This is a genomic window from Variovorax sp. VRV01 (assembly GCF_014852545.1).
GTDB classification, from domain to species: domain Bacteria; phylum Pseudomonadota; class Gammaproteobacteria; order Burkholderiales; family Burkholderiaceae_C; genus Variovorax; species Variovorax beijingensis_A.
Window position 1 is genome coordinate 1 of sequence record NZ_JACVBS010000023.1, and the last position, 53,020, is coordinate 53,020.

Annotated in this window: 61 protein-coding genes and 1 pseudogene (1 of these 62 cut by a window edge); 17 read left to right on the top strand and 45 right to left on the bottom strand. The window is 65.7% G+C overall.

All coding sequences use genetic code 11. The features are described from left to right. Window positions 1–170: 170 nt before the first annotated feature. From IB278_RS28955 to IB278_RS29030, 16 genes are all read right to left on the bottom strand, one after another. On the bottom strand, window positions 171–380 hold the full coding sequence (locus IB278_RS28955) for a DUF4287 domain-containing protein (protein ID WP_192327261.1): 210 nt from the start codon (window positions 378–380) through the stop codon (window positions 171–173). Window positions 381–610: 230 nt separating this feature from the next. Beyond that, a complete protein-coding gene (locus IB278_RS28960) occupies window positions 611–1,789 on the bottom strand; it encodes a hypothetical protein (RefSeq protein ID WP_192327264.1) in 1,179 nt (392 codons plus the stop codon). Between the two features lie 532 nt (window positions 1,790–2,321). Continuing rightward, window positions 2,322–2,759, bottom strand: coding sequence for an Imm45 family immunity protein (gene imm45 / locus IB278_RS28965; protein ID WP_225613241.1), 438 nt, complete (start codon window positions 2,757–2,759; stop codon window positions 2,322–2,324). Between the two features lie 44 nt (window positions 2,760–2,803). Then, the gene (locus IB278_RS28970) at window positions 2,804–3,046 is read right to left on the bottom strand and encodes a hypothetical protein (protein ID WP_192327267.1); all 243 of its coding nucleotides are present in this window, start codon (window positions 3,044–3,046) and stop codon (window positions 2,804–2,806) included. A gap of 884 nt (window positions 3,047–3,930) precedes the next feature. Then, window positions 3,931–4,359 carry a GNAT family N-acetyltransferase gene (locus IB278_RS28975; protein ID WP_192327270.1) on the bottom strand — a complete coding sequence of 143 codons (429 nt, stop codon included), beginning with the start codon at window positions 4,357–4,359 and terminating at the stop codon, window positions 3,931–3,933. A 49-nt stretch (window positions 4,360–4,408) separates the two neighbouring features. Further along, window positions 4,409–4,705: a hypothetical protein gene (locus IB278_RS28980; RefSeq protein WP_192327273.1), complete on the bottom strand. Its 297-nt coding sequence runs from the start codon at window positions 4,703–4,705 to the stop codon at window positions 4,409–4,411. A gap of 110 nt (window positions 4,706–4,815) precedes the next feature. Beyond that, on the bottom strand, window positions 4,816–5,349 hold the full coding sequence (locus IB278_RS28985) for an SMI1/KNR4 family protein (protein ID WP_192327276.1): 534 nt from the start codon (window positions 5,347–5,349) through the stop codon (window positions 4,816–4,818). Window positions 5,350–5,431: 82 nt separating this feature from the next. Next, window positions 5,432–5,620 (bottom strand): hypothetical protein, encoded by a 189-nt coding sequence (locus IB278_RS28990; RefSeq protein WP_145747695.1) that lies wholly within the window; start codon window positions 5,618–5,620, stop codon window positions 5,432–5,434. Between the two features lie 46 nt (window positions 5,621–5,666). Next, window positions 5,667–6,116, bottom strand: coding sequence for a hypothetical protein (locus tag IB278_RS28995; RefSeq protein WP_192327279.1), 450 nt, complete (start codon window positions 6,114–6,116; stop codon window positions 5,667–5,669). 484 nt (window positions 6,117–6,600) lie between these two features. Continuing rightward, window positions 6,601–6,942, bottom strand: a complete 342-nt coding sequence (locus IB278_RS29000) for an SMI1/KNR4 family protein (RefSeq protein ID WP_192327282.1) — start codon at window positions 6,940–6,942, stop codon at window positions 6,601–6,603. A gap of 60 nt (window positions 6,943–7,002) precedes the next feature. Next, complete coding sequence (locus tag IB278_RS29005; RefSeq protein ID WP_192327285.1) at window positions 7,003–7,638, bottom strand: DUF1444 family protein; 636 nt, start codon at window positions 7,636–7,638, stop codon at window positions 7,003–7,005. A gap of 246 nt (window positions 7,639–7,884) precedes the next feature. Further along, window positions 7,885–8,256: a hypothetical protein gene (locus IB278_RS29010; RefSeq protein WP_192327288.1), complete on the bottom strand. Its 372-nt coding sequence runs from the start codon at window positions 8,254–8,256 to the stop codon at window positions 7,885–7,887. Between the two features lie 109 nt (window positions 8,257–8,365). Continuing rightward, a complete protein-coding gene (locus IB278_RS29015) occupies window positions 8,366–8,698 on the bottom strand; it encodes an SMI1/KNR4 family protein (protein ID WP_192327291.1) in 333 nt (110 codons plus the stop codon). Between the two features lie 61 nt (window positions 8,699–8,759). Beyond that, window positions 8,760–9,017, bottom strand: coding sequence for an IS66 family insertion sequence element accessory protein TnpB (gene tnpB, locus IB278_RS29020; RefSeq protein ID WP_192327294.1), 258 nt, complete (start codon window positions 9,015–9,017; stop codon window positions 8,760–8,762). Beyond that, on the bottom strand, window positions 8,993–9,511 hold the full coding sequence (locus tag IB278_RS29025; protein WP_093308105.1) for a transposase: 519 nt from the start codon (window positions 9,509–9,511) through the stop codon (window positions 8,993–8,995). The genes tnpB and IB278_RS29025 overlap by 25 nt, the downstream gene beginning before the upstream one ends. Before the next feature lie 185 nt (window positions 9,512–9,696). Then, entirely contained in the window at window positions 9,697–10,707 is a 1,011-nt protein-coding gene (locus IB278_RS29030) for a hypothetical protein (protein WP_225613242.1), read from the bottom strand. Window positions 10,708–10,940: 233 nt separating this feature from the next. On the opposite strand from IB278_RS29030, the pseudogene IB278_RS29035 reads away from it, so the two are divergent. The 3 genes and pseudogenes from IB278_RS29035 to IB278_RS29045 form a co-directional block, all read left to right on the top strand. Continuing rightward, window positions 10,941–11,222 (top strand): annotated as a pseudogene (locus IB278_RS29035) (transposase); the annotation flags it as partial. Between the two features lie 577 nt (window positions 11,223–11,799). After that, entirely contained in the window at window positions 11,800–12,003 is a 204-nt protein-coding gene (locus IB278_RS29040; RefSeq protein WP_145743522.1) for a hypothetical protein, read from the top strand. Between the two features lie 169 nt (window positions 12,004–12,172). Beyond that, window positions 12,173–12,451, top strand: a complete 279-nt coding sequence (locus IB278_RS29045; RefSeq protein WP_145743520.1) for a hypothetical protein — start codon at window positions 12,173–12,175, stop codon at window positions 12,449–12,451. Between the two features lie 29 nt (window positions 12,452–12,480). Here IB278_RS29045 and IB278_RS29050 read toward each other — a convergent pair whose 3' ends face one another. The 12 genes from IB278_RS29050 to IB278_RS29105 are packed head-to-tail and all read right to left on the bottom strand — an operon-like array spanning window position 12,481 to window position 23,463. After that, a complete protein-coding gene (locus IB278_RS29050; protein WP_145743519.1) occupies window positions 12,481–13,419 on the bottom strand; it encodes a cupin domain-containing protein in 939 nt (312 codons plus the stop codon). After that, window positions 13,416–14,690, bottom strand: a complete 1,275-nt coding sequence (locus tag IB278_RS29055; protein ID WP_145743517.1) for a hydantoinase/carbamoylase family amidase — start codon at window positions 14,688–14,690, stop codon at window positions 13,416–13,418. Before IB278_RS29055 ends, IB278_RS29050 begins: the two co-directional genes overlap by 4 nt. Beyond that, window positions 14,690–15,571, bottom strand: coding sequence for an alpha/beta fold hydrolase (locus IB278_RS29060; protein ID WP_145743515.1), 882 nt, complete (start codon window positions 15,569–15,571; stop codon window positions 14,690–14,692). Before IB278_RS29060 ends, IB278_RS29055 begins: the two co-directional genes overlap by 1 nt. Window positions 15,572–15,580: 9 nt before the next feature. Continuing rightward, entirely contained in the window at window positions 15,581–16,756 is a 1,176-nt protein-coding gene (locus IB278_RS29065; RefSeq protein ID WP_192327300.1) for a pyridoxal phosphate-dependent aminotransferase, read from the bottom strand. Then, window positions 16,753–17,586 carry an SDR family oxidoreductase gene (locus IB278_RS29070; RefSeq protein WP_192327305.1) on the bottom strand — a complete coding sequence of 278 codons (834 nt, stop codon included), beginning with the start codon at window positions 17,584–17,586 and terminating at the stop codon, window positions 16,753–16,755. The genes IB278_RS29065 and IB278_RS29070 overlap by 4 nt, the downstream gene beginning before the upstream one ends. Window positions 17,587–17,634: 48 nt before the next feature. Continuing rightward, entirely contained in the window at window positions 17,635–18,378 is a 744-nt protein-coding gene (locus tag IB278_RS29075; RefSeq protein WP_225613243.1) for a GntR family transcriptional regulator, read from the bottom strand. Between the two features lie 58 nt (window positions 18,379–18,436). After that, window positions 18,437–19,276: a TauD/TfdA dioxygenase family protein gene (locus IB278_RS29080; protein WP_145743509.1), complete on the bottom strand. Its 840-nt coding sequence runs from the start codon at window positions 19,274–19,276 to the stop codon at window positions 18,437–18,439. 45 nt (window positions 19,277–19,321) lie between these two features. Continuing rightward, window positions 19,322–20,092: a class II aldolase/adducin family protein gene (locus tag IB278_RS29085; RefSeq protein ID WP_145743507.1), complete on the bottom strand. Its 771-nt coding sequence runs from the start codon at window positions 20,090–20,092 to the stop codon at window positions 19,322–19,324. Between the two features lie 2 nt (window positions 20,093–20,094). Beyond that, window positions 20,095–20,853 (bottom strand): ABC transporter permease, encoded by a 759-nt coding sequence (locus tag IB278_RS29090; RefSeq protein WP_192327308.1) that lies wholly within the window; start codon window positions 20,851–20,853, stop codon window positions 20,095–20,097. After that, window positions 20,832–21,590: an ABC transporter permease gene (locus IB278_RS29095; protein WP_145743503.1), complete on the bottom strand. Its 759-nt coding sequence runs from the start codon at window positions 21,588–21,590 to the stop codon at window positions 20,832–20,834. The genes IB278_RS29090 and IB278_RS29095 overlap by 22 nt, the downstream gene beginning before the upstream one ends. Further along, on the bottom strand, window positions 21,587–22,441 hold the full coding sequence (locus IB278_RS29100; RefSeq protein ID WP_192327311.1) for an ABC transporter ATP-binding protein: 855 nt from the start codon (window positions 22,439–22,441) through the stop codon (window positions 21,587–21,589). The genes IB278_RS29095 and IB278_RS29100 overlap by 4 nt, the downstream gene beginning before the upstream one ends. A 14-nt stretch (window positions 22,442–22,455) precedes the next feature. Then, on the bottom strand, window positions 22,456–23,463 hold the full coding sequence (locus IB278_RS29105) for an ABC transporter substrate-binding protein (protein ID WP_145743500.1): 1,008 nt from the start codon (window positions 23,461–23,463) through the stop codon (window positions 22,456–22,458). A 140-nt stretch (window positions 23,464–23,603) separates the two neighbouring features. Between IB278_RS29105 and IB278_RS29110 the strand changes: the two genes are divergently transcribed. From IB278_RS29110 to IB278_RS29120, 3 genes are all read left to right on the top strand, one after another. Beyond that, window positions 23,604–25,031 (top strand): amidase family protein, encoded by a 1,428-nt coding sequence (locus tag IB278_RS29110; protein ID WP_192327331.1) that lies wholly within the window; start codon window positions 23,604–23,606, stop codon window positions 25,029–25,031. Window positions 25,032–25,105: 74 nt separating this feature from the next. After that, on the top strand, window positions 25,106–25,402 hold the full coding sequence (locus IB278_RS29115) for a hypothetical protein (RefSeq protein ID WP_225613244.1): 297 nt from the start codon (window positions 25,106–25,108) through the stop codon (window positions 25,400–25,402). 81 nt (window positions 25,403–25,483) lie between these two features. Further along, complete coding sequence (locus IB278_RS29120) at window positions 25,484–26,629, top strand: DSD1 family PLP-dependent enzyme (RefSeq protein ID WP_192327334.1); 1,146 nt, start codon at window positions 25,484–25,486, stop codon at window positions 26,627–26,629. A gap of 50 nt (window positions 26,630–26,679) precedes the next feature. Here the strand turns inward: IB278_RS29120 and IB278_RS29125 are convergent, their stop codons facing one another. Both IB278_RS29125 and IB278_RS29130 read right to left on the bottom strand, forming a co-directional pair. Next, a complete protein-coding gene (locus tag IB278_RS29125) occupies window positions 26,680–26,991 on the bottom strand; it encodes a hypothetical protein (RefSeq protein ID WP_145743494.1) in 312 nt (103 codons plus the stop codon). A 257-nt stretch (window positions 26,992–27,248) separates the two neighbouring features. Next, window positions 27,249–28,076 (bottom strand): crotonase/enoyl-CoA hydratase family protein, encoded by an 828-nt coding sequence (locus IB278_RS29130; protein ID WP_145743491.1) that lies wholly within the window; start codon window positions 28,074–28,076, stop codon window positions 27,249–27,251. Between the two features lie 93 nt (window positions 28,077–28,169). On the opposite strand from IB278_RS29130, the gene IB278_RS29135 reads away from it, so the two are divergent. Together IB278_RS29135 and IB278_RS29140 are read left to right on the top strand one after the other, a co-directional pair. Continuing rightward, window positions 28,170–30,029, top strand: a complete 1,860-nt coding sequence (locus tag IB278_RS29135; RefSeq protein WP_192327337.1) for a PhoX family protein — start codon at window positions 28,170–28,172, stop codon at window positions 30,027–30,029. A 29-nt stretch (window positions 30,030–30,058) separates the two neighbouring features. After that, window positions 30,059–30,448: a DUF488 domain-containing protein gene (locus IB278_RS29140; RefSeq protein WP_192327340.1), complete on the top strand. Its 390-nt coding sequence runs from the start codon at window positions 30,059–30,061 to the stop codon at window positions 30,446–30,448. A 5-nt stretch (window positions 30,449–30,453) separates the two neighbouring features. Here IB278_RS29140 and IB278_RS29145 read toward each other — a convergent pair whose 3' ends face one another. Together IB278_RS29145 and IB278_RS29150 are read right to left on the bottom strand one after the other, a co-directional pair. Next, entirely contained in the window at window positions 30,454–31,062 is a 609-nt protein-coding gene (locus IB278_RS29145; protein WP_145743487.1) for a glutathione S-transferase, read from the bottom strand. Window positions 31,063–31,103: 41 nt separating this feature from the next. Continuing rightward, window positions 31,104–32,006: an SDR family oxidoreductase gene (locus IB278_RS29150; protein WP_145743485.1), complete on the bottom strand. Its 903-nt coding sequence runs from the start codon at window positions 32,004–32,006 to the stop codon at window positions 31,104–31,106. Between the two features lie 148 nt (window positions 32,007–32,154). On the opposite strand from IB278_RS29150, the gene IB278_RS29155 reads away from it, so the two are divergent. After that, complete coding sequence (locus IB278_RS29155) at window positions 32,155–33,033, top strand: CoA transferase (RefSeq protein ID WP_145743483.1); 879 nt, start codon at window positions 32,155–32,157, stop codon at window positions 33,031–33,033. A 30-nt stretch (window positions 33,034–33,063) separates the two neighbouring features. Here the strand turns inward: IB278_RS29155 and IB278_RS29160 are convergent, their stop codons facing one another. Continuing rightward, a complete protein-coding gene (locus IB278_RS29160; RefSeq protein ID WP_225613245.1) occupies window positions 33,064–35,169 on the bottom strand; it encodes an esterase-like activity of phytase family protein in 2,106 nt (701 codons plus the stop codon). Between the two features lie 103 nt (window positions 35,170–35,272). Next, window positions 35,273–36,193 (bottom strand): hypothetical protein, encoded by a 921-nt coding sequence (locus IB278_RS29165; RefSeq protein ID WP_225613246.1) that lies wholly within the window; start codon window positions 36,191–36,193, stop codon window positions 35,273–35,275. A gap of 86 nt (window positions 36,194–36,279) precedes the next feature. Between IB278_RS29165 and IB278_RS29170 the strand changes: the two genes are divergently transcribed. Next, window positions 36,280–36,933, top strand: coding sequence for a DUF1294 domain-containing protein (locus IB278_RS29170; protein WP_192327346.1), 654 nt, complete (start codon window positions 36,280–36,282; stop codon window positions 36,931–36,933). A 2-nt stretch (window positions 36,934–36,935) separates the two neighbouring features. On the opposite strand, the gene IB278_RS29175 is transcribed toward IB278_RS29170, so the two are convergent. Continuing rightward, the gene (locus IB278_RS29175; protein ID WP_192327349.1) at window positions 36,936–39,341 is read right to left on the bottom strand and encodes a YgiQ family radical SAM protein; all 2,406 of its coding nucleotides are present in this window, start codon (window positions 39,339–39,341) and stop codon (window positions 36,936–36,938) included. Between the two features lie 151 nt (window positions 39,342–39,492). Between IB278_RS29175 and IB278_RS29180 the strand changes: the two genes are divergently transcribed. Then, a complete protein-coding gene (locus IB278_RS29180; RefSeq protein ID WP_145743478.1) occupies window positions 39,493–40,455 on the top strand; it encodes a bifunctional helix-turn-helix transcriptional regulator/GNAT family N-acetyltransferase in 963 nt (320 codons plus the stop codon). On the opposite strand, the gene IB278_RS29185 is transcribed toward IB278_RS29180, so the two are convergent. The 6 genes from IB278_RS29185 to IB278_RS29210 form a co-directional block, all read right to left on the bottom strand. After that, a complete protein-coding gene (locus IB278_RS29185) occupies window positions 40,442–41,947 on the bottom strand; it encodes a tripartite tricarboxylate transporter permease (protein ID WP_145743476.1) in 1,506 nt (501 codons plus the stop codon). The genes IB278_RS29180 and IB278_RS29185 overlap by 14 nt on opposite strands. A gap of 16 nt (window positions 41,948–41,963) precedes the next feature. Further along, window positions 41,964–42,437 (bottom strand): tripartite tricarboxylate transporter TctB family protein, encoded by a 474-nt coding sequence (locus tag IB278_RS29190; RefSeq protein WP_145743474.1) that lies wholly within the window; start codon window positions 42,435–42,437, stop codon window positions 41,964–41,966. 43 nt (window positions 42,438–42,480) lie between these two features. After that, the gene (locus IB278_RS29195; protein WP_145743473.1) at window positions 42,481–43,488 is read right to left on the bottom strand and encodes a tripartite tricarboxylate transporter substrate binding protein; all 1,008 of its coding nucleotides are present in this window, start codon (window positions 43,486–43,488) and stop codon (window positions 42,481–42,483) included. 126 nt (window positions 43,489–43,614) lie between these two features. Continuing rightward, window positions 43,615–44,397: a 3-hydroxybutyrate dehydrogenase gene (locus IB278_RS29200; RefSeq protein ID WP_145743471.1), complete on the bottom strand. Its 783-nt coding sequence runs from the start codon at window positions 44,395–44,397 to the stop codon at window positions 43,615–43,617. Window positions 44,398–44,463: 66 nt separating this feature from the next. Beyond that, complete coding sequence (locus IB278_RS29205) at window positions 44,464–45,675, bottom strand: patatin-like phospholipase family protein (RefSeq protein WP_192327352.1); 1,212 nt, start codon at window positions 45,673–45,675, stop codon at window positions 44,464–44,466. 49 nt (window positions 45,676–45,724) lie between these two features. Next, window positions 45,725–46,174, bottom strand: a complete 450-nt coding sequence (locus IB278_RS29210; RefSeq protein WP_145743469.1) for a CHRD domain-containing protein — start codon at window positions 46,172–46,174, stop codon at window positions 45,725–45,727. A 115-nt stretch (window positions 46,175–46,289) separates the two neighbouring features. On the opposite strand from IB278_RS29210, the gene IB278_RS29215 reads away from it, so the two are divergent. Next, window positions 46,290–46,841 (top strand): DUF924 family protein, encoded by a 552-nt coding sequence (locus IB278_RS29215; protein WP_145743467.1) that lies wholly within the window; start codon window positions 46,290–46,292, stop codon window positions 46,839–46,841. A gap of 6 nt (window positions 46,842–46,847) precedes the next feature. Here IB278_RS29215 and IB278_RS29220 read toward each other — a convergent pair whose 3' ends face one another. Beyond that, window positions 46,848–47,753, bottom strand: coding sequence for a YihY/virulence factor BrkB family protein (locus IB278_RS29220; RefSeq protein ID WP_145743465.1), 906 nt, complete (start codon window positions 47,751–47,753; stop codon window positions 46,848–46,850). 88 nt (window positions 47,754–47,841) lie between these two features. Between IB278_RS29220 and IB278_RS29225 the strand changes: the two genes are divergently transcribed. Genes IB278_RS29225 through IB278_RS29235 form a run of 3 tightly spaced genes read left to right on the top strand, consistent with a single transcriptional unit; the run spans window position 47,842 to window position 50,033 of the window. Then, a complete protein-coding gene (locus tag IB278_RS29225; RefSeq protein ID WP_018902772.1) occupies window positions 47,842–48,432 on the top strand; it encodes a chromate transporter in 591 nt (196 codons plus the stop codon). Beyond that, window positions 48,429–49,037 carry a chromate transporter gene (locus IB278_RS29230; RefSeq protein ID WP_145743463.1) on the top strand — a complete coding sequence of 203 codons (609 nt, stop codon included), beginning with the start codon at window positions 48,429–48,431 and terminating at the stop codon, window positions 49,035–49,037. The genes IB278_RS29225 and IB278_RS29230 overlap by 4 nt, the downstream gene beginning before the upstream one ends. A 30-nt stretch (window positions 49,038–49,067) precedes the next feature. Further along, window positions 49,068–50,033 (top strand): aldo/keto reductase, encoded by a 966-nt coding sequence (locus IB278_RS29235; protein ID WP_145743461.1) that lies wholly within the window; start codon window positions 49,068–49,070, stop codon window positions 50,031–50,033. A 33-nt stretch (window positions 50,034–50,066) separates the two neighbouring features. Here IB278_RS29235 and IB278_RS29240 read toward each other — a convergent pair whose 3' ends face one another. Next, window positions 50,067–50,588: a GNAT family N-acetyltransferase gene (locus IB278_RS29240; RefSeq protein ID WP_192327355.1), complete on the bottom strand. Its 522-nt coding sequence runs from the start codon at window positions 50,586–50,588 to the stop codon at window positions 50,067–50,069. A 46-nt stretch (window positions 50,589–50,634) separates the two neighbouring features. Between IB278_RS29240 and IB278_RS29245 the strand changes: the two genes are divergently transcribed. Beyond that, on the top strand, window positions 50,635–51,222 hold the full coding sequence (locus IB278_RS29245; RefSeq protein WP_145743458.1) for a helix-turn-helix domain-containing protein: 588 nt from the start codon (window positions 50,635–50,637) through the stop codon (window positions 51,220–51,222). A 111-nt stretch (window positions 51,223–51,333) separates the two neighbouring features. After that, window positions 51,334–51,504 carry a hypothetical protein gene (locus IB278_RS29250; RefSeq protein WP_021006995.1) on the top strand — a complete coding sequence of 57 codons (171 nt, stop codon included), beginning with the start codon at window positions 51,334–51,336 and terminating at the stop codon, window positions 51,502–51,504. A 30-nt stretch (window positions 51,505–51,534) separates the two neighbouring features. On the opposite strand, the gene rlmB is transcribed toward IB278_RS29250, so the two are convergent. Continuing rightward, window positions 51,535–52,281 carry a 23S rRNA (guanosine(2251)-2'-O)-methyltransferase RlmB gene (gene rlmB / locus IB278_RS29255; RefSeq protein WP_012747327.1) on the bottom strand — a complete coding sequence of 249 codons (747 nt, stop codon included), beginning with the start codon at window positions 52,279–52,281 and terminating at the stop codon, window positions 51,535–51,537. A gap of 121 nt (window positions 52,282–52,402) precedes the next feature. After that, window positions 52,403–53,020, bottom strand: partial view of a hypothetical protein gene (locus IB278_RS29260; protein ID WP_192327358.1) — the 3' portion only. Its footprint extends 363 nt past the window's final position; only the last 618 of its 981 coding nucleotides appear in the window; its start codon lies beyond the right edge, outside the window — the gene reads right to left on this strand; it ends in the stop codon at window positions 52,403–52,405.

Here is a 53,020-nt window from a genome sequence, read left to right on the forward strand (position 1 = left end):
GGAGCTCAGTACGGAGCAACTAGGACCTGCCATGTAGTTTTAGATGGGAATTTGAAGGAAAGATGACCGGTGGCGTGCATGGCATGCCGAGTTGGGCGACAAGGTCGAAGGTCTGGTTCTGGCCGAACTCTGACCTGGCCGCACGTGAACGCTTGAGAGGCTGACCTTCTTTATTTCTTCGCCAAGAATGCCGCCACCAGCGCGTTAGCGTGTCCGTGACCGATCTGATGCTCCGTCTTGAGCCGGTTCACGAGTTCCATGTGTTTGAGAGGGCCTGCATCCTGAAGAACATTCATCCAGTGGGCGATTGGCTTCGCATAGGCCTTTTCAATCGAAAGAAAGTACGAGGCGGGGCCTTTGACTTTGGTCGTTTCGGTCATTGACTTTCCATTAGTGGGCTGAGGGTCTGGTGGGGCAAGGCCGGACATTGGCATTGAGGAATGGCAGGCCAGGCGTTCGACGTTTGAATCGTACTTCCGCTCCTGGCCGGACTGTAGCCTTGCGTTCTTGCAGCGTGATGTGCCCTCGTATGGAGGCTCAAGCGTTGAAGGTGGAGGCCCTCCCGAAATCGCCAACGACCCGGTGAGAGCTTCTAGATGGAAATCAACAATCAGGGCGTCACAGTGAGACTTCCTGGGTAGTACCCAGTCAAGACGGTGCCGTCCGAGCGGCGGTATTGATAAGCAACTCTGAATTCATATGTGCCTAGCGGCAAACAAAATCGCTGCACACTCTGTCCAACTGGCACAACATCAATACAGGACCGATAGGCCAATTGCTGCGAATCCGCGTACACCTGGAGGTAGCCCTTGGGCTCAACGAAGGGATAGCCTACCTGAGGGAATGCCGCTTGTTGCTGCGGGGTTAGAAGCCACTCAACCTGTGTTGCAAAAGCAAGATCGATCGCTCCGCCGTATTTGACTAGGCCCACGCGAATGTCTGCCGTACTAGCAGAGTTCGACAACTCCAGCTTGGCAGGCAAGAACACCACAGGGTCCGGAAGATTTGCATCAACGTCAACGCTATAGGTAAATGTCACGTTCTCGGACAGGACTTGTTTTGACGATTGATCACCCGTCCACGGCACAGCAGACGTGATGACCATGTGACTCGCATAACGTTGCCCTGGCCTCCTCACATACTCAGAGACACTCAGACTCACCATCGCAGTGCCGTCTCCGTTGTCTGTGACCATCGCGTCGGGATGGAAACCCAAAGGATCTCCCGTATAGATACTGAGAGAGGAGAACGGACGGCCTTCGGGCAACGTCACCTTGATATTCGCGATAGGCGGCGGTTCGCCGAATTTGCTTCGTACACTCACAGCCCATTTGTCTGCCGCCTCAGGCGTTCCCCGAAAAGCGTTGTCAATTTCCAGCTTCATGCCGCGCTTGACGACAACGTTGTAAGGGATGTTGTATGGCACATTCCCCAGACGGGTAGAGCAGCGTGCGTCGAGGCAAACATAAACCCGCAGGTTTCCACTGAAGGTTCCAGGGGTCTTGAGCTGAGCTCCAATGAGCTGCACGAGCAACCCTGGCTTCGGACTGGTAACGGGTGACGCCTGGGGACTAGGCGAAAAAAGTCCAGCCGGATCTTCAACGATCACATAGAGCGTCTTGCCCGTCAGCACACTGAAATCACCGACGGCCGTTCCTAGGAGAGCTACATCGTCCAGCTTTCCACCCTCGTAGTAGGTCCCCTTGATACTTACGGGAAGGTTGGGGTTGGTAAAGATGTCGACGACGTTTTCAATCGACAGATTGACAGTCGTGAAATTGGGGTCCACCGAAACCGTCCCCCCTGAGGCCCCAGGCGTTCCACCCGAGGGGCCAGGCGCTCCTGGCGTCGTAGTGTTGCTGCCCGGGCTTGTGGCTGAAGGCTGACCATTTCCGACGATTGGCAATGCAGCCAATCCGCCGCCCCCACCGCCGCCCCCCCCGCCGCATGCCCCCAGGAGTGCGCAAATTACAAGCGAGCCAATAGCGGACGCGATCCGACCGTTCATGTTTCCCCTCCAGTTGTATATTTTTTTGAGCGTGTGTCGCCCTGCCGCATTTTAACAATCAGGGCACTACGTCTTTTGACGACGCGATGTCAGCTGAAATTTTTGCGGCTGCTCCCCGTTGCTGGAGCAACCCGTCTTTTGAACCAACCCAACATCGCTCCTCCTTCGTCTTGCACCGCCTTGGCGTGTCACTGCGCTTGGCGCTTCTTTTAGTCCAATCTGCCGGCGTTGCAAGGGAACGTCCGCTTTCCTGCAGATTCTGCGGCCCGACCAACCGGCTGCTGTTGGCCGGAGGCAGGCAGTCCGATCCAAGTTAATGTTTCAGGTCTCTTGATGGTGATGAGGGCGCTCCTTCAACACGAACCTCGGCAGGGTAGTTTTGAATCACCTGAACCAACTCGGCCGGACACTCTGGATAAATCCATCTGCTCCAGTTCTCGATCACCCATGCCGTGGACAAGGCTCGAGCATTCGCTTCTGATCTTGCCTCTGCCGGCAGATGAACAAGGACCAAGCCCGCCTTGTATCCGGTGACTACGATGACAGAGAGTCCACTTGGCGAATCCGGAATCTCAACGAGCATGAAATCGACGATGTTTTCGTAGGGCCATACCGCATTACATCGGAAAACCGTGCCCCGAAACAGTGCCGATGGCTCCCACTCGAGAAGCTTGCTCCAAGCTGCTATCACGCCTTTGACGGCAGCACCCTTTGTCTGCATCAATTCATCGCCCTCGCTTAATTTCGTCATGGACGACCGGTTGATTTATATGACCGCTCCTAGCCGCATCCAGCCTAACCATACAAAATTACTGCGCCGACAAAGTATGCCGCGATCAGTGTTGCCGCGAGAATCTTTGCGATATGCAGTAGCCTTTCAGGCGACAGCCTGCTCTTCATCGGATGTTCCTCGGGCAGCACCTTCTTGAGCACCCAGGCGCCGAAGAACAACAGAGCGAGTAGTGTCGCGCAGGCGAGTAAGAAGAAGCCCTGGATGATGCTCTTGCCGCTCAATTCCATATCAACAACCTTCAGCATTAAAGTTCGAATGTCTGGTCCTGGCCGTGCCGAACTTGCGGAGCAGGACGGTCGAGCAGCTTGCCAGCATCACCGGTAGAGATTCGCCTCAATTGATGAGGGTCAGCCGCGATCGAACGCAGCTCGCTAGGACGACCTCACGGGCTCAAAGATTTGGCCACCGACGAGGGGACCCCAAGCATAGGCATATTGATCCGCGGCTGCCTCAACTTCCTTGGAGTTCGCCTTGCTCCACATACGGGTGTACCAATCCACGTGGTGCCCGACCTCGTGGCATAGCAGGTGTTCGAGATAGAAGCGACGCAGTCCTGCCATTTCGAAAGAAATCGCCCAAGAGTCGCGCATTGGCCGCAGCACACCTCCGTATCGAATGAAGTGTGCAACACCGCCTCGTGGGGGCTGTCGTTTTCCCAAGGGTAAGACGCCATCTGCAGGCCAAGCGTACAGAACAACTACGCGCACGCCACTGCCACAAATGAACTCCGCGAGCGATTCATCTGGCCCTCCATGGCGACGCGCACGCTTCCGCAGCCAGATATGAGTGATGCCCTCGCGGTGCTGTGCCGGCAGACGCTCCAGCGCCGCTGCTACTTCTTCTACGCTGACTGGAAACACATAGTCGCGCGAAGGATTGTCCTGCAGGAGCACGGGCAAGCGTTGCCCGTCGACAGGGCGTTGCAGCGAGTGCGCGCGAGCAAAGATGTTGTCAGTCAACCTCCGGCGAGTTCGGCCTCCATACAGGTCGCCATAGGTTCGACTCTTCTTCCAAGGAGTTGTGGAACGCCGCGTCATCTGGCCTATCGCCTGAGTTCAAGTGGCCGAATTCTGCCGCAACTGCGAAAGTCCGGTCTTGGCCGGCAGCTGAAGCAAGCTTGTATCGCTGCTCAGCGCGCCAGCGATTTCTTCATGGAGGCCAGGTAGAAGCCTGGCGCGTAGTCGTCCACGCGCACGTACTCCTCGTAGCCGTGCTTCTGATAGAAGGCAGGCGCCTGCCACTCGAAGGTTTCGAGCTTGGCGTTCGTTACACCCAACTCGATGGCCTGCCGCTCGGCCTCAGCCAGCAGGCGGCTGCCCAAGCCCAAGCCGCGCACGTCGGCTTCGACAAACAGTACTTCGATGTTGAGCCAGTAGAGAAACACAAAGCCTCGCAGCCCGCCGAGCAATCGGGCGTTCCCGTCCCTGGCGTTGAGCCGGATGTACTGCTGCTCGGGATACTCGCCGACGAAGCCGTAGTTGTAGTGGCGCAGCTTGTGACCGAGCTCGCCGGAGCGGAGTTCTTCCGGCGTGGCGGCGGTGATGGTGATGTTTTCCATTTTGGGAAAAGGGTATCGGGGCCGCGCCTCGGAGGTCGGCTTTTGAGCGTCATCTGTCGAAAGCGCCAGCTCGCCAAGCCAGAAAGAACAGCCACGCGATGATGGCCGCCAACATGCCGACACCCCCCGCAACCTCCATCTGAACTACAAGGTGCCCTTTTGTGTCTCTCGTAAAACCATGCCAAGGAAACGTCAGTGCCTTGTCGTTCTCGCCCTGGACCTTGATCTGCCCGAGCGTCAACGCGCCGAACACCATCAGACCAAAAATGTGCCCGATGGCCTCACCGAAAAAGAGCAGGAGGACACCACCTACGATTGAAAGCAAGAACTCGGGGGTGGTGAGCATAGAGTAGCTTGGCGACGTCAGGGTTGCAGGCAATTGTTGCCGACCCGAAGGTCAGTGCGCACGCGCTTTTCTGCACCGCATCGAAAATCTGCTGTTGGCCGAGCTTTGCCCTAAGCGGCATGCGGTTCAAATGAGCCCGCTGCCGAGGCAAAGTGCGGGGGTAGCGCTGATGACTTGACTTGGCCAGCCAGCCCTCGCGCAAGAAACTGCGCCATGCTCATTTTGAAATGCTCGGGCGAATCACTGCGTGGCACCGTGACGACTTCCCACAAACCACTCGCGCCGACGGTGCTCCAGCAGAACAAATCGCCATCATCCGAAATAGCCCATGGCAGGAGGCCGCCTGGCTCAAAGAAGAGCGGGAATGGGAAGTTCTCCGGATAGCTGGTCCGGAGTTCGCGCAGCGCCGAGAGCTGAATGAACATCTGGTCCAGCAGGTTCACATGTGGGTTCGCGCTGAAGGGGTTGAGAACGGTCAAGAAACTATTGATGGTCCCCGAACCGTAGTGGTCAATGAACTGCATGTAGTCAGCCGGCAACGGGCCACCAAGCTTGGACGTCACGGCACCCCATTGACCCGTAGTGCCTTGCTCGGTCAGCTGGGCAGGGCGTGGGAGCAGACTGAGGAGTTCGTCAATGACCATAGGAATTGGGCCGATGTCGGTTCATGACTGGATTCTGGCCGACGACTGAACGTCCGATGTTGGCCGACAACGGGCAGCACCTTTACTCGCGCACCCGCCCGCGCTTGAAGCGCAGGAACATCCCGATTGCCAGCATGGCAAGTATGCCTCCCAGGACCAATTGCCCAACGATGGCAGCCAGGGCGGCCCCGGAGATGAGGCCGAGCGAAACCGCACCCTCAATGAAGTGGAGAACTGCGTCTAGCTTCGCGCCCACGTAGAACTTGGCCATCTTTCGGTTGGGTGTTGTCAATGACCGATCATGGCCGCATTCGCCACTAGCGAGCGGGTGAGGCCGGCGATTGAGGTTTGCCGGTCAGCTGTTCAATCATTGATCTCGCCTGCCGTTCGATCTCTGCACTTTCCTCCGCCGACAACTGGACTGATCGAGACGGAAGTTCGTCAGGCGTCCTAGAACTTTGGATGTTGATGGCGAGCACCGCGCCGACTGCAAGGCCACCGACACCGGTCGCGATCCATCCAGGGATACGGTGAGCACCTCGCCATTCTTCAGGATTGGCTTTTGCAAGATCGCGCGCCCATACCCACGCACTGCCGGCAATCAGGAGGCTCAGAAAACACAGAGGAACCCCGAGCCAGATGATGCCGGCGGCCGCCCACGGGGTCAGTGCTCTACTGATCGCGAAAAGTCCTAGCCACAACACGGCGGGGACCAGACCCAGAAGAATGATTATGTTGGCAACGTTGCGTTTGCTGTCGGAATTCATTTGATAACCGTAGTCGCAGGGCTTGAACGTCCGCTATCTGATTGATTTTCTCTTGCGGTACCAACGACTGGTCATGGCCGACGGGCGACTATCGGCAGCCACATTCGGTGGCCCCATCGCGGGAGCCTGTCATGGTCTTGGGATAAATCGGCACCATCTGACCTTGCTTCGCTCGCGCCGCGCAATAGGTTCGACATCGCTCCTCTAGGCGCGAGCCAAGCCAGCCAGCGCCAAAGGCAATCAACACGCTCACCACGCCGAAGGCCACGATAGCTCCAAGCGCAATCAGGCTAGGCGAAATCCGGCGCTTCATGTTTGGACAAGGCTCATTTTGGCCAACGAGATGAATGTCTGGTTGTGCGGATTTCCAGCTCCGTATCGCTCAGCAGTTTCGACGAGCCGGCAATAGATGTCCTCACGGTCCATGATTTCCTACGTTGTTAGGCGGTGCACGTGAATGCCGGGTCCTGGCCGTATGCAGCCTTCACGGGTACTTGCCCGACGTCACTGCCCGCTTAAAAACCCGCGCAAGTTCGAGAAAGTCGTCAGCCACCTTGATTGCTGCTTCTGGCCCCATGCCGATCATCGGAAGCATGAAGACGGCGCCAACCGTGTCGAAGGCGTAGATTTCACCACCGCCGTTCCCAGCGAATGCCACGAACCCCGGCGCGTACACATCCACGTCCATCTCTGAATTGGCGGTGGCCACCTCATCTTCGCCCCAGAGGATCACGTAGTGTTCCTCATCCGACAAGACAGCGAAGCCCTCAAACAGTCCGTTCGTATCGATGAAAACGCGGTAGATAGCGGGTAGCTGGATGGTCATTGGGAATGTCCATACATGGACGCCGGGTTAGGCAATCTGCGTAGACGGTCTGACCTCGGTTCATCCAGCAAGAGCGTGGGGAACCCATATTCCGCCGCGGCGGGCGAACACGCATTTCGACAGCGCGTACCTCTTTTCGGGAAGGTCTCTGCTCGCCATTTCTTGCATGAATGACAGTGCACCGTCCCATCCAGATGCCGACACGAACAACAAGTCTCGGGCGGGCGCAACCGCAAGTAGCTCTCCGGGCATTTGCTCCTCGAACTGCTCCCACATTGAATCCAGAAGGAGCAATGTCGCCTCAAGGTTCCCGCCGGCGGTCACCATGTATCTAGATGGCTGCCCATGAAGCTCGATTTTCGGTACCCGCGTCGGCAAATTCCGAAGGGCCAGGGAATGTAGTTCCTCTTGCGTCATCGAGGCATTTTTCAGGTCCCCATAGGAGACAAACTGAAAGTGGGTCGGTAGGTCGACTGCATACATGACAATCAGGTCTGCCGCGAACGGCCTCGTCACTGGGGAGTCGTCGTGAGAGAGCGTCAAGACGGCCGTCGAAGGGTCATCCAGTTCCACCACCTTGATGAGGGGAACCAGGAGAGTCAAGTCTAGGCCCTGCGCAACCGGAGCCGCGTCTGCGGTCTTTTCGCCGGAACTCGTTGTCGCTTGCGTCCTTCGCCCCTTCAGAAAACCAAACATTTGCATTCCTCGGTGATTCTTGTACTGGAGCGAGGCCTTTCAAGTGCCGCACCGAGCGCGACTGTACCAACGGTCGGATCTCCTACAAAGACGGACTCTCTGGAACCGTAACGGGGTGACGCCCCCCGGTTCTGGCCGGATGCGGTCTGCGCACGGACACTACGGCAGATAGCAGCTCAGGATTTGGGCCTTCCGATAAAGGTCAGGCCCCGATCCTCCTGAGGTGCATCGAACTCGACGTATGAGTCAAACATCGCTCATTACCACAACGCGCGAAACCTCGGAATGCGGTCGGCCCGAGCCCGATACGTAGCCATCGAACTCCAGCCCAGCGGTGTATGAGGCAGTCGCCTTGAAATTACCTTGGTACTCCCAGCGATTCACGTCCCGCTTCAGGAATACGGGAATGGCATCAGGCTGTTGCGCAAGCAGCTCGCCAGCGGGTTCAATTCTGGATCCTCGCCCGCACAGGATTACACGAGGAGCCTGCGGGTTCAGTCCGTGCGTGAGGCACGCGGCAACTACCGACCCGTTCTTCGTAGGCAAATAGGATTGTTTGCTTCCACCCACCTTCGAGTAAATTTCGTCCCGGGTGTAGTCGCGGCCGACGCTAAACATGCGAACTCCTTCCAGCACCATTGAGTCGATTATTCTGCCGCGTCGACCGTTTCGCTGACCAAAAACTGGAAGGTCATGACGAACTTCCGCTCCTGGCCGCATGCAGGCCTCAGACGATAGCTGATGCGTCGCCAAAGAAGAAGCGCAGAAACTCTAGGAACGACGGGTAGCGAGGCTCGAGCTGGCCGTTCTTCAGCAGAGCGTCGCCGCCTTCAAAGTCGACGCCGTAGACCTGTTCGGTCGAAATATCGTAGACCATCACGCCCCCGCCCAGAAAGCTAGTCAGAACCACATATCGCTCTGGCCAGCCGAACTTGCGACGGACCAATGCTGTGGAAGCCTCGATGGATTCCTGAGGTCGTGCACCAGCAACATCTAGCAGCACGAAACCCGTGTTCTCACTTGACAATGGTCCGTCGTATCGAAGGTAGAACGATCCCATCTGGGAGTCAGTGGCAATGCCGAGACGCGTCAATCCAGCCGCCGCATCAGCAACATCTGCTCTAAGAAACCGCCTCGGCCGAGGGCCAGACGAACCTGTCCTTCTCGAGACGCTTGAGCAACAGCCAGAAGCCGTTGCGCTCCCAACCCAGGATCTTTACCCGGTCGCGCCGGCGGTTGCTGAACACGTAGGCGCACGAGGCGAACGGGTCCAGGCCCAGTGCCTGCTCTACCAGCACGGCCAGGCCGTTGATGTTCAGCCGGAAGTCCACGGGCTCGCGGTGCAGGTAGACCTTCAGCCCTTCGTCGAAGCGGAACATGGCAGTCGGCTCAACATTTGCACCAGCGTCGGCAATTGCTGCAAGCTCGTCTCACCGAGATCGAGCTGCACGCCGTTGGGCAGGCGCACCTGCAACCCGACCATCGGGATCGGTGCCGCCGCCAAGGGGCTGTCATCCGGGATCACCGCCACTGCCGTAGCAGGTGCGTGGGCCATCGCGGGCGCAGCCACTGCACACTCGCGATGAGGCAGATCTTGCTCACCCTCGACGTGTACAGCAACGAATGCTGCATCGTGCGTTCGCGCGATGTCACCTGTCGGCACCTGGGCACTTCGCCGCTGGTAAGCCGTGATCCACGTCCTCAGAAGGTTTGTGTTGACACCGTGCTCCATCGCCATGCGTGCCACCGACACTCCCGGCTTGAGGCAGGCAATGATCAATTCCTTCTTGGCAGCTTCGTCGTAGACGCCGCGACCGTCACTCTTGCGTCCCACAACCAACCGGCTTCTCAACTCTGCGTACTGCTCTGTCATCTCTACATGTCCATGTTGCTCTACATGGACACGTAGCCTCACAGCTCATCGTTCACTCAACAAGGGCGTGGTTAATTGACCGCATACGTTTGATGTGCATGGAAAATTGGACGAGTGCCCGAGCGTTCCGCAAACTGCCTTCGCAATCAGCCTCAGCCGCTACGAATCCGATCGACTACGAAGGACTATCCGTTTGCCATGATGCCGCTCAGCACCTGATCTTCGTCCATGCCTTCTTGCAGCATGCGGTCGTACACGCGCTGAATGAGGGCACTCGGTCTCCAACCAACCTGCCGGAGTTCACGGTAATCCATCTTCGGCATCAACGGATGATCCAGCACGGGGTTCTGCAGGCCCAGCTTTTCGCGAAGGCAAAACGTCAGCCAGATCTCGATGGGCAGACGGATCCAATGGCAATCTTCGAACTCGTAGAAGTGACGTGCATCGCCCACATGACAGCGATGTGTGTGCTGATCCAGCGTGTCCAGGCATACGTCGACCAACTGATTCGCATCTGGAGTACGCCAAAGCGCGAAGAGGGCTTGGGTCACTTCGTCCTTCTGCGCATCCCCAGTCACGTCAATATCCGGCTGGTCAAAGTAGCTGGCGAGGATGCGGAAGATATAAATGAAGATGGGGTAGTACACCGCGTCGCTAAATCTACCGTCTCGATAGGCGGCGAGTTGCGCGAGCGCAAGCTTTTCAGCCCTCGGCTGAGCGTCCAGCACCATGCCTAGTGCTGTGTAAGGAATGTCGAATGCTGAGAGATCGTTGAACCGGCGACCGAATCGTGTGGGAAACCAAATCTCTGTGTGCAACCGGCCGATCTGAGAGAGGTAGTACGCCGCAAATACATTGCCTGCAAGACTCAGATCTGGACGTCCCTCGTTCATCATTCGCTCAAACGAGAGTTCCTTCTCGTTGGCATAGCCTCTCAGAGAGATACTGAGATCGGTACCCTCCCATCGAGTAAAGGGTGGATTGACGCTGGGGAGCTTCTGGTGCCGGAATTCCTCAGGAACGGAGATTGCTCCAGTCTCGACGAATTCAATGAGCTTGGCTTTTCGGTTGGCGTCATGCACGGATGCCAACTCACCATCGCTCCCCTTGCAGGCAGTTCGCCAGAATCGCTCCCAGCCCTTGTGGACTCCAATGCGTTTTGGTTCGTACCTCATAGCAGTTTCTTGAACTTTCATTTTATCGGGATGACGGTTGCGCTAGCCAAGCCACTGGTGTTTTGCCTTGGGATACTAACGTTGACGACCATCGGCTTTAGTTGATATCGGCTTCTACGCTTCTCACGACATTCCAGGTGGTCAGGCAACCGTGCATCTGACCGCGCAACAAGTTCTGGAGTACGCGGTCGATCCGGTTTCGTACTGAATCGCCCCGGATTTGTGGAGGCTCAACACTCTGAGAGGATTGAGCCATGAAGAAGTCGAACAAGTTCTCACCCGAGGTGCGTGAGCGCGCGGTGAGGATGGTGCAAGAGCACCGTGGGGAGTACCCGTCGCTGTGGGCGGCGATCGAATCGATTGCACCGAAGATCGGCTGTGTGCCGCAGACGCTGAACGAATGGGTCAAGCGCGACGAGGTCGACAACGGCGTTCGAGAAGGCGTGACGACCAGCGAGGCCCAGCGGATGAAGGAGCTCGAACGCGAGGTCAGCATCATCAAGTTGGCGCAATCAATCACTTCTGTATCGATGGCCCTGGCATCGATCACTTGAGCGACATCCTGCGAGTTTGGTTGGAAGGTACTCTGTGATGATGGAAGCTGCTGCGGCAGGTTTCCTAGCAGGCAAACTTGCACACACCCGCGCGATTCCCACTAGGAGCCTTGAGACTTTGCCTACAACTCACGGGCGGGTCCACATCGCCAAAATCGTACCTATGCTGGACGCACAAAGCATAAAGCCGCAGTTCTTCTGGACTGCGGCTTTATGTGGGCTTTTATGTGGGACAGTTTCAGAAAATCAACCTAAGTCATTGATTTTTCTAGAGAATCGGCGGAGAGTATGACATTCGAACTGAAAGGTGCATGCAGCGCGACTTGCACTGACACTGCATGCCCTCCACTTTGCAGGTACTTTTGCCGGTATCTTCCGACACCGAAACGCAAAAGTCCCAATTTCATTGGGATCTGGCCCGGTGTTCGATCCCCTCCGGGCATTTTGTTGCTCCGTGGTCCCACGCTCCCCCGACGCGAGGCAACGTAGGAAATCCACCGTCAGCAAGAGGCGCCAAAACGACATGGCACCGTCGCCTTGCGGGTTCAGGCTCTGTTCCATGGCTACCAAACAAGAGCACCACAAGCAAGGCGACATCGGCCGCCGGCTGATGTGGATCCTGCTGGCCGTCATTGCGGTCATCGTCGTGGCGGTGCTTTTCTTCTACGGCATCACCGATCCATCGAAAGGGCCGGGCAACGTTCCTGCAAGCGGCGCCGTGGCGCCGGCCCAGGAGAACGCCAGCCCACCCAGATCCCGCTAGGAAGAAGGCTGCTTTCGAGGGCCGGCTCCCCGCTACCCGCATGCCCAGGCCTATGCCGAACGTGGAATCGATAGGCAGCGTCGACCGGGGTATCTTCCGGAACCGGACCGGCACGCGGGACGATGCGCGCCCTTGTCACCCCAATCACCCTCAGGTCGGGAGACGTAACGTGGCGCATGCGCTTTTCAAGCAGATCCTCATGACGCGGCTGCCAACGCGGTTCTACAGTCCGTCTGAGATAGACCGGCTCAAGGACCTGCGGGATGCCGGATACATCAAGGTGGCGTTCTCGCCGCAGCAAGGCCCGGTGCCACCCTGCGCAACGGTGCACGAGATCACGAATCTGGGACGCGCTGCCGCGCGCTACTTCGGATCGACCTACGGGCCGCGTCCCGATCTGCCTTCGGTCACCTTCGCGCTTCCTTCCCCGCACAACCCGACCGGTTGATCGCCTGGCCCGGTGCGGGCCGCGCTCGCCTAGGCCACGGCCTCCAGGAACTCGAAGCCCATGGTCCGCGCGTGATAGTGCAATCCGCCGTCCTGCACGATCAGGAAGCGCGCGCCTTTCATGCCCGCGTTGTGATGCGAATGCGGCGCGCCCGGTGGCGTGACAAGGGTCGCCCATGGCATCCATGGGCAATGCACTCCGCCGACCATCGAATGGCATGCCTCGCCCCGCACCACCAGCGTGACGGCCGCGGAATTGTGGCGGTGCGATCGCTGGTGCGTATGCGGCTCCAGGGTGTTGAAGCTCAAGGTCAGCGTGGGCGTCAGGTTGCGTGCGGCCTCCTGCCGGTCGGACGAAAAAATCAGCGCGCGGCCCGAGGTTGCATCGCCCGTGGCCATCGAGAAGATCAGCTCGAACTGCCGTTCAATCTCGTCGGCGGGATAGTGCACTGCATCGATAGGCGCGCTCGAAGCCGCAGGTGGCTGCGACCCGTCGAAGGCCAACTGCGGCTCGTTGCCCACGGTCCACAGCAATGCGCCTGCGGGACCGGCGCTGAGCCGATAGCCCTGTGCCGCGGGCAGCAGGAACACGTCGCCCGCGCCGAATGCAAGATCTTCGGCCATGCCGCCAAGCTCCCCGCTCCCTGAAATCACGTACCAGACCGAGCCGGTGGCGTCCACATCGAGCGGCAGCGCCTCGCCGGGCGCAACGCGCATGTAGCGCGCGAGCATGAGCGGCGTGGTGGCCGCAAATCCGCAGCCCATCGCTTCGGACTGGTCGCAATCGAAAACGCCGAACGCATCTGCGTGCGGTGGCGCGAAGAGCCGTGCGGGCACTTCGGGCAGCTTCACGTTGAATGCATTGCCGGAGTTGAAGTAGCGTGCCCGGGCCTGCGCAGCGGTCGCGGGCACCGAGGGCCGCTGCGCCGGCAGGTCCGCCATGTCGGTGATCGGCTCGTTCCTCTTCAAGCGCCCTCCCCGCAACCCGCAAACGGCAGCAGCACGCGCAGCAGCACATCGGCACCGGCCGCCGCATGCGCCGGCTCGGCCCACTCGTGCTCCGCATGGCTCACGCCGCCGCGGCAGGGAATGAAGATCATCGCGCTCGGGCACAGCGCCGCCATATGGCGCGCGTCGTGGCCCGCGGCGGAAAGAATGGGCATGTGCGGTTCCCCAAGCTGTTGCGCCGCGGCTGCAATGGCCGCCTGCAGCGCGGGATCGAAGGCATTGGATGGCGCATCGACCAGCCGGGTCGCCGTGGCCCTGCAAGGCGCGGCATGCATGCCGCAGAGCGCGACCAGCCGCTGGCCCAGCAGGTCGAGTACGCCGTTGTCGGGATGGCGCAGATCGATGCGCAGCGTGACGCGCTCGGGCACCACCGAGGGCGCATTCGGCTCGACCTGGAGCCGTCCGATGGTGAACTTCACCGCATCGTCGTGCCCGCCGATCTCGCTGTAGCACGCCGCTGCGATGCGCGCGAAGGCGGCGAGCGCGTCGCGCCGGCCGGCCATGTCGAGCGTGCCCGCGTGGCCCCGCTCGCCATCGATCACGACGTCGAATGTCTTCTTGCCCTGGATGCCGGTGACGACGCCGATCACCCGGCCTTCCGCCTCGAGCACCGGGCCCTGCTCGATGTGCGCTTCCAAATAGGCCTTCAACGGAAAGCCAAGCGGCCTGCGCCGCAGCGACGGGAACGCAGCATGCAAGGCATCGAGTGCCTCGGCCACCGGGACGCCGTCGGCATCGCGCGCCGCGCGCACGGCCTCGAGGGTGCGGACGCCAGCGAAAGCTTCGGAGCCCATCATGCCGGGCGCGAAGCGCGAACCCTCTTCGTTCATCCACGCCACGCAGGCGATGTCCATCGGCGGACGGACGCCCTGCTCCGCGAGCACGGTCAGCACCTCGAGCGCCGCGAGCACGCCGTACACGCCGTCGAAGCGGCCGCCGCCGGGCTGGCTGTCGAGATGGCTGCCCGCGAGCACCGGCGGCGCCTCTCGATCGAGGCCGGGCAGCGCAATGAAGAGATTGCCCGCTGCATCGGTCGCGGGTTCCAGTCCCGCCGCCCGGGCCCAGCCGATCATCACGTGCCAGGACTCGACCTCTTCCGCGCTGAGCGCCTGCCGATCGACGCCGCCCCCGGCGGTGGCGCCACAGCGCGCGAGCGCCATGAGCCGCTGCCAGAGACGGTCGGCATTGACGCGGCACGCGGCCGGTGCCTGCTGCGACGTTGCCTGCGCCATCAGTCGGTCTTCATGATCTGGCTGGGCAGAGCGCGCGGATCGCGCGGCTTCCACTGGCCGGCCTCGACCTGCGCGAAGAACTCCGCCAGCAAGCCGTTGAACGCGGCCGGCTCCTCCAGGTTGAGCGTGTGGCCGGTCTTCGGCATCACGGCCAGACCGCAGGCCGGAATGGTCTTCTTGAGGAAGATGCCGGGCTGCAGGCAGTGATCGTCCTCGTCACCGACTACCACCAGCGAAGGCGCGCCCATTGCGCGCAGCTCAGCCTCCAGGTCGTAGATCGACGGACGCCGCGCCTGCACGCCGCGCATGGTGTTGGCCGAACCGACCGCGTCGTGCTGACCGAGCCAGGTCGCAAATTCCTGCCAGCCGCGCGGGTCCTTGTTCTGGAACTGCACGCGGCTCGCGCCGAGCGAATAGGTGCGTGCGAAACGCTCCGCGCCCTGCAGTTCGAACTGCTTCGCCACTTCCAGCGAGACGCCGCGGAAATATTCTTCGTGTTCCTTCTCGGCGCCGTAGCCCGCGCCGGCAATCACCAGCGACGCCGCGCGCCCGCTGTGGCGCAGGCCGAAGTGCAGCGTCGCGAAGCCGCCCATCGAAAGGCCGACGATGTGCGCGCGCGGCAGTTGCAGCGCATTCATGACGGCGGCGATGTCGTCCGCGGCAATGGCCTGCGAGTAGCTTTCCATGTCCTTCGGCACGTCCGAGGGCGGGTAGCCGCGCGCGCCGAAGGTCACGCATTGGTGGCGGCGCGAGAAGTAGCGCATCTGCGGCTCCCAGCTGCGATGGTCGCCGCCGAACTCGTGCACGAACACGATGGGTGTGCCGCTGCCGGCGGTTTCGTAGTACAGGCGGAGACCGTCCGCGGTGGTGGCGAAGCTCATGGCGTCCCCTCAGAAAAGCGCCGCGGTGGCGGGCAGGCTGCGCGCACGCTCCACGGCTTGCGGCAGCACGTCGCACAAGGCCTGCGCCCATGCCTTGGGCACGGTGGTCGAGATCTTCACGAAGCGATGGCCGAAGCGCGGCGTGTGGTACGTGCCTTGGCGCACCATGATGTCGTGCTCGCCCAGCGCGGTGACCAGCGCCTCGGGCGTCACGCCTGCGCCGCTGCACTCGACCACGATGAAGTTGGCCTGCGACGGGAACACCGGCACCTCGAAGCCCGGCAGTTTTGCGAAGGCCTCGACGATCATCCGCTGGTTCTCGCGCTGCTGCGCAATGACATCGGCCATCCACTCATCCTTCACGGCAAGGCCTGCGATGGCCGCGTGCTGCGCGAGCACGCTGGCGCCCAGCGGCGCCTGCGAGTGCGGCAGGATGCGTGCGAGCAATTCGGGCGAGGCGACGAGCGCGCCCAGCCGCAGTCCGGCCAGGCCCAGCCACTTCGAGAAGCTCACGATGGTCACCGTGCCTTCGGGATAGAAGCGCGAAGCCAGCGTATGGCTGTCGGCGAAGTCGCGGTAGGTGCAGTCGTGGATCAGCACGGCGCCGACTTCTCGAGCACGCATTGCAAACGCACGGATCTCGTCTTCGGTGTAGGTGGTGCCGAGCGGGTTGTTCGGGTCCACCAGGTAGATGACCGCGGTGTTCTCGTCGGTCGATGCAGCGAGCGCGTCGGCCGAGAGCTTGAAGCCGTACTCGGGCCCGTAGATCGGAATCTCGGTCACCACAGAGCCGGCCTTGGCCGCAAACTGCAGCGGCCATTTCCAGCCGGGGTCGGTGGTGACGAAGCCCCTGCCTTCCTTGCAAAAGGCACGGCAGGCCAGCGCCAGCGCAGACACCGCGCCGTCGGTCACCACCGCCGATTGATCCGGCACGCCCAGGTCGGCCACGATGGCTGCGCGCAGCGCTTCCATGCCCAGCGGCGGCGCATAGGCGTGAAAACTCTCGTCGTCGATGGCGCCGTGCAGCGCCTTGCGCACGGCGGGATGCAGCGGAAAGTGGTTGGTGTTCTGGCCCAGCCACATCAGGTCCGGGTTGGTGAACAGGCGGTCGAAGTACTGGTTGCGGGTTTCCGCATCGCTGGTCACCGAAGGCACGACCGCCACGGGGTTCAGCGCCGCATTCATGCCGCAATCCTCCGGGCCTGCTCGGCCTCGATCACCTTCTTGCTGGTCTTGATGATCGAGCCGCGTGCCGCAATGCCGCCGTCGATGGTCACCACCGTGCCGGTGATGTAGCCCGCGCGCGGCGAAGCCAGGAACACCATCAGTTCCGCGACTTCCTCGGGCGTGGCCGGTCGGCCGCCGGGGTAGTTGTCGAACAGCTCTTCCCAGCGGCCTTCGTCGCCATGGGTGTCGAGCGCGCGGCGCTTCATGAGCTTGACCATGCGGTCGGTCGCCACCGGGCCGGGGTTCACGCCCACCACGCGGATGCCGTCGTCCAGACTCACGCCGCCGAGCGCGCGGGTGAAGGCCATGACGGCGGCATTGCCGGTGGAGCCGGCGATGTAGTTGGCGTCCCAGTTCTCGCCGGAATTGCCGATGTCGTTGACGATGACGCCGCCGCCCGCGGCCTTCATCCGTGCGTAGTAGATCTGGCTCAATTCCATGTAGCCCAGCACCTTGAGCTGGAAGCCGCGCCGCACGGCCGCGAAGTCGAGCGACTCGATCGGGCCCGAGGGAATGTCGCCCGCATTGTTCACGAGAATGTCGACGTGGCCTGCCGCCTCGGCGAGCTGGTTCATGGCGCCGGCCGCCGCCAGGTCCATGGGATGGACCTTCACGTTGATCGGATAGATCTTCTCGATCTCTTCCTTCGCGGCCGCGAGCGCGACGCCGTCGCGCGCGGCCAGGTGCAGGTGGCAGCCTTCGGCGGCGAATGCGTGCGCGGCTGCAAGGCCAATGCCCTTGGAGGCGCCGGTGATGAGAACGGTCTTGCCTTCGAGTTCGAGTTTCATGGGTTCGGGTCCTGGGATGCGATCGGGGAAATAGGTTGGAGAGGTGGGTCAGCTCGCGCCGGCGTCCTGCTCGGACAGCGCCGCGATCAGGTCGACGATGTCGTCCTCGAGCAGGCTCACGTGATCGATGGCGGCGTTGAATGCGGACTTCGGATCGTTTCGGCGGATCGCGTCGAGGATGGCACCGTGCTCGCCGATGGTGGCCGTCATGCGGCCGGGCTGGAAGGTCACGTAGCGCCGGTAGACGCGCACGCGCTTTCTCAGTGCGCGCGTCTGCTCGGCCAGGTAGTGGGTGTTGGAGGCCTCGTACAGCGCGTCGTGGAAATCCTGGTTCACGTCGTAGAAGCGCGAGTGGTCGCCCGAAGCAAGAATGCTCGTGAGCTCGTCGTGCAGCCCGCCCATGCGCGCCTTCTGCGCCTCGGTGGCGCGGCGCGCCGCGAACTTGGCGCACAGGCCTTCCATCACGGCCATCATCTGGAACATCTCGATCAGCATCGGCAGCGAGATGCGCGCCACGCACACGCCGCCTTGCCGGCTGCGCAGGTCCACCAGGCCGGTGGCGGCCAGCGCCTTGAGCGCCTCGCGCACGGGCGTGCGCGACACCTTGAAGCGCTCCGACAATTCGGCCTCGTCGAGCCGCGTTCCGGGCTTGAGCACGCCGCTCACGATCAGGTCTTCGAGCGTGTCCTTGAGCTCGTCGGACAGCGTGGCGCCGCCTTTCACGCGCTGCCGGTCACGGCCGCGCAGCGCCGCGGGCTGGGTGGTATCGGATTCGTCGGGTTCCATGCTCATGTCTTCTTTCTTGTGGTTGTCGTCGGGAGATGCCGCCGGACCGCTTGCCATTGCCGCTTCAGAAGGGACGGTCGCCGGCCACGGTGGTGCGGTGCATCACGCGGCGGTAGGCCGTGTCGTCGTAGGGTGTGGCGCGGTGCATGGTGCAGCGGTTGTCCCAGATCAGCAGGTCGCCGGCGAGCCACTTGTGGCGATAGCTGAACTCGGGCGAGATGGCGTGAGCATTGAGCTCGGCCAGCAGCGCGGCGCTTTCTTCCGAGGGCAAGCCGTCGATCTGCTTGACGACGTCCTCGCCCACGTAGAGCGACAGGCGGCCCGTCTCGGGATGGGTGCGCACCAGCGGATGCACCACGTCGGGCGTGGCGGCGAGCTGCTCGGGCGTGAGCGGGTTGCGGTCTGCAAAGGCCTTGCCATAGTAGTTGGCGTAGCTGTGCGTGGCCGTGAGGTGGCGGATGCGCGCCTTCATGCCGTCGTCGAGCGCGTCGTAGGCGGCATGCATCGAGGCGAAGAAGGTGTCGCCTTCCACGGGCGGCACTTCGAGCGCGTAGAGCAGTGCGCCCATCGAGGGCTCGGCCTTGTACGAGAGGTCGGAATGCCAGTTCCAGCCCTCCTTGTGGTTGCCGATGGGCTTGCCGTTCTCCGACACGTTGGACAGCACGTACACCTCGGGATGCTCCTTCTTCAGGAACTGGGTGAGCACATGGCCCAGCAGCGGGCCGAAGCGGCGCGAGAACGCGACGTGCTGCGATTCGTTGATGCGCTGGCCGCGGAACAGCAGCAGCGATCGCTGGTTGAGCGCATCGCGCAGCACGGCAAAGTCGCTGTCGCTCACCGGCTCGCGCAGGTCGATGCCCTTCACTTCGGTGCCGATGAATGAGGTGAGATTCTCGAGTTGCATGGGAGGAAACGTGTCTGCGGGATTGAAGAAAAAATGAAGCAAGCCTCAGAGCTTGTAGTCCGGCTGGGTGCGCTCCAGCATGCGCAGGAACGCAGGCCATTCGCGCGTGCCGGGCGGCAGGATGTCGCCGGCAAATTCGGTGAACTGGCGCGCGGCCAGCGCACTCACCTCGGGCTGCGGAAGCACCAGCGCTTCGCCGGGCGCGAGTCCGCCCTGGGCCAGCAGCTGCACCTTGGCCGCCTTCTCGAAGTAGTACATGAGGATGAAGGCCTCGGGGATCGTGCGGCCCACGGTCAGGATGCCGTGGTTGCGCAGCACCAGCGTGCTGTGCGGGCCCAGGTCGCGTACCAGCCGCTCGCGCTCTCCGGTCTCCAGCGCCACGCCTTCGTAGTCGTGGAAGGCCGTGTGGCCCTGGTAGCGCATCGCGAACTGGCTCAGCGGTGCCAGGCCGTTGGGCATCGCCGCGATCGCGGTGCCGGCCTCGGAGTGGGTGTGCAGCACGCACAGCGCGTCGGGCCGTCCCGCGTGGATGGCGCTGTGGATCACGAAGCCGGCCTGGTTGACCTCTGCATCGGTATCGTCCACCTTGTTGCCGTCGAGATCGATCTTCACCAATGATGAAGCGGTCACTTCCGAGAACAGCAGCCCGTAGGGATTGATGAGAAAGTGATGCGCCGGCCCCGGCACGCGCGCCGAGATGTGGTTGTAGATGAGGTCGTCCATGCCGAAGTGCGCCACCAGCCGGTAGCAGGCCGCGAGCTGCACGCGCAGCGCGGCTTCGGTCGCCGGATAGGCCGCGGGATTCGTCTTCGTCATCATCAACGCCACCACACCAGTTTCTGATCGATCCAGACGAGCACGCCGTAGAACACCATGCTCGCCACCGAAGCGATCAGCACCGCCGACCACACGCTCAGCAGGTCGACCTGCTGGGTCGATTCATAGATCATTCGCCCGAGCCCCGCATAGGCGCCGAGCATCTCGCCGACGATGGCCACGATCATGCTGCGCGGCACGCCGATGCGCAGCGCCGTGACCACCGACGGCATCGCCACCGGCAGGCGCAGCCGCCACACGATCTTGAGCGGCCCCGCGCCGAAGCTGCGCATCAGGTTCACGGCGGCCAGGTCGGCCTGCTTGAGTCCATGCAGCGCGTTGACCAGCATCGCGAAGCCGACGGCCAGCGCCACCAGTGCGATCTTCGATGCGGCGCCAAGGCCGAACCAGATCAGGAACAGCGGCGCATAGGCCACCGTCGGCACCGCGTTCACGGCCACGGCCAGCGGCATCACGACGCGCTCGAGCGGCGGCGCGAGCAGCAGCGCCACCGCCACCAGCAGGCCGAGCACGCTGCCCAGCGCATAGCCGCCAAGCGCCTCGCCGAGCGTGGCCAGCAACGCCGCCATGAGACGGCCGGTGTCGGTGAAGGCATGCTGCACGATCGCGCCCAGGCTCGGCAGCACGAAGGGCGGAATCCTGAAGAGCAGGATCGCGCCTTCCCACACCGCGAGCAGCACGATGACGCTCAGCACCACCGGCACCACGGGCGATGCGCTCAGCTTTCGCTGCGCCACCATACGAGCCTCCTTTCCACGAAAGTGAGCGCGCCGTAGAGCAGCGCCCCCATCAGCCCGCAGGCAAACATCACGACCCACAGGCGCAGCACCAGGTCGGCGTTCATCGCCTCCATCAGCATCACGCCCAGACCCACGGTCTCGCCGAACCATTCGCCCACCACCGAGCCGATCAGGCTCAGGCCGATGGCCACGCGCAGGCCCACCATGATCTGCGGCAGCGCCGAGGGCACGGCCAGCTTGAAGAACATGACGAAGCGACCGGCGCCAAAACTCTTCATCAGCGCAATGCGCTGCGGGTCGCACGACTTGAGGCCGCGCAAGGTGTTCACCGTCACCGGGAAGAAGGTGAGGAAGAACGCGGTCATCACCTTGGCAAGCAGCGAGTTGCCGAACCAGATGACGATCAACGCACCGAAGGCCACCACCGGCACGGTCTGCGACACCACGAACAGCGGAAACACCGAACGCTCCATCCAGCGCGAGTAGGTGAACACGGTGCCGCAGAGGCAGCCGAACACCGCGCCCATCGCGAAGCCCAGCACGGTTTCGAGCAGCGTGCGGCCAAAGCCGCGCAGGAGCTGCGGCCACACCGACCACGCGTCCTGCGCAATCGCGCTCAGCGCCGGCAGGTAGCGAGGCGAAGGCGCGAAGGCATGCACCGCAATCTCCCAGACGACGGCGAGCCCGACGAAGGCCAGCACGGGCGAGCGCAGCATGCGTTGCATCGGCAAGCTCACGAGGCGCGCTCCTCCTGGGCGAAGGTCTTGCGGCTTTCCTCCTCGATCTCCGCGAGCAGGCGCTGCTTGAGGCCGATGAACTCCGGCGACAGCACGATCGACGGATCGCGCGGGCGCGGCAGGTCGACCACCGTCTCGCTCTTGACCGTGCCGGGCCGCGCCGTCATCACCAGCACCCTGTCGCCGAGCACGATGGCTTCGTCGATGTCGTGCGTGATGAAGAGCACCGTGCGGCGATGGCGCGCCCAGATCTCGAGCAGCCAGTGCTGCATGCGGCTGCGCGTGAGCGCGTCGAGCGCACCGAAGGGCTCGTCGAGCAGCAGCAGATCGCGCTCGAACAGGAAGGTGCGCATCAGCGCCACGCGCTGGCGCATGCCGCCCGAGAGCTGGTGCGGGTAGTGGTCGGCAAAACCGGTGAGGCCGAACTCCGGCAGCATGGCGCGCGCACGCTCGCGCGCCTCCTTGCGCGGCACGCCCTCCACTTCGAGCGCGAGGATGGCGTTGTCCAGCACGGTGCGCCACGGAAACAGCAGGTCGCGCTGCGGCATGAACGACACCTTGCCCAGCAGCTGGCCGTCGCGCTGCGGCGTGCCGCCGAACAGCAGAGATCCGTCGTCGTCGGGCGGCAGCAGCCCCGCAATCATGTTGAAGAGCGTCGACTTGCCGCAACCCGAAGGGCCCACGAGCGTGACGAACTCGCTCTTCGCGATCCGCAGGTCGACGCCGGACACCGCCACCGTCTGCGCCTGGCCGTCGCCGAAGCGCTTCCACACGTTGACGAGTTCGAGCATCGGCGGTGCGGCCGTGCCTGCGGCGGCGGGCGGCATCACTTCGTGAGGCATGAACTTCATGATCGTGCGGCGGCTCAGAACTTCTTGTCGGTGGCCGGCACCTGCGTCCAGAAGCTCGGGTCGTAGGCCTTCGACAGGTCGGCCGGCGCCTTCAGCGCCTTGTAGCCCACCAACTGGGTCTGCATCTTCTCGACCGTCGGCAGGTCGATGGCGAGGATGCCGTCGGTCGTGCCCTTGCCGGCCTTCACGAGCTTCTCGAACTCGTCGAGCATCGCTTCCTGGTGCGCGCGGTTCAGGCTGGGCGATGCGGCCATGACGATGTCGATGGCTTCCTTCTTGTTCTGCAGCGCGTACTTCCAGCCCTTGATGGTCGCGTTCATGAAGGCCTGCACCTGCTGCGGCTTTTCGTTGCGGTATTTCTCGGACACGAGCACCGTGTCCTGCTGCACGATCACGCCGTAGTCATCGGGCTTGATGAGCGTGAGCTTGTCGCCCAGGCCCTGCGCCTTGAGCACGTTGAGTTCGTTGTAGTAGGTGGCGGCGGCCACGTCGAACTGCTTCTCGACGAAAGGCGCCATCGAGCCCGACTGCGGCACGATGGTCAGGTCGCCCTGCTTCATGCCGGCCGAAGCGAGCATCGAATAGAGCGTGTACTGCGTGCCGGTGAACCACGTGGCCACCTTCTTGCCCGCGAAGTCCTTCACCTGGGTGATGCCCGAATCCTTGTAGGTGACATAGGTGAAGGGCGTGGTCTGCACCGTGACGCCGATGCACACCAGCGGCAGGCCTTTCTCGCGCGCCAGCAGCACCGTCTCCGTGCCGCCGGCGAGGCCGAAGGTGTCGTTGCCCGAGGCGACGAGGGTCTCGACGTTGAGATTGGGCCCGCCCGGATTGATCGTCAGGTCGAGGCCACCCTGGTCGTAGAAGCCCTTGGCCTTGGCCACGTAGAAGCCGGCGAACTGCGCCTGCGCCAGCCATTTGAGGCGCAGCGACACCTTCTCCGCAGCGGATGCCGGCAGGCTCGCAAGAAGCGCCATCGACGCTGCGGCGAGAGTCAGGAAACGCAAGGACTTGAAAGACATGTGGAAGGCCTCATGGATACAAAAAACTCTTTAAGCAGTATCCATGCCACGTCATTTCAGGCGGTTTTACGGCCTCCGGGGCGGCGAATTGGCCCGGAACATGCACTCCCGCATGGCCTCTGCCCCAATTTGAATCCTCCATGAACCGAATCCATGCGCTCACCGATCTCTCCGCCCGCGAAGCCGCGGAGCAGATGGCGCGAGGCGAGCTCCGCACCGCAGACTATGTGGATGCGCTGCTGCGGCGCAGTACCGCAGCCGCCTCCCTCGGTGGCCTGCTGCACCAGGACGCGCAGCGCCTTCGCAGTGAGGCCTTGGCGCTCGACGCAGCGCCCCGGCCTGCCGCCGGCGCGCGCCCTCTGCATGGCGTGCCGCTCGCGTTCAAGGACAACATCGACGTGGTCGGCTTTCCCACCACCGCCGGCAGCCCGTGGATGGCGGACCACCGTCCGCGCCGCGCGGCGGGCGTGACGCAGCGCCTGCTGGCTGCGGGTGCGCTGGTGCTTGGCAAGACGAATCTGCACGAGTGGTCGCAAGGCGTCACCGGCCACAACCACGCGTTCGGCCCGTCGCGCAACCCCTTCGATCCCTCGCGCATTTCAGGCGGCTCGAGCGGTGGCAACGCAACATTGCTCGGCATGCGCGCCGTTCCCGCGGCCATCGGCACGGACACGGGCGGCTCGGTCCGGGTGCCCGCCGCGCTGTGCGGCCTGGTCGGCTTCAGGCCCACCATCGGCCGCTGGCCTGGGGACGGACTTGTGCCGATCTCGCCCACCTTCGACACCGCAGGCGCCATGGCGCGCAACGTGGACGACTGCGTGCTGATCGACCATGCCATCGCCGATGGCCCGCTGCGGCTGGCGCCGGCGCCGCTCGCTGGCGTGCGCCTGGGCGTGCCGCAGCGCTACTTCTGGGACGAGATCGATCCGCCGGTGGCTGCACTGGCGCAGGACGCGCTCGAGCGGCTGCGCAGCGCTGGCGCGGTGCTGGTGCCCTGCGATCTGGGCGAAGCCGGCGCGCTGTTCCAGCAGGGCTCCATGTCGATCTCTCTCTACGAGATCCTGCCTGCGCTGCAGGCCTACTTCGCGCGCCACGAGCACCCCTTCGATGCCCGCGCACTCGCCGATGCCGTCGTGAGCCCCGACGTCCGGCCGCTGTTCGAGCGCCTGTTCGGACCGGGCGCGATCGGCACGCCGGCCTACCGCCACGCGCTCGGCGTGCTGCGCCCGCGCATGCAGGAGGCGTATCGCCGCTGCTTCGCGCAGAACGCCATCGCCGCGCTGGTGTTCCCGACCAGCCCGCTCTGCGCGGCGCGCATCGGCGAAGACGTGGAGGTCATGCTGTGCGGCCGGCCGGTATCGGCCTTCTCCGCCTACATCCGCAACACGGGTCCGGCCGGCATGGCGGGACTGCCCGCGCTGAGCCTGCCGATGGGCCTCGCGCGCGGCAGCCTGCCCGCGGGAATGGAACTGACAGGCCCGGCCGGATCGGACAGTGCGCTGCTCGCGCTGGCGCTCGCCATCGAAGCCGTTCTTCCACCCGCTCCGGTAGCGCCCGCCATCGCCTGAAGGCTTACATCGCTTCGCGCGGGCGGCTGTCGCGGCATGCCTGCGCCCTCTGCAATCGTTGCACCATGCACACCATGGACACCCGACCGATCTTTCCTTCCTGGTGGCGCGTCGGCGCACTCGCCTATACGGCCGCGGGCGTGGTGTGCGTTGTTTCGAGCGCGGCCTTTCCGGACAGCGAGATGGCCATGCTGGTGGCGATCGCCGGGGCCCTGCCATGGTCGCTCGCCCTGCTGACGCTCGACCTTGCGCCGGGCGTGGCGCGGACCGCACTGCTCCTGCTGACCGGAGGCTGGGCCGTCAACGCGGGACTCTTCTGGTGGCTGGCGCTGCGGCGCCCGGCGCATCGGCTGCCGGCGCAGGACGACTGACGACGCATCGCCGAAGGCCTTTCGGTGCGATCATTTCGCCATTCGTTCATCGCGCCGGCGCGCGCCCCGCAAAGGTTTCCCATGCTTCCTGATTCACAAGTCAACAAACCGCTGATCGGAATTGCCGGCGGTCGGCAGTCGCTCGACACGCCGGCGCTGCTGCTCGATCTTGGCGCGCTGACGCGCAACATCGAGCGCATGGCCGCCTTTGCCAAGGCGCGTGGCGTCGGCCTGCGGCCGCATGTGAAAACGCACAAGTCGGTGGAGATCGCGCGCCGCCAGGTGGCCGCGGGTGCCATCGGCGTGAGCTGCGTCACGCTGGGCGAGGCCGAGGTCATGGTCAGGGCCGGCATTCCGGACGTGCTGATCACCTCGCCGGCCGTCACGCCGAGCAAGATCGCGCGCGTGGTCAGGCTGGCCAGGCTGGCCGGCCCCGGCGGAATGATGGTGGTGGTGGACGACCCGCGCAATGCCGCCGACCTGGCCGCCGCCACGCTCGGCCTGCCGCATCCTCTCGAAGTGCTGGTCGACTACGGCGCCGGCTACAACCGCACGGGCGCGGCCAGCGAGGCGCAGGTGCTCGAGCTCGCGCGCTGCATTGCGGCCGAGCCGCGCCTGAAGCTGCGCGGGCTGCAGGCCTACGCCGGCAACCTGCAGCACATCGTCGACCGGCAGCAGCGCAGCGCCGCCGCGGCCGGCCTGCGCGAAGCCATCGCGCGCATCGTCGCGGACGCCGAGCGCAGCGGCATTCACTTCGAGATCGTCACGGGCGCGGGTACCGGCACGCACGACCTCGACGCGCAGCGGGACGCCTTCACCGAATTGCAGGCGGGCTCCTACGTGTTCATGGACGCGGAATATGCGCAGGTGCTGCAGGGCAGCCCGGGGCAGCCTTCACCGTTCGAGGTGTCGCTGTTCGTCCAGACGGCGGTGGTGAGCACCAATGCGGCGGAATGGGTCACCGTGGACGGCGGCACCAAGTGCTTTGCCACCGACTGCGGCGTGCCGCTGGTGGCACGCGGTGCCGATCCGGCGAGCCGCTACGCTTTCTTCGGCGACGAGCACGGCAAGCTGTTCTGCGCCGGGCAGCGGCCCGCGCTCGGCGACCGGGTGGAGTTCATCACGCCGCATTGCGACCCGACCGTCAACCTGCACGACGCCTACCATGTGGTCGACGGCGACACGCTGGTCGCGATCTGGCCGGTGGATGCGCGCGGCAGGCACTGAAAACCCGCATCAGGGTCGCGGCGGGGCGTGCGGCCGGTTTCCCGCGCTCGTCAGGCGCGCGGCAAGGCTGCAAGAAAGGTCGCTACGACGATGGCGGCCGCACGGTCCAACTGGAGGACATCGGCCACCTCCAAGGAGTGCGGCGCATTGCGTACGCTCCCGCCGGCCGGCTCGCGGATTTCCACCAGCACTTCTGCCGCCAATTCGCGATCGCTGCGCGGCTGGCCGTCGGGATGCATCACCCACTCGTCCACCTGGTCGAACGGAATGCTGCGGAACACCGCGACGACGGGCAAGTACCTGTAGCGATCCTCGCCCACCAGCACGGGCAAACTGAGGTTGCAGAAAAAAGTGGTCGACATGCAGAGCGCCGTCGCAATCAAAAGGATTAATTGTTAGGGAATGTGACCAAGACATCCACCTTTCCCGGCCCTTTTTCCTTTGCGAGACGTGACCTTCCTCACACAAAGTGAAGCTTTGTGGTGGAGATCGCACACCTACAAGGATACTTAATTCTTACATACCGCCGGCTGGGTGTGTCGATTTGCTTGTTTTCTGCACCAAAAAGGCAAAAAAAAGACCGGAATCCGGCCTTTGGGGGTCCTCCCTGGGGCGGGGCTCAGGCCGGCGAGCTGAATCGCGGCGGCCGCCGCTCGATGTTGGCCTGCACGGCCTCCTTCTGGTTCGCGCTTCCGATCAAGGCCTGCTGCTCCACCGATTCGGCGATCAGCAGCTCGGCCGCGCTGTGCGACAGCGCCGCATTGAGCAGGCGCTTGCCCGCCCGGATGGCGTCGGGGCTCTTGACCGCGATGCCGTGCGCCATCTGAAGCGCCTCGGCGAGCGGATCGGCCGCCAGCCGCGTGGCAAAGCCGAGCTGCAGGGCTTCCTCGCCCGAGAAGATGCGGCCCGTGAAGGTGAGTTCGCGCACCACGTCGCTGCGCGCGAGTTCGCGCATCAGCACCATGCCGCCCATGTCGGGCACCAGGCCCCACTTGATTTCCATCACCGACAGCTTGGTGTCGGGCGCCACGATGCGGATGTCGGCCCCCAGCGCCACCTGGAGGCCGCCGCCGAAAGCCACGCCGTGCACGGCGGCAATGACGGGCACCGGCACCTCGCGCCAGGCCATGGCCACGTACTGCGCCGCGTTCGAGATGCCGTGCGTGCGCGCGGACAGGTCGGTGCCGCCCGCGGCCGCGCCCAGCACCGCGCTGGCGGCCCCCTGCCCCATGCGCTCGAAGGAGGCCATGTCCAGCCCCGCGCAGAACGCCTTGCCCTGGCCGGAAATGACCACCGCGCGCACCGCCGCGTCTTCGCGCAGGGCCTCGCCCGCTTCGATCAGCGCATCGAACATCGCGGGATCGAGCGCGTTCATCTTGTCCGCACGTGCAAGCTGCAGTTGCACCACGCCGTCGGGGTGGCGGGTCCATTCGATTCGCTCGGCCATGGCAGTGTCTCCTTCGGTCTTCGCGCCAGTATCGCCCGGCACGGGCGCTCGGCGATGATGGCGCCTGTCGCCTACCCAACACCCCCTGGACCCATGCCCCTGGACCGCCGCATCTTTCTGCAATCGGGTGCCGCCGCCGTGGTGGCGCTGCTCCATTCCCAGGGCACCAGCGCGCCCGCCGGCCCGGCCCGGCCCGTGCTCGGCTTCACCGCGGTGCCGGCGTCGCTGCGCGATGCGGTGGTGGTGCCGCCCGAATACGAATGGCAGCTGCTCTATCCCTGGGGCACGCCCACCGGCATCGCGGAGCATCCCATGCCGGCCTTCGCGCCCGACGGCAGCAACAGCGCCGCCGACCAGGCGCTGCAGGCCGGCATGCATCACGATGGCATGCACTTCTTTCCGCTCGCGTCATCGGACCGCGGCCTGCTCGTGATGAACCACGAGTACACCGACGAGCAACTGCTCCATGCCGACGGCAGCAAGGAGTGGATCGCCGAGAAGGTGCGCAAGTCGCTGCATGCGATGGGCGTCTCGGTCATCGAGATCCGCCGCACGCGCGATGGCTGGCGCCAGGTGCGGCCCTCGCCCTACGCGCGGCGCGTGCACGGGCAGACGCCCATGCGCATCGCCGGCCCCGCCGCGGGCGCGGCGCCGATGCGCACCGCCGCCAATCCGGCCGGCGACGAAGTGCTCGGTACCTTCGCCAACTGCGCGATGGGCGTCACGCCCTGGGGCACCTACCTGAGCTGCGAAGAAAACTTCCACGGCTACTTCGGCGGGCCGAAGGAAGCGGCAAAGGACGCCACGTCCGCGCAGCGCCGCTACGGCACGGTGCCGGGCTCGCAGTGGGTGGAGTACTGGCGCTTCGAGGAACGCTTCGACATGAGCCGGCATCCGAACGAGCCCCACCGCTTCGGCTGGGTGGTGGAAATCGATCCCTTCGATCCCGCGGCCAAACCGGTCAAGCGCACCGCGCTCGGACGCAAGCGCCAGGAAAGCGCGACCTGCACGCTCGCCAGGGACGGGCGTGTCGTCGTCTACATGGGCGACGACGCCAGGTTCGAATACATCTACAAGTTCGTGAGCCACGGCAAGGTCTCGATGGCCGGCGACGGCTCCCGGGCTTCCGCCAACAGCCGCCTGCTCGACGAAGGCACGCTCTATGCCGCACGCTTCGATGCCGGCGGCCGCGGCCAGTGGCTCGAACTCGTGCACGGCCGCAACGGCCTCGACGCGGACAGCGGCTTCGCCGGCCAGGCCGAGGTGCTGATCCACGCCAGGCTGGCCGCCGACGCAGTGGGCGCCACCAAGATGGACCGCCCCGAATGGATCGCAGTGCATCCGCAGACCGGCGAGGTGTACGTCACGCTCACCAACAACAGCCAGCGCGGCGAGCCGGGCAAGCCCGCGCCCGATGCGGCCAACCCGCGTGCCGGCAACCTCTTCGGTGGCATCCTGCGCTGGCGCGAGGACGGCGGCGATGCCGGCAGCGCGAGCTTCGGCTGGGACCACTTCGCGCTGGCCGGCGATCCCGCGCAGGCGGGCAGCGGCGCGCGCTATCCATCGGACGACGCCGATGTCTTCGGCAGCCCCGACGGCCTGCATTTCGACAGCGGCGGCCTGCTCTGGATCCAGACCGACATGAGCGGCCAGCTCATCGGCAAGCCGCCTTATGCCGCGCTCGGCAACAACCAGATGCTGTGCGCCGATCCGGCCACGGGCCGCATCAAGCGCTTCCTCACGGCGCCGAGTGGCAGCGAGGTCACGGGCTGCGTGGTGACGCCCGACCGGCGCACGCTGTTCGTCAACATCCAGCACCCGGGCGAATCGCGCGACGATGGCAGCGCCGCACCCAACAGCGCCTGGCCCGACGGCACCGTGCCCGGCAGCGCGCGGCCGCGCTCGGCCACGCTTGCGATCCGCCGGCGCGATGGCGCTATCGTCGGCACCTGAAGCCAACTGAGAGAGAAAGGAGACCCTGCATGAGCATCCGCATCGTTCGCCTGGGCACGCCGCGCACGGCCGGAGAGGGCCTGCGCATCGGCACCGTGCGCCGTCCGCCGCGCGGCGTTCCGAAGACCGAGTTCGCATCGCAGGACTGGTATGACGTGTGGTACCCCAATCTCGCGCCTTCCGCGGAGACCATGAAGCTGGGCCAGGAGGCGGAAACCCCTGTGCAGTGGAATGCCTTCATGCGCAAGTACAAGTCCGAGATGGCCGAGGCCGATGCAAGCCGCAGCATCGACCTGCTGGCCGCCCTGTCGCACACGGCGGCGTTTTCGGTCGGCTGCTACTGCGAGGACGAATCGCGCTGCCACCGCTCGCTGCTGCGCGGCCTGCTGGCCGAGCGCGGGGCGGACATCGCGAACTGATCCGTTCAGACCGGCGGCAGGGCGACGAAGGCCGGCAGTTTTTCCGCAGCGGCTGCAAAGGCTGCGAGCGACGGGCAGTCGGCTGGCGCGACCAGTTCGGGAAGCATCATTTGCGTGAAGCCCCATGCCACGGCGCTGGTCAGCCCGGCCTGGCCAAGGGCGGCTTCATCGGCCACCGCGGGCAGCTTCGCAATCTCGGCCTCGAGCCCCGCATAGGCGGCAGCCAGCTGGCCCCGCACCCTGTCGACCCATGGCGCATGCTGCTTCTCGGGCGGGCGCAGCTTGCGCTCGTAGACGATCTGCACCGTCTTCTCGCAGGCCGCGAGCGCGAGCCCCAGCACCCGCAGCGCACGCAGCCGCTCGGCGCCGCCCGCGGGCATGAGGCTGCGGCCCGCGATGGTTTCCGCATGGTCGATGATCAGCGTGGAATCCATCAGCAGCGTGCCGTCGTCGCACACCAGCGTCGGCGCCTTGACCACGGGATTGATCGCCCGGAACTGTTCGAAAGTGCTGAAGACCGAGATCGACCGGTGTTCGAACGCAAGCCCCAGCAGGCGCAGCGAAATGGCCGCGCGGCGCACGTAGGGGGAGTCGAGCATGCCGATGAGTTGCATCTTGTTTTTTCCTGAGGGATGGGCCGCAACGATAACGCCAGTCAGCGCTGCGCCTTGTCCTTCTGGTTCTGCGCCTCGATGCGCTCGCGCGCGGCCTGCCAGTCGTCGTCGCTCCATTGCCGCAGCTCGTAGAAGTTGCCGCCCGTGGCCAACGCGTTGCCGCCGTCCATCATGATGCTCTGGCCGGTGAGCCAGTCGCACTGGCCGGGCGCCATGAGGAAGGCCGCGAGGTTCTGCAGCTCGCTCATGCGGCCGGTGCGCGCCATCGGGTTGCTCTTCTTGCTGCGCGCGCCGGGCTCCTCGCCGGGATTGAGGCGCTTGCTCATGCCCTCGGTCGGGATCTCGCCCGGCCCGACGGCGTTCAGGCGAATGCCATGGCGCGCCCACTCCACCGCGAGCGACTTGGTCATGACCTCGATGCCGGCCTTGCTCATGGCCGACGGCACGACGTAGGGGCTGCCGTTGTCGACCCATGTCACGATGATGCTCATGACGCTGCGCATCGCATCGCCCTGCTTCCACTTGCCGGCCTTGGCCTCGGCCACCCAGCGCTTGCCCACGGCCTGCGTGACGTAGAAGCTGCCATGGAAGACGATGTTCGCAATGGCATCGAAGGCGCGCGGCGAAAGGCTCTCGGTCGGCGCGACGAAGTTGCCGGCGGCGTTGTTGACGAGTCCCGTGAGCCCGCCGCTCTGGAACAGGCTCTCGACCATCTCGTCGACGCTCTGGGCCACGCGGATGTCCACGCCGAAGGTGTCGATGCGGCGCCCGGGAAACTGCTGGCGCCACTCGGCCGCGGTTTCCTCGCAGACCGACTGGCGCCGGCCGCAGATGGCCACGTCGGCGCCCAGGCCCAGAAAGCGCTCGGCCATGGCCCGGCCCAGGCCGGTGCCGCCGCCGGTCACGAGAATGCGCTGGCCGCTCATGAGGGAAGGTTCGAACATGGTGGGTCTCCTTGGTCGTTGCGGCAGCGCCAAGGCAGGGAGCGCCGCCATCGCACATGCTACGCGCGCTGCCGTGCCGCGGCTTGCGAAATCCGGCCCCCCGCGCCGAGTCAGAATGGCAGCCGACCTGTTCCCTGGAAATCCGCCCATGCCAACTTCCAAAGCCTCCCCCTTCCAGCCGCTTGCGGGCGTGCGCGTGCTGAGCCTTGCGCTCAACCTTCCTGGACCCGCGGCGCTGCTGCGCTGCCGGGCCATGGGGGCTATCTGCGTGAAGCTCGAGCCGCCTGCCGGCGACCCGATGGCGCACTACAACAAGACCGCTTACGCCGCGCTGCACGAGGGCGTCGCCGTTCGCACCGCCGACCTCAAGACCGAGGCGGGACGGCAGCAGCTGCACGCGGAACTCGCACAGACGGACGTGCTGCTGACCTCGTTCCGTCCTTCGGCCTTGGCCAAGCTCGGCCTCGACCGGGCCGCGCTGCAGGAGCAGCATCCCCGGCTGTCGCAAGTGGCGATCGTCGGTGCGCCCGGCGCACGCGCCGAGGAACCGGGCCACGACCTGACCTACCTCGCCGAAAGCGGCCTCGTCACCGGCACCGAGCTGCCGCCCACGCTCTTTGCCGACATGGGCGGCGCGCTGCTCGCGAGCGAGGCCGTGCTGCAGGCCACCCTGCACGCGCGAACGGCGCCCGGCGCGAACGGGCTGTACCTCGAAGTGGCGCTCAACGCCTCGGCCGACTGGCTGGCGCTGCCGCGCACCTGGGGCCTCACGCAGCCCACGGGCGCAGTGGGCGGCGCGCACGCGGGCTACCGCGTCTATCCCTGCGCCGACGGCCGCGTGGCGGTGGCGGCGCTGGAGCCGCATTTCGCGGCCCGGCTCTGCGAGGCCGCGGGCGTGTCGCCGCCCGACATGATGGCGCCGGCCACGCACACCGCGCTGGCCGCCTGGCTCGCAACGCGCACGCGCGCCGAGCTCGACGCCATGGGCCGCGAGCGCGACGTACCGCTGCTCACGCTGGCCGGCTGACGCAGCGGCCGGCCAGCGCGGCCTGCGTCCTCAGGACGCCGGCAGGCGCAGCTCGCCGAGCTTGCGGTCGAGCCTGATGAGCCAGATGCGGGTCGGCCGCTCCAGGTCGGAGCCGCGCGTGATGCGCGCGCCGGTGGCGCCCGCGGGGCAGCCGCTGAGCACGCCGCTGGCGTCGGCCGTGCAGTCCTCGACGCTGCCGGCCAGGGTCTTGCCATCGGCATCGAGCAGCACCGTACCCAGGCCGAAGTCGTTGTCGTTCACCAGCGCCAGCGTCTGGTCGTCCACGATCGTCAGGCCCTCCGCCTTCTCGGCCAGCCAGCCCAGTGCGTTGAGGTCGAGCAGCTCGGTCTTGCGCATCGTGACCACGCTCGAATAGTCGGCGGTACCCGAGGGCGCCTGCGTGATGCTGCTGATCTCCAATTCGTAGTCGAAGGCCTTGATGTCCGTCGCGTTGGCCGGCAGCTCCACCAGCATCAGCTTGTTGAACACCTTGCCGTCGCTCTTGCGCGCGCCCTGCTCGATCACGATGAAGCGGCCGTTGCCCAGGCTCACCACGTCGCCGAGCTTGGCGTTGCCGGTGCGGTCCTTGTCGTACTGGCTGCCGTCGATCGGGTAGGCGTAGAGCTTCGAGGTCTCGGTGGCCGGGTCGAAGGCGAGCCAGCGCGTGAACTTCGCGATGTGGCGCACGTCGGTGTTGCTGCCGCCCGGCGGCCTGGCCTTGATCGACTTGCCGCTGCCGTCGCGCGGATCGATCGGGCTCTGCAGGAAGCCGTGCAGCACGCCGCTCGCGGCATCGATCGTCAAACCTTCCATGCCGCGGTTGGGCCGGCGCCGCGCCAGCACCGGCGGCAGGTCGGCAGCGCCGCTGCCGGGCGCGTATTTCTTCTCGACCACGCCGGTCGCCATGTTGATGCGCACGATGAAGGGGCCGTATTCGTCACTGGTCCACAGCACGTTGCGCGCCTTGTCGAGCACCAGCGTCTCGGGGTCGAGGCCGTTGGCGTCGTAGTTCGCCTTGGCGGCATCGAACACGTAGCGGTCGGTCAGCGGCGTCTCGCCGGTCGAGCCCACGCCGGACTGCGGCGGCAGTCCGGTGATCTTGCTGCCGGCATCGCGCCTGAGCGGCAGGCTCGAGGCGAGCACGGCGCCCGTCTTGCCAATGCGCACGATGCCGAAGCTCGGCGCGAACGACGGCGCCGGGAACACCTTGCTGATGCTGGTGGCGCCATTGCCGCCGGGCACGGGCGCGGTCGGGCCGTCGCCGTTCGGGCCACGGTCGGTGATCGCATAGAACTCGAGCGTGCCGTCGTCCGCCTTGCCCTTGAACGCGAGCCCCGAGCCGTAGGCCGGCAGGAAGCCCTGCGGAAAGTCGGCCCTGGTCTTCTCGTTGTCGCCCTCGTAGGGCACGTTGAAGGCGGCGTCGGCCTGCAATTGGTAGCGGGTGACGCCGAGCCCGATGGTGCCGAGCGCGTTGGTCTGCGTGAAGGCTTCGGTCACCGGTGCGGCAAGGCGCGAGGCCAGCGTGTTCTCGAAGTGTTCGCGCGCCAGCATGCGGCGGCTTGGATCGACCATGCGGGCATTGTAGGGAGCGGGCAGCCCTGCGAGCACCGCATTGAGCGCGGTGTCGAAGCTCTCGGCCGAGGCGCTGAAATCGAGCGCGCCCGCCCTCAGCGCGGCCTTGAGCGCAGGCGCCAGCCGGATGCCGTTCGAGGGATCGCGGTCCTCGTCGAAGCTCTGCAGCGCCAGCAGGCGATTGACGACCGCATCGGCCTTCACGTCGCTGCCACCCGCCAGGGTCAGCGGCGTGATCGCGTCACCACAGGCGGCACTGCCGAGTGCGAGCGCGCCGATGCTGAAGGCCACGGTCTCGCCGTCCTTGCAGGTGAATTCGCCATTCGCGTTGGTGCTGGCCGCGGCGCTGCCGCCCGCGGTGTAGTCGAGGCCCTCGACGGCCGCGTCGAGGAAGGTGCCGGTCTTCGATTGCGCGGCCGGCGGATTGGTGGTGCCGCCACCGCCCGCCACGGGAAATGCCCACCCTCCTCCACCGCCGCTGCCGCCACCGCAGGCGGCGACCAGCGCAGCGGCACCCGCGAGCGCCAGCCAGCCCATCCTCGATCCTCTTGTCTTCTTCGTCATCACTTGTCCTTGTCGTGCGCCTGCGCAACAGGCACAGGCCCCGGCGATTAGCACCGCGGCGTGTGACAAGCCAGTGAAACCAGGAAGACGAGGCTGTGGATGCTCAGCGGCCGGCGCCGTCGCGCTGCCGGTCTTCGCGCTTGATCGCGAGGTAGGTGTCCAGGTCGATCTCGTGCAGCTGCCGCGGATACTGCTCGGCCGCGGCGAACCAGGAGCGCTCCCGCCGCTCGGCCGGCACGCCGGCTCCCGAAGAGAGATAGGCGTCGAGCGTGAGGAAGTAGCGCATCGCATTGCGCTCCACCAGCCCGCGCGTGCCGCGGATGTAGTCGGGCTGGCCATCGGCGTCCCTGCCCATCACGGTGAAGCCCACCTTGTTGCGGCCGAAGGTCGCCAGGTACGCCTGGGTGGCCATGCGAACCATCATGTTGTGGTCGTAGCTGTAGCTGAAATGCAGGAAGCTCCTCTGCCCGTCGAGCGCCACCGCCTCGAGCGTGACGCGGTAGTTGCTGGTTCCGAGCGGTCCTTTGGGCGCATTCATCTCGACCGACAGATATTCCTGCGTCGCGCTGGCCACGCGATAGGCAAAGGGCAGCTGGAACGCCTGCTCGACCGGCTTGTCGTAGCGCCGCACCACGAACAGCGTCAGCATCTCGCCGCCTTGCGGCGCGGTGCCGGTGCGGCAGCGGCGATTGTTGACGTGCAGCGTGAGCAGCTCGCACCAGCGGGAGGGCTCCATGAGCGCGGCGCTGATCTCCGGCAGCGAGTGGTCCACCACCGCATAGATGTCGCCCTGCAGCCCGTTCGGCGTCTCCGTCGAGTCGAGCTGGAGCGGCCGCCCGAAACCGCTCTGCGCGAGCTTGACCCCCATGCGCTGATGGGTGGCGCGCAGCGCCTGCGCCGCGGCCGGGGCCGGGGCCGGCGCGGAGTCGGGCGACGCCCCCAGCGCATGCACAGAAACCGCGAGCAGGATGGCGCCCGCCAGGGTGTGGCCCCATGAAGCCGGCAAGTGGAACGGACTGCTCATGGACCACACCATACACAAGAGACGAGACGGCCGCCGCCCCGGCAGAGGAGAATCGCGGCCATGTCTCCTCCCTTTTCCCGCACGCCATGAAGCGCCAAGGCCGGCTCGTCCGCTGGGAGGCCGAACGGGGGTTCGGCTTCATCCGCAGCCCCGGGGGTTCAGCCGACGTGTTCGTGCACCTGCGCGACTTTGTCGACCGGCAGCTGAAGCCGCAGGTCGGCATGGAACTGGGCTTCGACGAGATCCATGTGGGCGGCAAGGGACCGCGCGCGATGGCGGTCCACGCGGCGGGTGCCGCGCAGCCCCGGGCACGTCGCGCCACAGCCCACCCGCGGGGCCGCCGCGCGACAGCGGCCTCCTCTTCTTCCCCGTCGTCGATGCTGCCCATCGGCGTGCTGCTCCTTGGCTATGCGGGGCTGCTCGGGTATGGCGTATGGACCGCGCGCCTGCCGCCCATTGCCCTGGGCGTGCTGCTGCTGGCCAGCCTGCTGACCTTCGCCGTCTACGGCTTCGACAAGAGCGCCGCGCAGGCCGGCCGCTGGCGTACGGCGGAAAGCACGCTGCATCTGCTCTCGCTGGCGGGGGGATGGCCGGGCGCGTGGTGCGCGCAGCGGCTCTTTCGGCACAAGTCGCGCAAGGCGGGCTTCATGGCGGTCTACTGGGCCACCGTGCTGATGAATATTGCCGCCGTGGCGGCCTGGACCGGCAAGCTGCTGCCCGCGAGCCTGCTCGCGGGCTGAACTCAGCGCGGCTTGCGGATGCTGCCGCGCACCGGGCCGGCGGCGGCCTTGCGCGGCGCCGGCGCCGACCCGTTGTCCCGCGGCGGCAGGCCGGTGTGCTGCGTGAGGATGCGGCCTTTCGAGGGCTTCACCGGTGCCAGCCTGACCGGCGCCGACGCCTTGGCCGCCACCGGCGCGGAGGTCGAGTTCTTGCGCCGCGCGCTCGTGTAGCCGCCATCGGTCAGCGGCTGCCAGGTCGGGATCAGGTGGTGCTTGCCGTTGCCGATCAGGTCGGCGCGGCCCATGCTCTTCAAGGCTTCGCGCAGCAGCGGCCAGTTGTTGGCGTCGTGGTAGCGCAGGAAGGCCTTGTGCAGACGGCGGCGCTTGTCGCCGCGCACGATGTCCACCGTCTCGCTCTCGCGCGTGATCTTGCGCAGCGGGTTCTTGTTGGTGTGGTACATCGTGGTGGCCGTGGCCATCGGGCTCGGGTAGAACGTTTGCACCTGGTCGGCGCGGAAGCCGTTCTTCTTGAGCCAGATCGCGAGGTTCATCATGTCCTCGTCGCTGGTGCCCGGATGTGCGGCAATGAAGTACGGAATCAGGTACTGCTTCTTGCCCGCCTCGGCCGAGAACTTCTCGAACATCTGCTTGAACTTGTCGTAGCTGCCGATGCCGGGCTTCATCATCTTGGTGAGCGGGCCCTGCTCGGTGTGCTCGGGCGCGATCTTCAGGTAGCCGCCGACATGGTGCTGCACCAGTTCCTTCACGTACTCGGGCGACTGCACGGCCAGGTCGTAGCGCAGGCCCGAGCCGATCAGGATCTTCTTGATGCCCTTGAGCGCACGCGCGCGGCGGTAGATCTTGATGAGCGGATCGTGGTTGGTGCCCAGGTTCTGGCAGATGCCCGGGTACACGCAGCTGGGCTTGCGGCAGGCGGCCTCGATCTCGGGGCTCTTGCAGCCGAGCCGGTACATATTGGCGGTGGGGCCGCCCAGGTCGGAGATGGTGCCGGTGAAGCCGCTCACGCTGTCGCGGATGGCCTCGACCTCCTTGATGATCGATTCTTCCGAGCGGCTCTGGATGATGCGGCCCTCGTGCTCGGTGATCGAGCAGAAGGTGCAGCCGCCGAAGCAGCCGCGCATGATGTTCACGCTGAAGCGGATCATTTCCCACGCGGGAATCTTGGTGGCGCCGTCGTGGCTGCCGTTCTCGTCGGCGTAGCGCGGATGCGGACTGCGCGCATACGGCAGGTCGAACACGTGGTCCATCTCGGCCGTGGTGAGCGGAATGGGCGGCGGGTTGATCCACACGTCGCGCGCCGTGGCGCCCTCGCCGTGCGCCTGCACCAGCGCACGGGCGTTGCCGGGGTTGGTCTCGAGATGCAGCACGCGGTTGGCGTGGGCATAGAGCACCGGGTCGGCGCGCACCTGCTCGTACGACGGCAGGCGGATCACGCTGCGGTCGCGCGGCGGCACCTTGATCCTCGCGCGCTGATGGAGCGCGGGGTTCGGCACGAAGGTCAGCGGCTTGATGGCCGGGTTCACCGGGTTCGCCGCCGCAGCGCCTGCCTCGGCGGCCTGCGCCACGGCCTGGGCCTCGTCTTCCTTCGCGCAGGTGGCGCCGTTGGCCTTGGCCTGCTCGGACACCATCAGGTAGGGGTTGACGTGGGCTTCGACGCGGCCGGGTTCGTCGACACTGGTGGAGTTGATCTCGAACCAGTCTTCAGGTGTGTCGCGGCGCACGAAGGCGGTGCCGCGCACGTCGGTGATCTCGTGCACCGGCTCGCGGGCCGCCAGCCGGTGGGCGATCTCGACGATGGCGCGCTCGGCGTTGCCGTACAAGAGCAGGTCGCACTTCGAGTCGACCACGATCGAGCGGCGCACCTTGTCCTGCCAGTAGTCGTAGTGCGCGATGCGGCGCAGCGACCCTTCGATGCCGCCGAGGATGATCGGCACGTCGTTCCAGGCTTCCTTGCAGCGCTGCGAATACACGATGGCCGCGCGGTCGGGCCGCGCGCCGCCGACGTCGCCGGGCGTGTAGGCGTCGTCGCTGCGGATCTTCCGGTCCGCCGTGTAGCGGTTGATCATCGAATCCATGTTGCCGGCGGTCACGCCGAAGAACAGGTTCGGCTTGCCCAGCGCCTTGAAAGGCTCGGCACTCTGCCAGTCGGGCTGGGCGATGATGCCCACGCGGAAGCCCTGCGCCTCGAGCATGCGGCCGATCACGGCCATGCCGAAGCTCGGATGGTCGACATAGGCGTCGCCAGTCACCACGATGATGTCGCAGCTGTCCCAGCCGAGCGCGTCCATCTCCTTGCGCGTGGTCGGCAGGAATTTGGCCGTGCCGAAACGGGCCGCCCAGTACTTGCGGTAGCTGGTCAGCGGCTTGGCGGCACGCGCAAAAAAGGAGACGTCGACGGGGGCGTTCATCAGTGGGGAAGTTGGCAGCGGCGGCTTGGCGGGCACGGCGCAGCAGTGGGCAACCCGCGATTTTAGGGTTTTCCACCACTTCTGTCGCGTTGGCGGCTGTTGACGCGCCCGCGGCAAGGCCTTTAAATGGTTGCTTCAGTCAATCAATAATATGACAACAGCAACCATTCCAGCCGCTTCGGCCGCGCCCGACACCGCCGCGGTCAAGGCGATCCGGCGCTTCAACCGCTTCTACACGAGCCGCATCGGCGTGCTCGACCCCTATCTTGGCAGCGACATGTCGCTGACCGATGTCCGGGTGCTGTACGAGCTGGCCCACCGGGAAACGCCCGTGGCCAGCGAGATCGGCCGCGACCTGCGGCTCGACGCCGGCTACATGAGCCGCATCCTGCGCCGCTTCGAGGCGGCCGGCTGGCTCACGCGCGCGCCGCACCCGCGCGATGCGCGGCAAAGCGTGCTGCGCCTCACCGAAGCCGGCCACGCCGCATTCGCGCCGCTGCAACAGAAATCGCGCGACGAGGCAGCCGCCCTGCTCGCGCCGGTGCCTGCACACGAGCGCCAGCAGCTGATCGATGCCATGGCGCGCATCGAGCGCACGCTCGATCCCGCGGCGGCGCCGGCGGTGCGCACGCGCACCATCGTGCTGCGCGACCCGCTGCCCGGCGACATGGGCTGGGTGGTACAGCAGCATGGCGAGCTGTATGCGCGCGAGTACGGCTGGAACATCGAGTTCGAGGCGCTGGTGGCCGACATCGTGGCGCAGTTCGTGCGCAAGTTCCAGCCCGCGTGGGAGAAGTGCTGGATCGCCGAACTCGACGGCGAACGCGTGGGCGCGATCTTCGTGGTGCGCAAGTCGGCCACCACGGCCCAGCTGCGGCTGCTGCTGCTCTCGCCGTCGGCACGCGGCCTGGGCCTGGGCGCGCGCCTCACCGACGAATGCATTGCCTTCGCGCGCGCCAAGGGTTATCGCAGGATGGTGCTCTGGACCAACAGCTGCCTCGAGGCCGCCCGCGCCATCTATGCCAAGCGGGGTTTCAGGCTCGACAAGGCCGATCCCTACGAAGGCTTCGGCCAGCAGCTCGTGGGCGAGACCTGGTCGCTCAAGCTGCAGTAGATGCGGTGCGCCGGCCCTTGTGCCACAGCTTCTTGAGCAAGGGTGCGAGCCACACCAGCAGCACCACGGCCGCCAGCGATGCGGCAATCGGCCGCGACACGAAGCCGGCCAGGTTGCCGTCCGACTTGATCATCGAGGTGATGAAGTTCTCCTCGAGCATGCCGCCGAGCACCACGCCGAGGATCGCCGGCGCGATGGGAAAGCCGTTCTCCTCGAGCAGGTAGGCCACGATGCCCGCCACGAGCATCACACCCACGTCGAACAGCGAATTGTTGATGGCGAACGCGCCGACGATGCAGAACAGCAGGATGAGCGGCATCAGCACGTTGCGCGGCACCCGCAGGATGCGCTTGGCCACCTTGATGCACAGGATGCCCAGCGGAATCATGATGATGTTGGCGATGATGAACAGCATGAACACCGCATAGATGTTCTGCGGGTTGGTGGTGAACAGCGTCGGCCCCGGATTGAGGTTCTTCATGTAGAGCACGCCGATCACGATGGCCGTGATCGAGTCGCCCGGAATGCCGAACACCAGCGCCGGAATCCACGCGCCGGCCAGCGCGCTGTTATTGGCGGAACCCGATTCGACAATGCCTTCGACATGGCCCGTGCCGAATTTCTCGGGCTCCTTGGAGAACTTCTTGCTCATGGCATACGACATCCACGCCGCGATGTCGGCACCCGCGCCCGGCAGCGCGCCCACCGCCGTGCCCAGCAGGCTGCCGCGCAGTATCTGCACCGGGTATTTCTTGGCCAGCGCCCACTGTCCCGAGAGCACGCGTCCCACTTTCTCGACCACCACCTCGCCCGGCGGCAGCGTGTCGACCGCGAAGCGGATCACCTCCGAGATGGCGAACATGCCGATCATCATCGGGATCATGCCGATGCCGCCGGTCATCTCGGCATTGCCGAAGGTGAAGCGCGGAAAGCCCGCCGGATTGCCGAGCCCCACGCACGCCACCAGCAGGCCAAGCAGCAGCGTGATCATGCCCTTGAGCGGCCGGTCGGAGGTAATGAACACCGCGCAGGTCAGGCCCAGCAGCACGAGCCAGAAGTACTCGAAGGAACTGAAGTTGAGCGCGAAGTCGGCCAGCGCGGGCGCCGCCACGATCAGCACCACCGTACCGAAAAGACCGCCCACGGCAGAGAACACCAGCCCGGCGCCCAGTGCCGTCTCGGCCATGCCCTTGCGCGTCATCGCAAAGGCCTCGTCGGTATAGGCGGCGGATGCGGGCGTGCCCGGAATGCGCAGCAGGCAGCCCGGGATGTCGCCGGAGAAGATGGCCATGGCGGTGGCCGTGACCATGGCGGCGATGGCCGGAATCGGCGGCATGAAGAAAGTGACCGGCACCAGCAGCGCCACCGCCATGGTGGCCGACAGCCCCGGCACCGCGCCGACGAACAGGCCATAGAGCGAGGCCAGCACCATCACGAGAATGGTGTAGGGCTCGAAGACCATCGAGAAAGCCTGCAAGAGTGCTGCGGACATGAGTGGATGTTTCCGGTTACCAGGCGATGGGTGTCAGGACGCCCCAGGGAAGCGGAACGCGCAGCAGCTTGTAGAACGCGGCATGGATCACCAGCGTGGCGAGCAGCGCAATCAACAGTGCGCGGCCCGGCGGCACGCGCATGGCGAGCATCAGTGCCAGCAGCGAGATCGCCGCGGTCGGCAGGAAGCCGAGCCGCTCGGAGGCAAAGATGTAGAACAGCACTGCGCCGACGACCAGCGCGGCGGCCAGCACGTGGCGCGGCGAAGTGGCCCAGTCGCCCAGCCGCACCCAGGCCGCGGCATGGCGTTGGCGCCAGCCCTTGGCCAGCAGCATCGCGCCGCAGACGCACAGCCCGATGGCAATCAGCCCCGGAAACAGCGCCGGCCCCACCTGCTGGCCCGGTATGCCCGGATAGCCCTGCACCACAGCAAGCACCACGATACCGAGCGCCAGCAGGATCGCACCGAAGATCGCGTCGTTGAATTTCATCGCGCTGCACCTCCGCCCGGTGCGTGCGCACGCCCTCTAGCGTTCACTTGACGATACCCACGGCCTTCATCGTGGCGCCGAGCTCGGCATCGGACTTGGCCATGTAGGCGGCGAAGTCGTCAGGGCCCGCATAGATCACGCCAAAGCCGCGCGAGGCCATGAAGTCGGTGTACTCCTTGCTCGCCACCACTTTCTTGAGCGCGCCCGCGAGCTTGTCGCGCACGTCGGCGGGCAGGCCCTTGGGCGCGACGATGCCGCGCCAGGCCGCCATCGACCAGTCGCTGCCGATGGCCGCCTTGAGCGTGGGCACGTTGGGATACAGGGCCGAGGGCTTGTCGCTCATGATCGCAAGGCTCTTGATCTTGCCCGCATCGATCAGCGAACGCGCCTCGGGCAGCGAGACCGGCGCGATGTCGACACCACCCGCGACCACGTCCTGCAGGCCTGGGGCGGCGCCATTGCTCGGCACCCACGGCACGGCCGCCGGGTCGATCTTCTGGTCGCGCAAGAGGCCCGCGATGGCCAGGTGCCAGATGCCGCCCTGCCCCGTGCCGGAGGCCTTGAGCTTGCCGGGACTGGCCTTGATGGCCGCCAGCAGTTCGGCCACGGTCTTGTAGGGCGCGTCGGCGCGCACCTGGATGCCGGCCGGATCGAGATTGGCGAGGCCGATCGGCGTGTACGAGGCGCTGGTCAGCGGCGTCAGCCCCTGCCAGTGCATCATGCCGATCTCGACCGTGGCCATGCCGATGGTGTAGCCGTCGGGCGGCGCGGCGGCAATGGCCGCATGGCCCACCACGCCGTTGCCGCCGGTACGGTTCACCACCGTCATCGGCTGGCCGAGTTCTTTTTCGAGCAGGCTCGCGATGATGCGCGCCGTAGCATCGGTGCCGCCGCCCGCACCCCATGGAACGATCAGCGTGACGGGCCGGCTGGGATACGCCTGGGCCGCCGCGGGCGCTGCCGCGGCGAACATGGCGAGCCCCGCCGCGACAGCTGCGGCATGGGCCACGAAGGAGCGGCGCGAAAAAAAGCCGGCGGAACGAACACGCATGGTTTTTGTCTCCTGGCGAAAGTCATTGGTATGACGATTGAACGGGCAAGCAGGTTTTTCGCACAGTTCGCTCGCCGGAGACATTAGGGTGAACCATCGTGCGCCGCGCAGGGCGGCGTCATTTCGCTACTGCATGAACCAGCCGTGGCTCACCACCAGCGACTGGCCGGTCAGCGCATTGGTCGGGAAGGCCGCAAACAGCAGCGCCACGCGCGCCACATCGTCGGTGGTGGTGAATTCGCCATCGACGGTTTCCTTGAGCATCACGTTCTTGACGACCTGTTCCTCGGTGATGCCAAGCGTCTTCGCCTGCTCGGGAATCTGCTTCTCGACCAGCGGCGTGCGCACGAAGCCCGGGCAGATCACGTTGGCGCGCACGCCGTGCTTCGCGCCCTCCTTCGCAACCGTCTTGGCCAGGCCGATGAGGCCGTGCTTGGCGGTGACGTAGGGCGCCTTCAGCAGCGAAGCTTCCTTGGAGTGCACCGATCCCATGTAGATCACGCTGCCGCCGCGGCCTTGGGCGTACATGTGCTTGAGGCAGGCCTTGGTGGTGAGAAAGGCGCCGTCGAGGTGGATCGCGAGCATCTTCTTCCAGTCGGCAAAACTGAATTCCTCGACCGGATGAACGATCTGCACGCCGGCATTGCTGACCAGGATGTCGATGCCGCCGAAGGCCTTGGCGGCCTCCTCGACCGAGGCATCGACCTGCTCCTCGCTGGTCACGTCCACCGCCACGCCCAGGGCTTGCGCGCCCGCCGCCTGGAGTTCGGCTGCGGTGGCGTCGGCGGCCTGCTTGTTGAGGTCGGCAATGACGACCTTGGCACCCTCGCGCGCAAACAGAATGGCAATCTCCTTGCCGATGCCGCTGGCCGAGCCGGTGATGTAGGCGACCTTGTCCTTGAGTTGCATGGTGAATGTCCTTGAGGGTTGGAAAGAAAAAAAGGATTGCAAGAATCAGGCGAGCGCAGCCCGCCGTCAGCGCGACAGCCCGGGACGCTTGACGCGCTCCACGCCGAGCTCGCCGAGGTCGAAGGTGGTCACGCCGTTCACGGTGGCGTCGCTGCGCAGCGTCTCGGGATGCGCCAGCGTGCGCCGCATGTCGCGCGCGCCGGCCTCCCAATGCTCTTCGACGGCGGCGCGCGAGAACTCGTAGTCCTTCGATTCGACCTCGTAGGGCTTGTCGCGGTAGATCAGGTGGAAGATGTCGATCGGATGGTGCGTGAGCTCAGCCTGCACCGCCAGCACCGAGGGGTCATTGCGAAGGCGCGCCGGCAGCTTGGAGATCAGGTCCGCAATGGCCTGCTGCAGGTTCAGGTTGGCGGCCAGGGCATCGGTGTTCATGCGGGTGCGGCTCGAATAGGTGATGTCCTTCTGCCGCTCCATCACGCCCGACAGCGTGCGCGGCATCTCGCCGCGTGCATTGAAAAGATCGACCTGCAGCACCACCAGCGGCTCGGAGCGCGGATGGATGTCGAGCACGTACTGCAGCGGCGTGTTCGAGACGATGCCGCCGTCCCAGTAGTCGTCGCCGTCGATGCTGACGGGCGCAAAGCCCGGCGGCAGCGCGCCGCTGGCCATGATGTGTTCGGGGCCGATGCGCTGGCGCGTGTTGTCGAAGTACACCGAGTTGCCGGTGCGCACGTCAACCGCGCCCACACTGAAGCGCGCCTCGCAGGCGTTGATGCGGTCGAAGTCGACCAGGCGCTCGAGCGTGGCCTTCAGCGGCGTGGTGTCGTAGTAGCTCAGCAGCGGCGCCGCCGCGCCCATCAGCAGCGCGGGCGAACAGCGCGGTTCGAAGAAGCCCGGAATGCCCACCAGCATCGCCATGCTGGCGCTCCACTGGTTCTGCATGGCGCGGTCGCCCAGCCACGAGGGCAGGCGCTGCGCCGGTCCGGAGGACACCAGATGCCAGAACTCGCGCAGCCGGTCCACCCGTTTCTCGGGCGCATTGCCCGCGATCAGCGCCGCATTGATGGCGCCGATGGAGACGCCGGCAATCCAGTGCGGCTGCAGGTCGGTCTCGCTGAGCGCGGCATACACGCCGGCCTGGTAGGCGCCGAGCGCGCCGCCGCCCTGCAGCACCAGCGCCTTGCGCGCGGCGCGCATGTCTTCGCGGCGCGCCGCAAAAGTGTTGAGGGTCTTGCCTGCCGTCCGGGGCTTCCGGGGCGTCTTCTGCGTCGTCGTCATGGGGTGTCATTTGACACCAGCCCCGCGACGGCAAGCTGACCGAGCGCCCTTACATCTTGGGCAGCATCTGCCCCCGGATCTCGCCGGCCGGATTGGCGGCGGTGTGGATGTTGGCGTACCACTTGCCTGCGATCAGGTCGGCCGCCTGCGCCGGCGTGAGCGTGGCCTGCCCCTCGATCGGGCTGGCCGCATTGGCAAAGGGCAGCACCACGCCGGCATTGGCGCCCGCGGCCGCGGGGCCATGGAAGTGCGCGGCCGTGGCCGGGCCGCTCAGGCCGCTGTAGGTGATCTTGTACTTCAGGACATTGGTGTCCTTGTTGAGCCAGGCTTCCGCCAGGCCGCTGCCGCGCGTCATGTTGGGCGGCACTTCGCTGGCGGCGTTCATCGCGCCGCTGAAGCTCGCGGTGTTCGACCTGGACATCATTCCGCAGCCGGCCAGCGCGGCACTGGCCACGCCGACGATGAGGGTTGCGCGCAAAAAGCTGCCATATCGGGTCATGAGCTTGATCTCCTGAGTTATGAAACCGCTACAGCATAGGCAGCCATTGCGCTTCGCCTTGTCGGCCACCACCGCGACTTTGGCGGCCGGGCACCGGCTGAAAGAGAATGCGGCAATGAATCCTGCCGAGCTGCCCACCGCCCGTGACATCGTCGACTTCTGGCGCAATGCCGGACCCGAACGATGGTTTGCCAAGAACGAAGCCTTCGACGCCGAATTCGCCGGGCGCTTTCTCGCCGCCCACGAAGCAGCCGCGCGCGGCGAGCTCGACCATTGGGCGCGCGACGCCGAGGGCGCCCTGGCGCTGCTGGTGCTGCTCGACCAGTTTCCGCGCAACACCTGGCGCGGAAACGCCCGCATGCTGGCCACCGACGCCAAGGCGCTGGCCATCGCCCGCCAGGCGATCGAAGCCGGCCTCGACCTGAAGGCCGGCGAAGACCTGCGGCGCTTCTTCTACCTGCCCTTCATGCACTCCGAGTCGCTGGACGACCAGCAGCGCTCGGTGGACCTCAACGCCGCGCTCGATGCCAACACCCAGCGCTTCGCAGTGCTGCACCGCGACATCATTGCGCGCTTCGGCCGCTTTCCGCACCGCAACAAGCTGCTCGGGCGCACCAGCACGGCCGAGGAGCAGCGCTTCCTCGACGAAGGGGGTTTCGCGGGATAGCTGGCGCTACGGCAGCGGGTCCGAGCGCGTCGGCGAAGGATTCGCCTCGGCGCTGCCCTCCATGTTCTTGAGCGAGCCATAGGTCTTGGCATACACCCAGGTGAACTCGGCCCCGAGCAGGAAGATCTGCGCCGAGTAGTACACCCACACCAGCACCACCACCAGCGAACCCGCGGCGCCGTAGCCCGAGGCCACGCTGCTCTTGCCGATGTACAGGCCGATGAGGTGCTTGCCGATGGTGAAGAGCAGCGCCGTGACCGCAGCCCCCACCCACACGTCGCGCCACTGTACCCTGACGCGCGGCATGATCTTGTAGATCATCGCGAAGATCACCGTCACCATCGCAAAGCTGAAGGCGAAGTTCACCGCCTGTGCCAGCGTGGCCCAGCCGCCGAACACCGGCGCCCACCACTTGCTGAGCGCTGCCAGCGCCGCACTGGCCACCAGCGACACCATCAGCAGGAAGCCGATGGCCATGATCATGCTGAACGACAGCGCCCGTACGCGCAGCAGGTTGAAGATGCCCTTGCTCTTGGTGCGCGCCGGCGCCCGCCAGATGCGGTCGAGCGCGTCCTGCAGTTCGCCGAAGACGGTGGTCGCGCCGACCACCAGCAAGCCGATGCCGACCACCGTGGCCACGACGCCTTCGGCCGGCTTGTTGACCGCCTGCAGCATCGCCTGCACCGCGGCCGCGCCCTGCTCGCCCATGAGCCCCGAAAGCTGCGCGAAGATCTCGCCGCGTGCGGCCTCCTGGCCGAACACCAGGCCGGCCACCGAGATCACGATCAGCAGCAGCGGCGCAATCGAGAACACCGTGTAGTAGGCCAGTGCAGCGCCCATGCTGGGTGCGTAATCGTTAGACCAGGAGGCGACGGCCTGCTTGCAGAGATCGAAGAGCGCACGGATTTGCATGGCGATGGAGTCTCCCTTTGAGCGTTACAGGGGCATGTCAGCCCGGTGCCCGGCACGTTGCAGGCCTGGCTACGATAATCGCACCCACATGCATCCGTCTCCTTCAGGCGCGGCGGCGCCGCCCGCCCATCCGCAACCGAAGTCGCCACGCGACCTTTTTGTTTCATTCACCTGGCTTGCGCTGCAGGGCTTCGGTGGCGTGCTGGCCATCGTCCAGCGCGAGATGGTGGAGAAAAAGCGCTGGCTCACGCCCGAGCAGTTCCTGGAAGATTGGGCCGTGGCCCAGGTGATGCCGGGACCGAACGTGATCAACCTCGCGCTGATGATCGGCGACCGCTACTTCGGCCTGCGCGGCGCCATCGCCGCGGTGGCCGGCATGCTTGCGATACCGCTCGTCGTCATTCTTGTGCTGGCCGTTCTTTATGCCCACTACGCGGCCAACCCGCAGGTGGCCGCCGCGCTGCGCGGCATGGGCGCGGTGTCGGGCGGGCTGATCGCCGCCACCGGCATCAAGCTGATTCCGCAACTGCGCAAGCACCCGCTCGGTTTTGCCACCTGCCTGGCATTCGTCGCACTGGTGTTCGGCGCCATTGCGCTGTTCAAGATGCCGCTCGGCTGGGTGCTGCTGGCCGTAGGCGGCGTGGCCTGTGCGTGGACCTGGCGCAGGATTGCCGCATGAGCCAGCTGACCATCGCGATGCAATGGCACGACTGGCTCGCGCTCTTCGGCCAGTACCTGCTGCTGTCGCTGCTGTCGATCAGCGGCGCCATCACCACCGTCCCCGACATGCACCGCTACCTCGTCGCGCAGCACGGCTGGCTCAGCGAGGCGCAGTTCAGTTCCTCCGTGGCCATTGCCCAGGCCGCGCCGGGGCCGAACGTGCTCTTCGTCGCGCTGATGGGCTGGAATGTCGGGCTCAACGCGGGCGGCGGCATCGGTGCGGGGCCGGGCGCCTGGCTGCTCGGCCTGTTCGGGCTCACGGTCACCATGGTCGGCATCATGCTGCCGAGCACCACCCTCACCTACCTGGCCACGCGATGGGGCCACCGCAACCGCGACCGGCGCGGCGTGCGCGCCTTCAAGCAGGGCATGGCGCCGGTGGTGGTGGGCCTGCTGATCGCCACCGGCTGGGTGCTGGCGGCGGGCAACCCTGCCGGCGACGCGCCTGCCTGGCATCTGTGGCTGCTGACCGCGGTGGCCGCGCTTATCGTCTGGCGCACGCGCATTCACCTGCTCTGGCTGCTGGGCGCAGGTGCGCTGCTCGGTGCTGTGGGCTTCGTCTGATCCTCGTTCTCTTCCTCAGGAAACAAACTCATGTCGCAACTCCGCTCGCTCGGCCGCTCCGGCCTCCTGGTTTCACCGCTGGCCTTCGGCGGCAACGTGTTCGGCTGGACGGCGGACGAGGCCACCTCGTTCCGCCTGCTCGATGCCTGGGTGGACGCGGGGTTCAACTTCATCGACACCGCCGACGTCTATTCGGCCTGGGTGCCGGGCCACACCGGCGGCGAGTCCGAGACCATCATCGGCAAGTGGCTCAAGCAGAGCGGCAAGCGCAACCGCGTGGTGCTGGCCACCAAGGTCGGCAAGCCGATGGGCGAAGGCAAGTCGGGCCTCTCGCCGGCCTACATCCGCGAAGCGGTGGAAGCCTCGCTCAAGCGCCTGCAGACGGACTTCATCGACCTGTATCAGTCGCACGACGACGATGCCGCCACCCCGCTCGAAGATTCGCTGCAGGCCTTCGACGAACTGATCAAGGCCGGCAAGGTGCGCGCGATCGGCGCCTCCAACTACAGCGCGCCCCGGCTGGCCGAGGCGCTCGACGTGTCGGAGCGGCTGGGCATTGCGCGCTACGAGAGCCTGCAGCCGCTGTACAACCTCTACGACCGCGCGGTGTTCGAGGACGAACTGGAGCCCCTGTGCCTGAAGCGCGAAGTGGGCGTGATCAATTTCTATGCGCTGGCGGCCGGCTTCCTGACCGGCAAGTACCGCACCGAGGCCGACGCCTCCAAGAGCGCGCGCGGCGCCACCACCATCAAGAAGTACCTGAATCCGCGGGGCCTGCGCATTCTCGAAGCGCTCGACAAGGTGGCGCAGCAGTACAACGCCAAGCCGGGCCAGGTCGCCATTGCATGGCAGATCGCACGCCCTTCGGTCACGGCGCCGATCGCCAGCGCCACCTCGATCGCGCAGCTGGAGGAACTGGTGGTGGCCACCCAGCTGAAGCTCGATGCCGGCACCATCCAGATGCTGGACCGGGCCAGCGCCGAAACGCCGGCCTGAGACGCACATGCAACGGGCGGTTTCGAGCGCCGCCTAACCGTCGACCGGATTCAGCGGCGTCGAGAGAATGCGCTGGTAGAAAGCCACGTCGAGCCAGCGGCCGAACTTGAACCCGGCCTGCCGCACGGTCCCGGCATGCTCGAAGCCCAGGCGTTCGTGCAGCCCGATGCTGCCGGCATTCGCGGCATCGATGGCGCCGACCATGACGTGCACGTCGCGCGCCACGGCTTCGGCAATGATCGCCTCCATGAGGCTGCGGCCAAGGCCCGCGCCGCGGTGGCCCGCCTCGACATACACCGAGTGCTCCACGGTGTACTTGTAGGCCGGAAAGGCGCGGAACGTGCCGTAGCTCGCAAATCCCAGCAGCCTGCCGCTCTCGTCTTCCGCGCCGACCACGGGAAAGCCGTTGGCGCGCTTGGTGGCGAACCACGCCACCATGCTCTCGGGCGTGCGCGGCTTGTAGTCGTACAGCGCCGTCGAGTTGGCGATGGCCTCGTTGAGGATGGCAAGGATGGCGCCCGCGTGGGCTTGCTCGGTACAGGGGACCAGGCGCATGTTCGTTCCTTTCAGGCGATCCAATATAGGAGAATAATAATCTCATATGAGAAACAATTCATCTCCGCCGGCCGAGCCCTCCGGCATCGATTCGCTCATTGCCAGCCGGCTCTTCGCGCTGCGCCAGGCCAAGGCGCTGAGCCTGGCCGAGCTGGCCGAGCTTTCCGGCGTCAGCAAGGCCATGATCTCGAAGGTGGAGCGCGCGGAGAGCAGCCCGACGGCCGTGCTGCTGGGCCGGCTGGCGGCCGGCCTGGGCGTGCCGCTGGCGCAGCTGCTGACGGAGGACAAGGGCTCGCTGCGCCGGCTGCGCACCCGGGCCGAGCAGGAGGTCTGGCGCGATCCCGAGGCGGGCTATCTGCGGCGCCAGGTCGCCGAGCGCGCTGCGAGCGGGGGCGTGGAGATGGTCGAGATCGAATTGCCGCGCTCGGCGCAGGTCGCCTATCCGCGCTGGAGCGGCAAGCCGTACCGGCAGTGCCTGTGGATGCTCGAAGGCGCGCTGCGGGTGGACTACGGCGACGAGCGCTTCGAACTCGCGCCCGGCGACTGCCTGGATTTCGGCGTCGACCGCCCGCTGGTCTTCAAGGCGCTCGGGCGCGCGGGCTGCCGCTACCTGCTGGTCACATCTCCCGCGTAGAGGCGCGAAAGCAGTAGGCAAGTTCCCACAGCGACTGGAGACGACGGCCTGTGCCCGCCGGGGGACCGCCCGGGATACTGCAAGGCATCCAAAGCTTCCGGGGGAACAAGCATGTCCTTTGCGCTCTACATGATCGGTTTTCTGATCTTCCTCGCCGGCGTCGCCTGGGGCGCCTCGGTGGCCGGCGTGCCGACGCTCTACATCGGCATCGGTGCGCTGATCATCCTGGGCATCGGCATCTTCAGCGCGGTGGCCCGCACGCGCAGCAAAGACCCTTCCTGACTCGAACCGCGCCCGGGTCGCAGTGCCGCGTCAGGCGCTGCGCTGCCGCATGGCCTCGTAGAGGCACACGCCGCTGGCCACGGAAACGTTCAGGCTCTCGACCGCGCCCGCCATCGGAATGCTCACGAGCTCGTCGCAGGTCTTGCGGGTGAGTTGGCGCATGCCCTCGCCTTCGGCACCGAGCACCAGCGCCAGGGGCCGCTTGAGGTCGCTCTGGTAGAGGGTGCCGGGCGCATCGTCGCTGGTGCCGACGCACCAGATGCTGCGTTCCTTGAGTTCGTTCAGCGTGCGCGCCAGGTTGGTCACCATGAAGTACGGCACCGTCTCGGCGGCGCCGCTCGCCACCTTGGCCACGGTGGCGTTGATGCCGGCCGCATGGTCCTTGGGCGCGATCACCGCATGGGCGCCGGCGCCGTCGGCCACGCGCAGGCAGGCCCCCAGGTTGTGCGGATCGGTCACGCCGTCGAGCACCAGCAAGAGCGGCACGGTGCCGGCCTCCTCCAGGCCTTCGAGCAGTTCATCGAGCGAACGGACCTGCGCAATGGGCTCGACCCGCGCGACCACGCCCTGGTGGCCATGGCTGCCGCTGAGCTTGGCGAGCCTCAGCCCGTCGGCCTCGACCAGCCGCACGCCGGCCTCCTGCGCGCGGGCGATGAACTGTTTCATGCGCGCATCGCGCCGGCTGGTGTCGAACATCACTTCGAGCACCGATTTCGGCGCGGTCTTGATGCGCACGCCCACGGCATGGAAGCCGAAGATCACTTTGGGGGAAGACATCCCCTGATTATCCCTACCCCCAGGCTTGCCCACTTCGTGTGGCCTCCCTCCCCCTGGCAGGGGGCAACACCAGCGGCCCGGCAAAGCCGATTCCGCGGTGTTCCACGAAAGATCCCGCCCCTCAAGCCAGCGGCAGACCGCTGTGCGCGCGGGTGCGTTCGTCGTGCAGCTGCTGCACGGCCAGCGCATTCGGATGCACCCGTGCGCTATTGCCGGCGCTTTCCAGGTACTGGCAGGCGGCATGGCCTTCGGCGGCCTTTTCGTAGCGCGCGATCCAGGCATCGCGCAGCGGCAGCTTCTCGGGCGACACGGGCCACACGCCCGGCCGCGGCCGCAGGTGCTCGCCGATGCCGATGCGCCAGGGCTTGGCGCTCAGGCGGGCGCGAAAGCAGTTCTGGTTGCGGCACATGCGCGCATAGACCTTGTCGACGCCCAGCGCATGGAAGCAGTCGGCCACTGCCATGTCGGCCGGACTGAAGACGTCGTGCATCGCCATGACCCGGAAACCGGCCGGCGTGCGGTAGAGGCGCAGGTGCCAGTCGGGGTGCTGGTGGATGAAGCGCCCGATGCGCTCGGCCGCGCGCTTCTCGGGCGCGGGATTGCCGCTGGCCTCGCCGCGCTTCCTGGCCAAGCCAATGCGGTAGGCGACCGCAAAGACCACGAGGGCCGCGACCAGCCCGCCCAGCCAGGTCCTGGCGGTCCAGCCGCCGACGATGCCGGCGATCAGCGCAGGCACCAG

What these genes read in the sequence shown, in the direction of transcription:
- IB278_RS28955 (WP_192327261.1), bottom strand. Translation starts at nt 380, where the DNA reads ATGACCGAAACGACCAAAGTCAAAGGCCCCGCCTCGTACTTTCTTTCG.
- imm45 (WP_225613241.1), bottom strand. Translation starts at nt 2,759, where the DNA reads ATGACGAAATTAAGCGAGGGCGATGAATTGATGCAGACAAAGGGTGCT.
- IB278_RS28970 (WP_192327267.1), bottom strand. Translation starts at nt 3,046, where the DNA reads ATGCTGAAGGTTGTTGATATGGAATTGAGCGGCAAGAGCATCATCCAG.
- IB278_RS28975 (WP_192327270.1), bottom strand. Translation starts at nt 4,359, where the DNA reads ATGGAAAACATCACCATCACCGCCGCCACGCCGGAAGAACTCCGCTCC.
- IB278_RS28980 (WP_192327273.1), bottom strand. Translation starts at nt 4,705, where the DNA reads ATGCTCACCACCCCCGAGTTCTTGCTTTCAATCGTAGGTGGTGTCCTC.
- IB278_RS28985 (WP_192327276.1), bottom strand. Translation starts at nt 5,349, where the DNA reads ATGGTCATTGACGAACTCCTCAGTCTGCTCCCACGCCCTGCCCAGCTG.
- IB278_RS28990 (WP_145747695.1), bottom strand. Translation starts at nt 5,620, where the DNA reads ATGGCCAAGTTCTACGTGGGCGCGAAGCTAGACGCAGTTCTCCACTTC.
- IB278_RS28995 (WP_192327279.1), bottom strand. Translation starts at nt 6,116, where the DNA reads ATGAATTCCGACAGCAAACGCAACGTTGCCAACATAATCATTCTTCTG.
- IB278_RS29000 (WP_192327282.1), bottom strand. Translation starts at nt 6,942, where the DNA reads ATGACCATCCAGCTACCCGCTATCTACCGCGTTTTCATCGATACGAAC.
- IB278_RS29005 (WP_192327285.1), bottom strand. Translation starts at nt 7,638, where the DNA reads ATGTTTGGTTTTCTGAAGGGGCGAAGGACGCAAGCGACAACGAGTTCC.
- IB278_RS29010 (WP_192327288.1), bottom strand. Translation starts at nt 8,256, where the DNA reads ATGTTTAGCGTCGGCCGCGACTACACCCGGGACGAAATTTACTCGAAG.
- IB278_RS29015 (WP_192327291.1), bottom strand. Translation starts at nt 8,698, where the DNA reads ATGGGATCGTTCTACCTTCGATACGACGGACCATTGTCAAGTGAGAAC.
- tnpB (WP_192327294.1), bottom strand. Translation starts at nt 9,017, where the DNA reads ATGTTCCGCTTCGACGAAGGGCTGAAGGTCTACCTGCACCGCGAGCCC.
- IB278_RS29025 (WP_093308105.1), bottom strand. Translation starts at nt 9,511, where the DNA reads ATGACAGAGCAGTACGCAGAGTTGAGAAGCCGGTTGGTTGTGGGACGC.
- IB278_RS29030 (WP_225613242.1), bottom strand. Translation starts at nt 10,707, where the DNA reads ATGAAAGTTCAAGAAACTGCTATGAGGTACGAACCAAAACGCATTGGA.
- IB278_RS29040 (WP_145743522.1), top strand. Translation starts at nt 11,800, where the DNA reads ATGGCTACCAAACAAGAGCACCACAAGCAAGGCGACATCGGCCGCCGG.
- IB278_RS29055 (WP_145743517.1), bottom strand. Translation starts at nt 14,690, where the DNA reads ATGGCGCAGGCAACGTCGCAGCAGGCACCGGCCGCGTGCCGCGTCAAT.
- IB278_RS29060 (WP_145743515.1), bottom strand. Translation starts at nt 15,571, where the DNA reads ATGAGCTTCGCCACCACCGCGGACGGTCTCCGCCTGTACTACGAAACC.
- IB278_RS29065 (WP_192327300.1), bottom strand. Translation starts at nt 16,756, where the DNA reads ATGAATGCGGCGCTGAACCCCGTGGCGGTCGTGCCTTCGGTGACCAGC.
- IB278_RS29070 (WP_192327305.1), bottom strand. Translation starts at nt 17,586, where the DNA reads ATGAAACTCGAACTCGAAGGCAAGACCGTTCTCATCACCGGCGCCTCC.
- IB278_RS29075 (WP_225613243.1), bottom strand. Translation starts at nt 18,378, where the DNA reads ATGAGCATGGAACCCGACGAATCCGATACCACCCAGCCCGCGGCGCTG.
- IB278_RS29080 (WP_145743509.1), bottom strand. Translation starts at nt 19,276, where the DNA reads ATGCAACTCGAGAATCTCACCTCATTCATCGGCACCGAAGTGAAGGGC.
- IB278_RS29085 (WP_145743507.1), bottom strand. Translation starts at nt 20,092, where the DNA reads ATGACGAAGACGAATCCCGCGGCCTATCCGGCGACCGAAGCCGCGCTG.
- IB278_RS29090 (WP_192327308.1), bottom strand. Translation starts at nt 20,853, where the DNA reads ATGGTGGCGCAGCGAAAGCTGAGCGCATCGCCCGTGGTGCCGGTGGTG.
- IB278_RS29100 (WP_192327311.1), bottom strand. Translation starts at nt 22,441, where the DNA reads ATGAAGTTCATGCCTCACGAAGTGATGCCGCCCGCCGCCGCAGGCACG.
- IB278_RS29105 (WP_145743500.1), bottom strand. Translation starts at nt 23,463, where the DNA reads ATGTCTTTCAAGTCCTTGCGTTTCCTGACTCTCGCCGCAGCGTCGATG.
- IB278_RS29110 (WP_192327331.1), top strand. Translation starts at nt 23,604, where the DNA reads ATGAACCGAATCCATGCGCTCACCGATCTCTCCGCCCGCGAAGCCGCG.
- IB278_RS29115 (WP_225613244.1), top strand. Translation starts at nt 25,106, where the DNA reads ATGGACACCCGACCGATCTTTCCTTCCTGGTGGCGCGTCGGCGCACTC.
- IB278_RS29120 (WP_192327334.1), top strand. Translation starts at nt 25,484, where the DNA reads ATGCTTCCTGATTCACAAGTCAACAAACCGCTGATCGGAATTGCCGGC.
- IB278_RS29125 (WP_145743494.1), bottom strand. Translation starts at nt 26,991, where the DNA reads ATGTCGACCACTTTTTTCTGCAACCTCAGTTTGCCCGTGCTGGTGGGC.
- IB278_RS29130 (WP_145743491.1), bottom strand. Translation starts at nt 28,076, where the DNA reads ATGGCCGAGCGAATCGAATGGACCCGCCACCCCGACGGCGTGGTGCAA.
- IB278_RS29135 (WP_192327337.1), top strand. Translation starts at nt 28,170, where the DNA reads ATGCCCCTGGACCGCCGCATCTTTCTGCAATCGGGTGCCGCCGCCGTG.
- IB278_RS29140 (WP_192327340.1), top strand. Translation starts at nt 30,059, where the DNA reads ATGAGCATCCGCATCGTTCGCCTGGGCACGCCGCGCACGGCCGGAGAG.
- IB278_RS29145 (WP_145743487.1), bottom strand. Translation starts at nt 31,062, where the DNA reads ATGCAACTCATCGGCATGCTCGACTCCCCCTACGTGCGCCGCGCGGCC.
- IB278_RS29150 (WP_145743485.1), bottom strand. Translation starts at nt 32,006, where the DNA reads ATGTTCGAACCTTCCCTCATGAGCGGCCAGCGCATTCTCGTGACCGGC.
- IB278_RS29155 (WP_145743483.1), top strand. Translation starts at nt 32,155, where the DNA reads ATGCCAACTTCCAAAGCCTCCCCCTTCCAGCCGCTTGCGGGCGTGCGC.
- IB278_RS29160 (WP_225613245.1), bottom strand. Translation starts at nt 35,169, where the DNA reads ATGACGAAGAAGACAAGAGGATCGAGGATGGGCTGGCTGGCGCTCGCG.
- IB278_RS29165 (WP_225613246.1), bottom strand. Translation starts at nt 36,193, where the DNA reads ATGAGCAGTCCGTTCCACTTGCCGGCTTCATGGGGCCACACCCTGGCG.
- IB278_RS29170 (WP_192327346.1), top strand. Translation starts at nt 36,280, where the DNA reads ATGAAGCGCCAAGGCCGGCTCGTCCGCTGGGAGGCCGAACGGGGGTTC.
- IB278_RS29175 (WP_192327349.1), bottom strand. Translation starts at nt 39,341, where the DNA reads ATGAACGCCCCCGTCGACGTCTCCTTTTTTGCGCGTGCCGCCAAGCCG.
- IB278_RS29180 (WP_145743478.1), top strand. Translation starts at nt 39,493, where the DNA reads ATGACAACAGCAACCATTCCAGCCGCTTCGGCCGCGCCCGACACCGCC.
- IB278_RS29185 (WP_145743476.1), bottom strand. Translation starts at nt 41,947, where the DNA reads ATGTCCGCAGCACTCTTGCAGGCTTTCTCGATGGTCTTCGAGCCCTAC.
- IB278_RS29190 (WP_145743474.1), bottom strand. Translation starts at nt 42,437, where the DNA reads ATGAAATTCAACGACGCGATCTTCGGTGCGATCCTGCTGGCGCTCGGT.
- IB278_RS29195 (WP_145743473.1), bottom strand. Translation starts at nt 43,488, where the DNA reads ATGCGTGTTCGTTCCGCCGGCTTTTTTTCGCGCCGCTCCTTCGTGGCC.
- IB278_RS29200 (WP_145743471.1), bottom strand. Translation starts at nt 44,397, where the DNA reads ATGCAACTCAAGGACAAGGTCGCCTACATCACCGGCTCGGCCAGCGGC.
- IB278_RS29205 (WP_192327352.1), bottom strand. Translation starts at nt 45,675, where the DNA reads ATGACGACGACGCAGAAGACGCCCCGGAAGCCCCGGACGGCAGGCAAG.
- IB278_RS29210 (WP_145743469.1), bottom strand. Translation starts at nt 46,174, where the DNA reads ATGACCCGATATGGCAGCTTTTTGCGCGCAACCCTCATCGTCGGCGTG.
- IB278_RS29215 (WP_145743467.1), top strand. Translation starts at nt 46,290, where the DNA reads ATGAATCCTGCCGAGCTGCCCACCGCCCGTGACATCGTCGACTTCTGG.
- IB278_RS29220 (WP_145743465.1), bottom strand. Translation starts at nt 47,753, where the DNA reads ATGCAAATCCGTGCGCTCTTCGATCTCTGCAAGCAGGCCGTCGCCTCC.
- IB278_RS29225 (WP_018902772.1), top strand. Translation starts at nt 47,842, where the DNA reads ATGCATCCGTCTCCTTCAGGCGCGGCGGCGCCGCCCGCCCATCCGCAA.
- IB278_RS29230 (WP_145743463.1), top strand. Translation starts at nt 48,429, where the DNA reads ATGAGCCAGCTGACCATCGCGATGCAATGGCACGACTGGCTCGCGCTC.
- IB278_RS29235 (WP_145743461.1), top strand. Translation starts at nt 49,068, where the DNA reads ATGTCGCAACTCCGCTCGCTCGGCCGCTCCGGCCTCCTGGTTTCACCG.
- IB278_RS29240 (WP_192327355.1), bottom strand. Translation starts at nt 50,588, where the DNA reads ATGCGCCTGGTCCCCTGTACCGAGCAAGCCCACGCGGGCGCCATCCTT.
- IB278_RS29245 (WP_145743458.1), top strand. Translation starts at nt 50,635, where the DNA reads ATGAGAAACAATTCATCTCCGCCGGCCGAGCCCTCCGGCATCGATTCG.
- IB278_RS29250 (WP_021006995.1), top strand. Translation starts at nt 51,334, where the DNA reads ATGTCCTTTGCGCTCTACATGATCGGTTTTCTGATCTTCCTCGCCGGC.
- rlmB (WP_012747327.1), bottom strand. Translation starts at nt 52,281, where the DNA reads ATGTCTTCCCCCAAAGTGATCTTCGGCTTCCATGCCGTGGGCGTGCGC.